The organism is Luteimicrobium sp. NPDC057192, assembly GCF_042670205.1.
Taxonomy (GTDB): Bacteria; Actinomycetota; Actinomycetes; order Actinomycetales; family Cellulomonadaceae; genus Luteimicrobium.
Genome location: NZ_JBHUWD010000029.1, coordinates 16,238 through 63,397, shown reverse-complemented (window position 1 = coordinate 63,397; position 47,160 = coordinate 16,238). Strand labels below are relative to the sequence as shown.

General features: G+C 73.7%; 38 protein-coding genes. 20 read left to right on the top strand and 18 right to left on the bottom strand.

Going from position 1 to position 47,160, the window contains the following annotated elements:
* Positions 1-36: 36 nt before the first annotated feature.
* From ACFT5B_RS13915 to ACFT5B_RS13900, 4 genes are all read right to left on the bottom strand, one after another.
* A complete protein-coding gene (locus tag ACFT5B_RS13915; RefSeq protein WP_386799233.1) occupies positions 37-2,151 on the bottom strand; it encodes a right-handed parallel beta-helix repeat-containing protein in 2,115 nt (704 codons plus the stop codon).
* A 192-nt stretch (positions 2,152-2,343) separates the two neighbouring features.
* On the bottom strand, positions 2,344-2,880 hold the full coding sequence (locus ACFT5B_RS13910) for a GNAT family N-acetyltransferase (RefSeq protein WP_386799231.1): 537 nt from the start codon (positions 2,878-2,880) through the stop codon (positions 2,344-2,346).
* Between the two features lie 87 nt (positions 2,881-2,967).
* Positions 2,968-3,321: a type II toxin-antitoxin system PemK/MazF family toxin gene (locus tag ACFT5B_RS13905; protein ID WP_386799229.1), complete on the bottom strand. Its 354-nt coding sequence runs from the start codon at positions 3,319-3,321 to the stop codon at positions 2,968-2,970.
* Entirely contained in the window at positions 3,308-3,544 is a 237-nt protein-coding gene (locus ACFT5B_RS13900) for a ribbon-helix-helix domain-containing protein (protein WP_386799227.1), read from the bottom strand. The genes ACFT5B_RS13905 and ACFT5B_RS13900 overlap by 14 nt, the downstream gene beginning before the upstream one ends.
* A 107-nt stretch (positions 3,545-3,651) precedes the next feature.
* Here ACFT5B_RS13900 and ACFT5B_RS13895 point away from each other — a divergent pair, with 107 nt between their 5' ends.
* A complete protein-coding gene (locus ACFT5B_RS13895) occupies positions 3,652-5,643 on the top strand; it encodes an amino acid transporter (protein WP_386799225.1) in 1,992 nt (663 codons plus the stop codon).
* 106 nt (positions 5,644-5,749) lie between these two features.
* Here the strand turns inward: ACFT5B_RS13895 and ACFT5B_RS13890 are convergent, their stop codons facing one another.
* Entirely contained in the window at positions 5,750-6,379 is a 630-nt protein-coding gene (locus tag ACFT5B_RS13890; protein WP_386799223.1) for an NADPH-dependent F420 reductase, read from the bottom strand.
* A gap of 492 nt (positions 6,380-6,871) precedes the next feature.
* Here ACFT5B_RS13890 and kdpF point away from each other — a divergent pair, with 492 nt between their 5' ends.
* From kdpF to ACFT5B_RS13850, 8 genes are all read left to right on the top strand, one after another.
* Positions 6,872-6,964: a K(+)-transporting ATPase subunit F gene (kdpF, locus tag ACFT5B_RS13885; protein ID WP_386799221.1), complete on the top strand. Its 93-nt coding sequence runs from the start codon at positions 6,872-6,874 to the stop codon at positions 6,962-6,964.
* Positions 6,965-6,974: 10 nt separating this feature from the next.
* Positions 6,975-8,648 (top strand): potassium-transporting ATPase subunit KdpA, encoded by a 1,674-nt coding sequence (gene kdpA / locus ACFT5B_RS13880; protein WP_386799219.1) that lies wholly within the window; start codon positions 6,975-6,977, stop codon positions 8,646-8,648.
* A gap of 224 nt (positions 8,649-8,872) precedes the next feature.
* Complete coding sequence (kdpB, locus tag ACFT5B_RS13875) at positions 8,873-10,933, top strand: potassium-transporting ATPase subunit KdpB (protein ID WP_386799217.1); 2,061 nt, start codon at positions 8,873-8,875, stop codon at positions 10,931-10,933.
* Between the two features lie 35 nt (positions 10,934-10,968).
* Positions 10,969-11,691 (top strand): potassium-transporting ATPase subunit KdpC, encoded by a 723-nt coding sequence (gene kdpC, locus ACFT5B_RS13870; protein ID WP_386799215.1) that lies wholly within the window; start codon positions 10,969-10,971, stop codon positions 11,689-11,691.
* Positions 11,692-11,786: 95 nt separating this feature from the next.
* Positions 11,787-14,501: a DUF4118 domain-containing protein gene (locus tag ACFT5B_RS13865; protein ID WP_386799213.1), complete on the top strand. Its 2,715-nt coding sequence runs from the start codon at positions 11,787-11,789 to the stop codon at positions 14,499-14,501.
* Positions 14,498-15,199, top strand: coding sequence for a response regulator (locus ACFT5B_RS13860; protein ID WP_386799211.1), 702 nt, complete (start codon positions 14,498-14,500; stop codon positions 15,197-15,199). The genes ACFT5B_RS13865 and ACFT5B_RS13860 overlap by 4 nt, the downstream gene beginning before the upstream one ends.
* A gap of 193 nt (positions 15,200-15,392) precedes the next feature.
* Positions 15,393-16,097, top strand: coding sequence for a phosphatase PAP2 family protein (locus ACFT5B_RS13855; RefSeq protein ID WP_386799209.1), 705 nt, complete (start codon positions 15,393-15,395; stop codon positions 16,095-16,097).
* The gene (locus ACFT5B_RS13850) at positions 16,094-16,903 is read left to right on the top strand and encodes a phosphatase PAP2 family protein (RefSeq protein WP_386799207.1); all 810 of its coding nucleotides are present in this window, start codon (positions 16,094-16,096) and stop codon (positions 16,901-16,903) included. Before ACFT5B_RS13855 ends, ACFT5B_RS13850 begins: the two co-directional genes overlap by 4 nt.
* On the opposite strand, the gene ACFT5B_RS13845 is transcribed toward ACFT5B_RS13850, so the two are convergent.
* The 6 genes from ACFT5B_RS13845 to ACFT5B_RS13820 form a co-directional block, all read right to left on the bottom strand.
* Positions 16,810-17,772 carry a diacylglycerol/lipid kinase family protein gene (locus ACFT5B_RS13845; protein WP_386799205.1) on the bottom strand — a complete coding sequence of 321 codons (963 nt, stop codon included), beginning with the start codon at positions 17,770-17,772 and terminating at the stop codon, positions 16,810-16,812. The two genes, ACFT5B_RS13850 and ACFT5B_RS13845, sit on opposite strands and share 94 nt — an antisense overlap.
* A gap of 135 nt (positions 17,773-17,907) precedes the next feature.
* The gene (locus ACFT5B_RS13840) at positions 17,908-18,780 is read right to left on the bottom strand and encodes an ABC transporter permease (RefSeq protein WP_386799203.1); all 873 of its coding nucleotides are present in this window, start codon (positions 18,778-18,780) and stop codon (positions 17,908-17,910) included.
* Positions 18,777-19,745: an ATP-binding cassette domain-containing protein gene (locus tag ACFT5B_RS13835; RefSeq protein WP_386799201.1), complete on the bottom strand. Its 969-nt coding sequence runs from the start codon at positions 19,743-19,745 to the stop codon at positions 18,777-18,779. The genes ACFT5B_RS13840 and ACFT5B_RS13835 overlap by 4 nt, the downstream gene beginning before the upstream one ends.
* A gap of 175 nt (positions 19,746-19,920) precedes the next feature.
* A complete protein-coding gene (locus tag ACFT5B_RS13830; protein ID WP_386799199.1) occupies positions 19,921-20,823 on the bottom strand; it encodes a DUF4097 domain-containing protein in 903 nt (300 codons plus the stop codon).
* 71 nt (positions 20,824-20,894) lie between these two features.
* Entirely contained in the window at positions 20,895-21,428 is a 534-nt protein-coding gene (locus tag ACFT5B_RS13825; protein WP_386799197.1) for a histidine kinase, read from the bottom strand.
* A gap of 69 nt (positions 21,429-21,497) precedes the next feature.
* Positions 21,498-22,502, bottom strand: coding sequence for a TrmB family transcriptional regulator (locus ACFT5B_RS13820; protein ID WP_386799195.1), 1,005 nt, complete (start codon positions 22,500-22,502; stop codon positions 21,498-21,500).
* Positions 22,503-22,642: 140 nt separating this feature from the next.
* Here ACFT5B_RS13820 and ACFT5B_RS13815 point away from each other — a divergent pair, with 140 nt between their 5' ends.
* From ACFT5B_RS13815 to ACFT5B_RS13805, 3 genes are all read left to right on the top strand, one after another.
* On the top strand, positions 22,643-26,554 hold the full coding sequence (locus tag ACFT5B_RS13815; RefSeq protein WP_386799193.1) for a S8 family serine peptidase: 3,912 nt from the start codon (positions 22,643-22,645) through the stop codon (positions 26,552-26,554).
* A gap of 80 nt (positions 26,555-26,634) precedes the next feature.
* Positions 26,635-27,723, top strand: coding sequence for an ATP-binding protein (locus ACFT5B_RS13810; protein WP_386799190.1), 1,089 nt, complete (start codon positions 26,635-26,637; stop codon positions 27,721-27,723).
* 58 nt (positions 27,724-27,781) lie between these two features.
* Positions 27,782-28,327: a sugar O-acetyltransferase gene (locus ACFT5B_RS13805; RefSeq protein ID WP_386799188.1), complete on the top strand. Its 546-nt coding sequence runs from the start codon at positions 27,782-27,784 to the stop codon at positions 28,325-28,327.
* A gap of 4 nt (positions 28,328-28,331) precedes the next feature.
* Here ACFT5B_RS13805 and ACFT5B_RS13800 read toward each other — a convergent pair whose 3' ends face one another.
* Both ACFT5B_RS13800 and ACFT5B_RS13795 read right to left on the bottom strand, forming a co-directional pair.
* Entirely contained in the window at positions 28,332-29,510 is a 1,179-nt protein-coding gene (locus ACFT5B_RS13800; RefSeq protein WP_386799186.1) for an MFS transporter, read from the bottom strand.
* A gap of 50 nt (positions 29,511-29,560) precedes the next feature.
* The gene (locus ACFT5B_RS13795) at positions 29,561-30,160 is read right to left on the bottom strand and encodes a TetR/AcrR family transcriptional regulator (RefSeq protein WP_386799183.1); all 600 of its coding nucleotides are present in this window, start codon (positions 30,158-30,160) and stop codon (positions 29,561-29,563) included.
* A 95-nt stretch (positions 30,161-30,255) separates the two neighbouring features.
* On the opposite strand from ACFT5B_RS13795, the gene ACFT5B_RS13790 reads away from it, so the two are divergent.
* From ACFT5B_RS13790 to ACFT5B_RS13775, 4 genes are all read left to right on the top strand, one after another.
* Positions 30,256-31,536 (top strand): MFS transporter, encoded by a 1,281-nt coding sequence (locus ACFT5B_RS13790; protein ID WP_386799181.1) that lies wholly within the window; start codon positions 30,256-30,258, stop codon positions 31,534-31,536.
* Between the two features lie 103 nt (positions 31,537-31,639).
* Complete coding sequence (locus tag ACFT5B_RS13785; protein ID WP_386799179.1) at positions 31,640-32,194, top strand: hypothetical protein; 555 nt, start codon at positions 31,640-31,642, stop codon at positions 32,192-32,194.
* Positions 32,195-32,237: 43 nt separating this feature from the next.
* The gene (locus ACFT5B_RS13780) at positions 32,238-33,062 is read left to right on the top strand and encodes a hydrolase (RefSeq protein WP_386799178.1); all 825 of its coding nucleotides are present in this window, start codon (positions 32,238-32,240) and stop codon (positions 33,060-33,062) included.
* 108 nt (positions 33,063-33,170) lie between these two features.
* Positions 33,171-33,500, top strand: coding sequence for a VOC family protein (locus ACFT5B_RS13775; protein WP_386799176.1), 330 nt, complete (start codon positions 33,171-33,173; stop codon positions 33,498-33,500).
* A 23-nt stretch (positions 33,501-33,523) separates the two neighbouring features.
* Here the strand turns inward: ACFT5B_RS13775 and ACFT5B_RS13770 are convergent, their stop codons facing one another.
* The 3 genes from ACFT5B_RS13770 to ACFT5B_RS13760 form a co-directional block, all read right to left on the bottom strand.
* The gene (locus ACFT5B_RS13770; protein ID WP_386799174.1) at positions 33,524-34,150 is read right to left on the bottom strand and encodes a TetR/AcrR family transcriptional regulator; all 627 of its coding nucleotides are present in this window, start codon (positions 34,148-34,150) and stop codon (positions 33,524-33,526) included.
* Positions 34,143-34,541: a PPOX class F420-dependent oxidoreductase gene (locus ACFT5B_RS13765; RefSeq protein ID WP_386799172.1), complete on the bottom strand. Its 399-nt coding sequence runs from the start codon at positions 34,539-34,541 to the stop codon at positions 34,143-34,145. The genes ACFT5B_RS13770 and ACFT5B_RS13765 overlap by 8 nt, the downstream gene beginning before the upstream one ends.
* 104 nt (positions 34,542-34,645) lie before the next feature.
* Positions 34,646-35,014, bottom strand: coding sequence for a MerR family transcriptional regulator (locus tag ACFT5B_RS13760; RefSeq protein WP_386799170.1), 369 nt, complete (start codon positions 35,012-35,014; stop codon positions 34,646-34,648).
* Between the two features lie 49 nt (positions 35,015-35,063).
* On the opposite strand from ACFT5B_RS13760, the gene ACFT5B_RS13755 reads away from it, so the two are divergent.
* The 4 genes from ACFT5B_RS13755 (at position 35,064) to ACFT5B_RS13740 (ending at position 40,819) form a co-directional block, all read left to right on the top strand.
* The gene (locus ACFT5B_RS13755; protein WP_386799168.1) at positions 35,064-35,963 is read left to right on the top strand and encodes an aldo/keto reductase; all 900 of its coding nucleotides are present in this window, start codon (positions 35,064-35,066) and stop codon (positions 35,961-35,963) included.
* Between the two features lie 137 nt (positions 35,964-36,100).
* A complete protein-coding gene (locus tag ACFT5B_RS13750; protein ID WP_386799166.1) occupies positions 36,101-37,174 on the top strand; it encodes a Gfo/Idh/MocA family protein in 1,074 nt (357 codons plus the stop codon).
* A gap of 22 nt (positions 37,175-37,196) precedes the next feature.
* On the top strand, positions 37,197-38,936 hold the full coding sequence (locus ACFT5B_RS13745; protein ID WP_386799164.1) for an alpha-glucosidase: 1,740 nt from the start codon (positions 37,197-37,199) through the stop codon (positions 38,934-38,936).
* A gap of 89 nt (positions 38,937-39,025) precedes the next feature.
* Entirely contained in the window at positions 39,026-40,819 is a 1,794-nt protein-coding gene (locus tag ACFT5B_RS13740; RefSeq protein ID WP_386799162.1) for a GAF domain-containing SpoIIE family protein phosphatase, read from the top strand.
* Positions 40,820-40,879: 60 nt separating this feature from the next.
* Here the strand turns inward: ACFT5B_RS13740 and ACFT5B_RS13735 are convergent, their stop codons facing one another.
* Both ACFT5B_RS13735 and ACFT5B_RS13730 read right to left on the bottom strand, forming a co-directional pair.
* Entirely contained in the window at positions 40,880-44,425 is a 3,546-nt protein-coding gene (locus ACFT5B_RS13735) for an InlB B-repeat-containing protein (protein WP_386799160.1), read from the bottom strand.
* Positions 44,426-44,504: 79 nt separating this feature from the next.
* Complete coding sequence (locus tag ACFT5B_RS13730) at positions 44,505-46,964, bottom strand: hypothetical protein (RefSeq protein ID WP_386799158.1); 2,460 nt, start codon at positions 46,962-46,964, stop codon at positions 44,505-44,507.
* Positions 46,965-47,160: the final 196 nt, after the last annotated feature.

Sequence of the window (47,160 nt, the reverse complement as noted above, 5' to 3'; positions counted from 1 at the left end):
GGAGCCCCCGCCCGACGACGCCGGGTCAGCGGGTCGTCACAGCCCGTGCGAGGGCTGCACCCACGTCGAGGGGGCGGGCGGCGCGACGACCGTCGGACGGTCGTTGCACGTGATCGCGTTCGGCGTGTACGGGGCGAGCCAGTTGGTGCCGGGGTGGTACTCGGCGTTGTTGTCGATCCCGTCGTTGCCGCCGAGGTCGTCGATGCCGAACTCCGACCCCGCGGCCGTGAAGTTGAACGACCCGCAGTTGTTCACGCCCCACCAGCCGATGTTCCGGACGTCGGTGTTCTGGATGGTGGCGTGCCCCGCAGCGCGGGCGATGAGGACGTCGGTCCCGGCGCCGTCGACCCGCACGTCCTTGATGTGGACGTTCGGCACGGAGACCTTGTCCTTGACCCCGTAGTCCGACACGACCATGAGCGCCGCGTACGTGTTGTCGAGGAAGTGGTCGCCGGTGATCTGGATGTCGGCGTCGATGCTCTTCTCGAGCGCGTAGATCCACAGCGCGCCGAGCCCGAAGTTCCAGTTGAGCTCGCGCGGGCCGCCGCGCACCGTCGTGTTGTCGGCGACTGCGATCGTCCCGGCGAACGCCGTGGCGCCGAAGCGTGAGCCGAGCTGGATCGCCGAGCCCTCGCGGATCGGGTCGGAGACCAAGTTGTTCGAGACCGTGAGGTCCCGGCCGCCGTACAGCGCGATGCCGTTCGCGAGGACCGGCGTCTGGACGGTGTTGTGGTCGAACGTGTCGTTCGCGTCCTCGGTGCCGTCGGACCACATGGCCATCGCGTCGTCGCCCGTGTTGCGGAAGGAGTTGTTGCGGACGACCGAGTCCGTGACGCCGGTGTGGAAGTTCAGGCCGTCGGCGATCTGGTCGGCGACGACGTTGTTGGTGATGCGGAGGTTCGTCATCGGGCCGTCGACCCAGATCCCGACCTTCGTGTGGTGGATGTACAGGCCGTCGATCGTCGAGTCGCTGAACGCACCGCCGATGCCGTTGACCTGGTCCGTGTCGATGCGCTCGCGCACGTCACCCTCGATCGCGAACCCGGACAGGTGCACGTTCGTCGAGCCGCCGTCGTCGGCGGACTTCCCGTAGAAGCCCACGCCCGTGTGGACGGAGCCGTCCGCCGCGGGCTCGTCGAGCGTGACCTGGTGGCCCTTGAAGATCGTGTACCAGGAGCCGGCGCCCTCGATCGTGACGTCGTCGACCACGACGTGCCGGTTCACCTGGTAGGTCCCGGCGGGGACGTAGACCTTGAGGTGGTGCTTCTGCGCGAACGCGATGGCCTTCTCGAGCGCGGGCGCGGAGTCGCGCCGGCCCGTCGCGTCGGCGCCGAACAGCAGGGCGTTCGCGGCGACCAGGTCGATCTTCGGGCCGGCGACACGCTGGGTGTCGAGGACGTCGATGGTCGTCGTGGCCGCCGTCGCGTTCTTCGGCACCTCGAGGCGCAGGGTGGCTCCGGCGGGCAGGGTCCGGCCGAGGAGCACGCGCTGCTCGTCGTAGAAGTGGTTGGGGCGGAACGGTGCCGGGAACGTCGTCGTCGTGCCCGGGGAGCAGTTGCACTCCACCGTCCACCAGTCGGGCTGGATCGACGTGGTGAGGGTCGGGTCGTTGCTGAACGGGTACGCGTTGTACAGCCACGCGTACTGCGAGGTGAGCGTGACGGTCTTGGCGAGCGCGCCCGCGCCCTTGCCCGACGTCGTCACAGCCAGCGGCGAGGTGATCCCTCCGCCCTGCGGTGCGTCCGGGATCGAGTAGCGGACCGTGATCGCGTTCGTGGCCTTCGCCAGCGTGAACTCGACGTACTCGCCGCGGTCGAGGCTCACCGCCGACCGGCCCGACGCCTCGGCCGGGAGGGTGTAGGCGTCGCGGCCCGGCCCGATCACCGTGCCGTTCGTGACCGCGTTCTCGGCCTCGTACTCGGTGACGCCGAGGGAGGCGCCGCGGCCTGCGGTGAGCGACGGGTCGATGCCCGCCGTCGTGACCTTCGTGGGGATCGGGCCCTGGGGCTTGCCGTGGGCGAGCGCGGCGCCGCCGGTCGTGGCGACGAGCCCGAGCGCCGTCGTCAGGGCCGCGGTCGTGGCGACGGCTCGTGCGGTGGCGATGCGGTGGGGCCGCCGGGGCTGCCGGGGTCGGGGGAGCTGTCGTGTCATCGTCGACTCGTCTTCTCTCGGTGGAGACGGCGGCCGCGCGGGCCGCAGCCGCGTCGTCGCGGGCTGGGGCGAGCGTAGGCCTGTGCGCAGGAACCTCACAAGATGCGGGTAGAGAACCGTCATCGAACTGTGAGGTTCTTGCGCAACCTTGCGTCAAGACCCGACTGTGCGGCAGCCGGACAGCGTGCCGTCTCAAGGCCTCGCTGCGGACCAGACCCCGAACCACTGCTCGGTGCCGTAGGCCTCGAGACGCTTGACCTCCGCGAAGCCCAGCCTCACGGCGAGGCGCACCGCGGCCTCATTGGCAGTCTGGGTAGCGAGGACGACCGGCTCGCCGGGAAGTGCATCAGCGAACCAACGGAGCGTCGCCGCGCAGGCCTCGGTGGCATAGCCCTTTCCCCACGCGCTCGGCAGGAACAGGTAGCCCAGGTCGACCTTGCCGGCTGCAGGACGGATCTCGTAGCTCGCGTCGCGTCGTTCCAGAGAGACGACTCCGATCGTCGCCCCGTCGAACTCGACGACGAATCCGCCCGGACGCTGCCTCGGCACCAGGGGTACCAGACGCTCGAGCTCGTCACGCGGCTGTGGCCCGCCGATGAAGGCGCTCACCTCGGGCGAGGCGTGCAGCTCGATCACCACGGCACGATCCTGGGCTGCCGGTGCGCGCAGCACGAGGCGTTCGGTCCTGATGGGGGTCGGTGGCCACTCGACGGATCCAAGCTCTGCCATGCCGGCACCCTACGGGCGGCGTCGCAGCCGACTGTGGAACATGCGGGATGGGGTGGTGAAAGCTAGGCCCCTTCGATGGGCCGGCCCCTAGCGTCCGAGGCCGAGATGCAGGAGCAGGGCCTCGTCGAGCGCCGCGACGGTCGCGACGTCGAGAACTCCCACACGCCCGACGAACCGCTCGACGTCGAGCGACCGGACCTGCTCGGCCTGAGCCTTCGAGTCGTGGTCGAGCCCGGCCTCCCGGGCCGGGACCAGGACCTGGAACGGCAGGACCCGCGCGACGTTCGTCGTCAGCGGCACGACAGTGAGGGCCCCGCGGCCCGAGCGCTGCGCCGCGCGGTTGCGGGCGTCGTTCGAGACGATCACGACGGGACGCACCTTCGACTCCTCGGTGCCGCGAGCCGGGTCCAGGTCGACCCGCCAGACCTCACCGCGCCGCACGGTCGTCCTCGAGCCCGTCGCTCGAGGAGCGGTCCCAGGCCTCCCGGTCCGACGAGGCGTACCAGTCCTCGTCCGCCTCGAGATAAGCGGCTTCGAGGTCGCGGTCGCGGAGGGCTCGCACCGCGTCGTGCAGCGCGGCCGAGCGGGACGGCAGCTCGAGGCGCCGCGCATACGCGTCGAGGAACGACAGATCGGTAGCTGGCAGGCTCACACTCACCTTCATACCCATGATCCTACCGAGGGTAGCCGTCGAACGAGAAGGTCCCAGGTTCGCCGCGGCGCCGCGGGTGGCGGATCATTCTCCGAGTGTCGATAGCAACACCCAGCCGGGTGCGCAGGTTCCTGCTCGCCGGGTACGAACGCCGCCCCGCCCGCGAGCAAGGTCCCCACGGCGTCCCCGAGGAAGGGAGCCGACGCCACCGCTGGTGGCAGGTCATGTGCCTGTCCGGCGTCGACTACTTCTCCACCCTCGGCTACCAGCCCGGCATCGCGGCGCTCGCGGCCGGCGCCGTCGCCCCCGTCGCGACGCTCGTCCTCGTCGCGCTGACGCTCGGCGGAGCGCTCCCCGTCTACCGCCGGGTCGCGCGCGACTCGCCGCACGGCGAGGGATCGATCGCGATCCTCGAGCACCTCCTCCCGTGGTGGGCGGGCAAGGTCTTCGTCCTCGTGCTCCTCGGGTTCGCGGCCACGGACTTCGTCATCACCATGACGCTGTCCGCCGCCGACGCCGCGGCGCACGCGGTCGAGAACCCGCTCATGCCCGAGGCGCTCCGCGGGCAGCACATGGCGATCACCCTTCTGCTGCTCGCCGCGCTCGCCGCCGTCTTCCTCAAGGGCTTCCGCGAGGCGATCAGCATCGCCGTCCCGCTCGTCGGCGCCTACCTGCTGCTCAACGTCGTGGTCGTCGGCGACGCGCTCTGGCAGGTCGCGACCGCGCCGCACGTCGTCACGCAGTGGCGGAACCTGCTGAGCGTCGAGCATCCCGACCCCGTCGCGATCGTGCTCGTCTCGCTCGTCGTCTTCCCCAAGCTCGCGCTCGGCCTGTCGGGGTTCGAGACGGGCGTCGCGGTCATGCCCGAGATCCAGGGGCGTCCCGGCGACACCGAGGCCAAGCCCGTCGGCCGGATCCTCGGCGCCAAGAAGCTCCTCACGACCTCCGCGGTGATCATGAGCGCGATGCTCGTGCTGAGCTCGTTCGTCACGACCGTCCTCATCCCCGCCGACGACTTCCAGCCCGGGCAGCCCGCCAACGGCCGCGCCCTCGCGTACGTCGCGCACGAGTACCTGGGCGCCGGGTTCGGGTCGGTCTACGACGTCGTGACGATCCTCATCCTCTGGTTCGCGGGAGCGTCCGCGATGGCCGGGCTGCTCAACCTCGTGCCGCGCTACCTGCCGCGCTACGGCATGGCGCCCGAGTGGACGCGCGCGCGACGCCCGCTGGTGCTCGTCTTCCTGTTCGTCGCCGTCGTCATCACGCTGATCTTCAGGGCGAGCGTCGACGCGCAGGGCGGCGCGTACGCCACGGGCGTGCTCGTGCTCATCACGTCCGCGGCCGTGGCCTGCACCGTGTCCGCGCGCCGCGCGGGCGAGCGCCGGGCGACCGTGATGTTCGGGCTCGTGGCCGCCGTCTTCGTCTACACGACGATCGCGAACATCGCCGAGCGTCCCGACGGCCTCCGGATCGGCCTGGTGTTCGTGCTGGCGATCGTGGTGCTGTCCGCGGTCTCGCGGATCGGGCGCTCGTTCCGGGTGCGCGACGCGGGCGTCGTGCTCGACGACGTCGCCCTCCGGATCCTCGACGACACCGAGCCCGGCGAGGCCGTGCAGCTCGTCGCGCACGAGCCGCCCGGCGCCGACGACGACATCCCCCTCACGCCCAAGGCGCGCGAGGCCGCGCTCGCCCGGCGGGGCCGGCCCTCGTTCCGCGTCGGGCGGGCCGAGTACACGGCCAAGGCGGCGGAGGTCCGGCGCCTGCGCCGCGTGCCCGACGACGTCCCCCTCGTGTTCCTCGAGGTCACCGTGCTCGACTCGTCCGAGTTCGAGGAGCGCCTCGAGGTCCGGGGCGAGTACCGGTACGGCTTCCCGACGCTCACCGTCGCGAGCTCCAACGTGGCGGGGACCATCGCGTCCGTCGCGCTGGCCGTGCGCGACCGGACGCGCGTCCCACCCGAGATCTACGTCGACTGGGAAGAGGGCAACCCCGTCAGCCGTATGGCGCGGTACCTGCTGTTCGGCACCGGCGAGGTCGGGCCCATCACGCGCGAGGTCCTGCGCTCCGCCGACCCGGACCCCCGGACCCGCCCCGTCGTGCACGTCGGCTGACCACGCTCGCCGAGGGTGACGCCCGGTTCGCCGAGGGTGACGCGCGGTTTGCCGAGGGTGACGCGCGGTTTGCCGAGGGTGACGCGCGGTTCGCCGACGGTGCCAGTCACGGGCCGACGAGCGCGAAGCCCCCGTCCCAGGTCGTCCCGCCCGACGCGGCGAGCGTCATCTGCAGGAAGCCGAGCGCCTCGAGCTCCCGGGCCCGCTTGAGGTTGCCCGCGTCGACGCCCCGCAGCCCTGCGGCGTTCGCAAGATCGATGACGGCTCGCCGTGCGCCGTCGTCGTCGCCCGCGACGAGCACCGCGAGGGGCGCGCCGCTCAGCGTCCCTCGCTCGAGCGTGGCAGCGAACGTGGTGCTGAACGCCTTGACGACCTTGGCCTCGGGCGCGGCCTCCTGGATCGCTGCCGTGGCCGAGGAGTCGGTCGGCACGACGAGTGCGTCGAACGTCGCGAAGTTGACCGGGTTGGTGATGTCCACGACGATCCGCCCGGCGAGCGCCTCACGCTGCTGACCGGCGACCTCGGTCGCCGCCGAGAACGGGAGCGCGAGCACGACGATCTCGCCGGTGAGCGGGTCGCCGAGCGTGCCCGGCGTGCCGGCGCCGAGCTCCGTCGTGACCCTCCGCGCCTCGGTCGGGTCCCGGCTCACGACCTGGAGATCCGCGCCCGCGTTCTTCGCGACGCCGGCGATCGCGCGAGCCATGCCGCCCGCCCCGATGATGCTCACGCTCGTCATGCCGTCCTCCACGTCTCAGGTCCGACGGGTGCTCCCAGAGTCCGTCCGCACGCTCGACGGCGCACTCCGGCCACCCTCGGCCGCGAGGTAGCGCCTTTCGCTCGACGTAGCACGGAGTGCGCGCTACCTCGGGCGAAAGGCGCTACTTCGGCGAACGGAACGTCACCGTCGGCGAGCGGAGCGTCACCGTCGGGGGGCGGAGCGTCACCGTCGGGGGGCGGAGCGTCACCGTCGGCGGGCGTCCGTCACCGGGGCGTCAAGATCCTCCGGACCGCCGTCAACGTTCCGTCAAAGCGACCGGCCGGGCCCTCGGGCGCGCCTAGAACGGGAGGTGCCCCGGCACACGCGGGGCCGCCCGGCGCCGTCGGGCGACGAACCGTCCGGAAGAGGTGCGCGGCTCATGGCCGACCTCGTCTACGTCCTGATCACGGTGGCGTTCTTCGCCGCCGTGGCTGTGGTGTCCCGCCGCGGCATCGGCCGAAGGGAGGGGCGATGAGAGCGGAGGACTGGGTCGGCCTGATCGTCGCCGCCGCCCTCACCGTCTACCTGTTCGTCGCGCTCCTGCGCAGCGACAAGGTCGGGTGACGGCGCCACCATGAGCACCACCACCGAGGCGTGGTTCGCCGTCGCGCAGATCGGCGTCCTGCTCGTCCTCCTCTCTGCCGTGCACCTGCCCCTCGGCGCATACATGGCCCGCGTCTTCACCAGCCCCCGCCACCTGCGCGTCGAGTCGGCCGCGTACCGCGCGGTCCGCGTCGACCCCGACGCCGAGCAGACGTGGCGCGGCTACCTGCTGTCGCTCCTCGGCTTCTCGATGGCGTCGATCCTGGCCCTCTACGCGCTCGGGCGTCTCCAGGCGCACCTGCCGCTCAACCTCGGCTTCAGCGGGCTCGACCCGTCCGGCGCCTGGAACACCGCCGTCTCGTTCGTGACCAACACCAACTGGCAGTGGTACTCCGGCGAGGCCGCCGCGGGGCACCTGCTCCAGATGCTCGGTCTCGCCGTCCAGAACTTCGTGTCCGGCGCCGTCGGCATCGCGGTCGCGATCGCGCTCGTGCGCGGCTTCTCGCGCTCGCTCACCGACGGGCGGGTGGGCAACTTCTGGTCCGACCTGGTGCGCGCCAACGTGCGCATCCTGCTCCCCATCGCCTTCGTCGCCGCGATCCTCCTGGTCGCGGGCGGTGTCATCCAGAACTTCCTCCCGCACGAGGCGATCACCACCGTCGGCGGCGGCAGCCAGGACGTCCTCGGCGGACCCGTCGCCTCGCAGGAGGCCATCAAGCAGCTCGGCACGAACGGCGGCGGCTTCTTCAACGCCAACTCCGCCCACCCGTTCGAGAACCCGAGCGGCTGGACCAACATGCTCGCGATCTTCCTGACCCTGATGATCCCGTTCTCGCTCCCGCGGACCTTCGGGCTCATGGTCGGCGACCGCCGCCAGGGCTGGGCGATCCTCGGCGCGATGGGCGCCCTGTTCGTCGCCGCCGTCGGTCTCCTCACCTGGTCCGAGCTCGCCGGGCCCGGCGCCGCGCCGGACGCCGCGGGCGCCGCGATGGAAGGCAAGGAGACCCGGTTCGGGCTCGGGGCCAGCGCCCTGTTCGCCGCCACGACGACGCTCACCTCCACCGGCGCGGTCAACACCACGCACGACTCGCTCACCGCCCCCGGCGGCGGGCTCGCCATGTTCGACATGATGCTCGGCGAGATCGCGCCCGGCGGCGTCGGCTCGGGCCTCTACGGGATGCTGGTCGTCGCGATCGTGACCGTGTTCCTGTCCGGGCTCATGGTCGGCCGCACGCCCGAGTACCTCGGCAAGAAGATCGGGCAGAAGGAGATCACGCTCGTCGCGCTGTACGTGCTGACGATGCCGCTGCTCGTGCTCGTCGGGACGGGCGTCTCCGTCGTCACCGGCGCCGGGCTCGCCGGGCCCCTCAACACCGGCCCGCACGGGCTGTCCGAGATCCTCTACGCGTTCACGTCCGCGTCCAACAACAACGGCAGCGCGTTCGGCGGGATCACCAGCGGCACCCCGTACTACAACACCCTCCTCGGCCTCGCGATGCTCGTCGGCCGGTTCGTGCCCATCGCGCTCGTCCTCGCCCTCGCCGGGCGGTTCGCCTCGCAGCCCGCCGTCCCCGCGTCCGCCGGCACCCTGCCCACCCACAAGCCCCTCTTCGTCGGGCTCGTCGGGGCGGTCGCCGTCGTCGTCGTGGGCCTCACCTTCGTCGCCGCCCTGTCGCTGGGCCCCGTCGTGGAGTCGCTGTCATGAGCTCGTCGTCGTTGTCGCCTTCGGCCGCTGCCTCCGCGGGGGGCGGGGCGGGTCTTCCATCCGCGCCGCTCGTTCCTCGCGACGCTCCCGCCAGACCCGCCACGACCCGCCCCACCCCCCGCTCCGGCCGCGGCCTTCCCGGTCGCAAGCCACCGCGCTCGCTGACCTTGGGTGCGCTGGGCGCGGCCGTGCCGGCCGCGGTGCGGAAGCTGGATCCTCGGCAGATGTGGCGGGTGCCCGTCATGTTCGTCGTCGAGGTCGGGGCCGCGCTCACGACCGTGCTCGCCGTGGTGGAACCCAGCGTGTTCGCGTGGGTGATCGCCGTGTGGCTGTGGATCACCGTGCTGTTCGCGACGCTCGCCGAGGCCGTCGCCGAGAGCCGCGGGCGGGCCCAGGCGTCCAGCCTGCGCGCGACGCAGCGCACGACGACGGCGCGCAAGGTCCAGGGCACGTCCGACCAGCTCGCGTACGGGTCGGGGCTGGCGGCGCTGCCCACCGTCGAGGTGGCGTCCTCGCAGCTGCACGTCGGCGACCTCGTCGTCGTGACGGCCGGCGAGACGATCCCCGGCGACGGCGACGTCGTCGAGGGCGTCGCGTCCGTCGACGAGTCCGCCATCACGGGGGAGTCGGCTCCCGTCATCCGCGAGTCGGGAGGCGACCGGACGGCCGTCACCGGCGGCACGACGGTCCTGTCCGACCGGATCGTCGTGCGGATCACCGCGGAACCCGGCCAGACGTTCGTCGACCGGATGATCGCGCTCGTCGAGGGGTCGGAGCGTCAGCGCACCCCCAACGAGATCGCGCTCAACGTGCTCCTGGCGTCGCTCACGATCATCTTCCTGCTCGCCGTGGCGACCCTGCAGCCCATGGCCGTGTACTCGCACGCCCGCCAGTCGCTCGTCGTGCTCGTCGCGCTGCTGGTCTGCCTCATCCCGACGACGATCGGCGCGCTCCTCTCGGCCATCGGCATCGCCGGCATGGACCGGCTCGTGCAGCGCAACGTGCTCGCGATGTCCGGGCGCGCGGTCGAGGCCGCCGGCGACGTCGACGTCCTCCTGCTCGACAAGACCGGCACCATCACCTACGGCAACCGGCGCGCCAGCGCGCTCCTGCCCGCGCCGGGTGTGGACGCCGACCACCTCGCCGAGGCCGCCCAGCTCTCGTCGCTCGCCGACGAGACCCCCGAGGGCCGGAGCATCGTCGACCTGACCCAGGCCGACTACGGCCGCCCCGCCCTCGCTGACGACGCCCTCGTCGGCGCCACGCTCGTCCCCTTCAGCGCGTCGACCCGCATGTCGGGCGTGGACCTGCCCGGCAGCGCCGACGACGGCGCGGCGTCGGCAGTCCGGCGGGTGCGGAAGGGCGCGGCGAGCGTCGTGCACCAGTGGGTGCGGTCCACCGGCGGCGAGTCGTACGACCGTCCCACGGACCGCCCGTCCGAGCATGCGCTCGTCGCCAAGGCCGTGGACGCCGACGTCGAGTCCGTGAGCGCCCAGGGAGGCACCCCCCTCGTCGTCGCGGAGCAGGTGGGCGACGCGCCCGCCCGGCTGCTCGGCGTCGTCCACCTCAAGGACGTCGTCAAGGAGGGGCTCGTCGAGCGGTTCGCCGAGCTGCGCGCCATGGGCATCCGGACCGTCATGGTCACGGGCGACAACAAGGTCACGGCCCGCGTCATCGCGGACGAGGCCGGCGTCGACGACGTGCTCGCCGAGGCCACGCCCGAGGACAAGCTCGCGCTCATCCGTCGCGAGCAGCAGGGCGGGAAGCTCGTCGCGATGGCGGGCGACGGCACGAACGACGCCCCCGCGCTGGCCCAGGCCGACGTCGGCGTCGCGATGAGCACGGGGACCACGGCCGCGAAGGAGGCCGGCAACATGGTCGACCTCGACTCCGACCCGACCAAGCTCATCGAGATCGTCGGGATCGGCAAGCAGCTCCTCATCACGCGCGGCGCCCTCACGACGTTCTCCATCGCCAACGACATCGCGAAGTACTTCGCGATCATCCCGGCGATGTTCGTGCTCGCGTTCCCGCAGCTCCACGTGCTCAACGTCATGCGCCTGCACAGCCCCGAGTCGGCGATCACGTCGGCGATCGTCTTCAACGCGCTCGTCATCGTCGCGCTCATCCCGCTCGCGCTGCGGGGCGTGAAGTACCGCGCCGTCTCGGCCGTCGCCCTGCTCCGCCGCAACCTCTGGCTCTACGGGCTCGGCGGCCTCGTGGCGCCGTTCCTCGGCATCAAGCTCATCGACCTCGTCGTCTCGCTCGTCCCGGGCCTGCGCTGAGCGCCCGGACCGCTCGAGAACCAAGGAGAACCACCATGACCACCGAAGGCCTCGCCCCGGCATCCGACGGCGCCCCCGGCCTCCCGTCCCGAACCGCCGCCCGTCCGACGACGGCCGCGAGCCTCGCCGCCCTGTGGCACCAGGCCTGGGCAGGGCTGCGCGTGCTCGTGCTGCTGACGCTGCTGCTGGGCGTCGTCTATCCGCTCGCCGTGACCGGCGTCGCGAAGGTCGCGTTCCCGTGGCAGGCGCAGGGCTCGCTCCTCACCGCCGACGGCGCGCACACCACGTCGCGCTCCGACGCCGTCGGTTCCGCGCAGCTCGCCCAGGGGTTCGGCGCGATCGACGAGGACCCGCAGTGGTTCCACCCGCGGCCCTCGCTCGCCGGGGACGGCTGGGACACGCTCGCGTCGGGCGGCTCGAACCTCGGCCCGAACAGCACCGACCTCGTGTCGACCATCGGGGAGCGGCGCGCCCAGGTCGCCGCGGCGGACGGCGTCGACCCGGCGTCCGTCCCGCCCGACGCCGTCACGGCGTCCGCGTCCGGGCTCGACCCCGACATCTCGCCCGCGTACGCGCGCGAGCAGGTCGCGCGGGTCGCGGAGGCGCGCGGGCTCTCGGTCGCCCAGGTCCGCACGCTCGTCGACGACCACACCGAGGGCCGCGACCTCGGCGTCCTCGGGGACCCGCGCGTCGACGTCCTCGAGCTGAACCTCGCGCTCGAGCGGCTCGCCGGCGGCAGCGGCGTCGACGGGTCGTGACCCGCGGCGACGCGGCGCCGTCGGGCGGGCCGGGCCCGGCGGCGTCGGGCGGGCCGGGCGCGCCGCCCGACCCTCCGAGCACCGATGATGGGGGCATGAACCGCGGGCGCCTCACGGTCTACCTCGGCTCCGCGCCCGGCGTCGGGAAGACCTTCAAGATGCTCGACGAGGCGCGGCGCCGGCGCGCGCGCGGGACCGACGTCCTCGTGGGGCTCGTCGAGACCCACGGCCGCGCCGAGACCGCGGCCGCGGTCGGCGACCTCGAGGTCGTGCCGCGGGCGCGTGTCGAGTACCGCGGGACCGTCCTCGAGGAGCTGGACGTCGACGCGGTCCTCGCACGGCGGCCCGAGGTGGTCCTCGTCGACGAGCTCGCGCACACCAACGCCCCCGGCTCCGCGCGGCCGAAGCGCTGGCAGGACGTCGACGTGCTCCTCGACGCGGGCCTCGACGTCATCACGACGGTCAACGTCCAGCACCTCGAGTCCCTCAACGCGGACGTCGAGGCCATCACGGGCATCCGCCAGCGCGAGACCGTGCCCGACCGGGTGGTCCGCGAGGCCGACCAGATCCAGCTCGTCGACCTGTCGCCGCACGCGCTCCGCCGCCGCCTCGCGCACGGCAGCGTGTACCGGCCCGAGCAGATCGACGCGTCGCTCGCCGCGTACTTCCGCGAGGGCAACCTCACCGCGCTCCGCGAGCTCGCGCTGCTGTGGCTCGCCGACCGCGTCGACGACGCGCTCGCCCGGTATCGCGAGCAGCACGCGATCACGGGGACGTGGCCCGCGCGCGAGCGCGTCGTCGTTGCCGTCACCGGGGGCCCCGAGGGGGACACCCTGCTGCGGCGCGGGGCGCGGATCGTCGAGCGCGCCGCCGGGTCCGAGCTGCACGCCGTCCACGTCCTCGCGACCGACGGCCTGCCCGGGCCGCCACCGGGCGCGATCACCGCCGCCCGGCAACTCGTCGAGTCCCTCGGCGGGACCTTCCACACGGTCGTCGGGGAGGACGTCGCGACCGCCGTCGTCGACTTCGCGCGGGGTATCAACGCCACGATGATCGTCGTCGGCGTGTCCCGGCACTCGCGGTGGCGCGAGGCCGTCGTCGGCTCGACGGCGGCGCGCGTCGTCCAGCTCGCCGGGTCCGTCGACGTGCACCTCGTGACCCACGAGCAGGCCCGCAAGGAACGGTTCGTGCGCGGCCGGTGGAGCTCGCTCTCGCGGGCGCGCCGTGCGTGGGGCTGGGCGGCGGCCGTCGTGGTGCCGGGGATCCTCGTCGCCGCGCTCTCCTTCGGGGACGGCGTCAGCCTGTCCGTCGACGTGCTCCTCTACCTCGTGGGCGTCGTCGGGGTCGCGCTCCTCGGCGGGATGTGGCCGGCGCTCGCGGCCGCCGTGCTGTCGTTCGCGTGCCTCAACTGGTTCTTCACGCCGCCGACCGGCCGGTTCACCGTCGCGCAGGGCGAGAACGTCGCGACGCTCGCGGTGTTCGTGGTCGTGGCGGCGTCCGTCGCGGCGGTGGTCGACGTGTCCGCCCGACGCGCGGCCGAGGCCTCGCAGGCGCGGGCGGAGGCGAGCACCCTCGCGTCGCTCTCGCGGTCCGTGCTCGCGGGAGAGGACTCGCCCGAGGCCGTCGTCGCGCGGCTCGTGACGACGTTCGGGCTGGAGGGCGCGCGTCTCGAGGAACGCCCGGCGCCGAGTGCGCCGTACGAGGTGGTCGCCTCCGCGGGGCCGCGCCCGACCCGCACCCCCGCCGAGGGCGACGCGCGGGCCGCCGAGGGTGACGCTGCGTCCGCCGAGGGTGACGCCGCGTTCGCCGACGGTGACGTTCGGTCCGCCGACGGTGACGTTCGGTCCGCCGACGGTGACGTTCGGTCCGCCGACGGTGACGCGCGGGAGGGCTCGGTCGTCGACGTCGACCCGCTGCGCCGGCTCGTCGTGTCCGGCCCGCCGCTGCCGGCCGCGGACCGCCAGGTGCTCGAGGCGTTCGCGGCGCAGGCGGGCATCGTCCTGGAGCGCCGGAGGCTGGCGGAGCGGGCGTCGCGTGCTGCGGTGCTCGAGGAGGCCGACGCCGCGCGGACCGCCCTGCTCGCCGCCGTCTCGCACGACCTGCGCACGCCGCTCGCGTCCATCCGGACCGCCGTCGACGGGCTCGCCGCTCAGGACGTGGTGCTCGACGAGGAGGACCAGGAGGCGCTCGTCGCGACCGCCGACGCCGCGACGACCCGGCTCGAGCGGCTCATCGAGAACCTCCTCGACCTGTCGCGCCTCCAGGTGGGCGGTCTGCGGCCGCGGCTCGTGACGGCGTCGCTCGACGAGGTGGTGCCCGTCGTCCTCGAGGCGTTCCCCGCGGAGCGCGTCGTGTCCGACGTCCCCGAGGATCTCCCGCTCGTCACGACGGACGCCGGCCTGCTGGAGCGCGTCGTCGCGAACGTCGTCGCGAACGCGGTCCGGTTCCAGCCGGCCGGGACGCCGGTGCGGCTGACGGCGTCCGCGGACGCGCAGGCGGTCGAGCTGCGCGTCGTCGACACGGGCCCGGGCGTCGACGACGAGCGCAAGGAGCGCATGTTCGACGCCTTCCAGCGCCTCGACGACACGAGCGCGGGCGGTCTGGGCCTCGGCCTCGCCGTCGCGCGGGGCCTCGCCCGGGCGGTCGGTGCGACGCTCGACCCCGAGGACACGCCGGGCGGCGGCCTGACGATGGTCCTCCGGGCGCCGCGTGCGAGCCTGCCGGTGGGCGGCGGGCCCTGGCACGCGGCGCTCCCGTCGGACTCGACCGCCCGGCCGGTGACCCCCGCGACCCCTGAGGAGACCGCGTGACCCCTGCCCCCGAACCCGCAGGCAGCCGCGTGCTCGTCGTCGACGACGACGCCGGGCTCGTCCGCGCGCTCGCGATCAACCTGCGCGCCCACGGCTGGCTCGTGACCACCGCGGCCTCGGGCCGGGACGGGCTGGACGCCGTCGCGCGCGACCATCCGGACGTCGTCGTGCTGGACCTCGGGCTGCCCGACCTCGCGGGTCTCGACGTCATCGCGGGGATCCGGGGGTGGAGCCGGGTGCCGATCGTGGTGCTGTCGGCCCGACAGCTCGGCGAGGACAAGGTCGACGCGCTCGACGCCGGCGCCGACGACTACGTGACCAAGCCGTTCGCGATGAACGAGCTCATGGCCCGGCTGCGGGCCGCGGTGCGCCGGGCCGAGCCGGGGGACGGCGACGAGCCCGTCGTCGAGGCCGGGGACCTGCACGTCGACCTGGCCCGCCGGACCGTCACGCGCCACGGCGAGGAGGTCCGCCTGAGCCCGACGGAGTGGGCCCTGCTCGAGGTGCTGGTCCGCAACCGGGGTCGGATGGTCGGGCGCGAGCAGCTCCTGCACGAGGTGTGGGGGCCGTCGTACGGGACGGAGAGCCACTACCTGCGCGTGTACGTCGCGCAGCTCCGCCGCAAGCTCGAGGACGACGCCGCCGCTCCCCGCCACCTCCTCACGCACCCGGGTGCGGGCTACCGCTTCGAGCCCTGACCCGCGTCACACGTCGCTCGCTCCGACCGGAGGCACGCGAGGTAGCGCCCTTCGCTCGACGTAGCGCGAACTCCGCGCTACGTCGGGCGAGAAGCGCTACCTCGCGCCGTCCGCGCGCTGCGACGGTCGGCCGACCGCACGGGGAGGCGGCGCTCGGCGAGCGTGCGAGTCCGCGGCCGCTTAACCTCCCTGGATGCGAACCCGACCGAGCCGACGCCGCGCCCTGCTCCGGGCGGCGGGGTTCGGACTCGTGTTCGTCGTGCCGGTCGCGGTCCTCGCGTACCTGGTGCGGGCGCAGTCCGACGTGGTGGTCGAGCGCGACCACGACATCATCCGCGCCGCGACCGACTGGACGCGGGACCACCCCGTCGCGCACGACGTCCTGCTGGTCTGGCAGGAGGTCTTCAACGTCCGGTGGGTCGCGCTCGCAGGTCTCCTGACGTGCGCGTGGTTCGGCTGGCGCCACCACGGACTGCGCACCCGCGCCCTGTGGGCGGCCGGCACGATCGCGGGCGCCTGGGCGCTCCAGCTCGGCGTCAAGACGCTCGTCGGCCGGGCCCGGCCGGTGGTCGAGGACGCCGTCGCTCACGCACCGGGGTCGTCCTTCCCGTCCGGCCACGCCACGCAGATCACCGCCACGACCGTCACGCTCACGTTGCTCGTCTGGCCGCTGCTCGGGCCGCGGGGACGCGTCGTCGTTCCCGTGGTCTCCGGCGTCCTCGTGCTGCTCACCGGTCTCGACCGGGTGCTCCTGGGCGTCCACTTCCCGTCCGACGTCGTCGCCGGCATGCTCCTCGGGGGCGGCCTCGCGGGCGCGTCGTACGTGGGCTACCGCGGCTGGAACCCGCTCCCGACACTTCCTTCCGACCCTCCGAGAGGACCCGTGAACCGCCCGTGACCCTGCCTGTCACCGCCGAGAGCCGCGGCGACCGCTTCGTCCACCGCTACGAGCTCGACCCGAGCAGGCCGCAGGTCACGGCCGCGCTGCGGGACGCCGGGGTCCGCGCGCTCGCTCCCGCCGTCCTGTGGTGGGCCGTCGTCGTCGCGTCGGGCCTCGTGATCGTGCACGTGCTCGACGGCTTCCGGACCGAGGACGCCGTCGACCGCTGGTTCGCGCACCACCGGACCACGACCCTCGACACCGTGAGCGCCGTGTTCAGCACGATCGGTTCGACCCCGTACGCGATCGGGGCGTGCGTCCTGGTCGCGCTGCTCGTCCTGTGGCGCACGCGGCAGTGGTGGTTCGCCGTCGTCGCGCCGCTCGCCCTGTCGCTGCAGGCGCTCGTGTTCGCGTCGTCGGCGACCGTCGTCGGCCGCTCGCGGCCCGACGTGGTCAAGCTCGACGACTCCCCGCCGACCTCGAGCTTCCCGAGCGGCCACACCTCGGCGAGCTCGGCGCTGTACTTCACGGTCGCGTTGATCGCGCAGCGCATCGAGCACGACGTCCTGCGCCGGACCGTGACCGTTGTGGCGCTCCTGGTCCCGTTCTGCGTCGCGACGGCGCGGCTCTACCGGGGCATGCACGCACCGCTCGACGTGACCTTCGGGCTCCTCAACGGGACGGTGTGCATGGTGCTGGCGTGGGGCTACCTGCGCCGGGACGTGCGCGCTCAGCAGCTGCAGGGCACGCAGACGCGGAGCGCGGCCGGCCGGACCGTCACGTCGAGCGTGGTGGACGGCTCGACGACGTCGCCGTCGACCTGACGCCGCTCCGCCCGCTCGGCCCGCACGACGACGTGCGAGCCGCGCAGCAGCTCACGCCGGGGGACGTGCCGACGCCGCATGGCGACGCCCACGAGCAGGTGCAGCCAGTGCCACGCGTTCCGGGGGGCAAGGACGGCGACCTCGAGCACGCCGCTGTCGGCCTCGGCGTCGGGCAGCAGCTCGAGCGCGCCCTGCAGCCGCCCGACGTTTCCCACGACGACCGTGCGCACGTGCCGGCGCAGCGGTTCGCCGTCGTCCACCACGACCTCGACGCGCAGCTCGTCGTCGAACAGGTGCTTGATCGCGGCCACGACGTAGGCCACCGGTCCCGCCGCGTTCTTGAGGCGCGTCGGGGCGTCGTCCATGATCGCCGCGTCCAGGCCGATCCCCGCCATGACGACGAACGCGGTGCCGTCGCCGGGCTCGGCCGCGCCGCTGCCGTCGTCGGCGACCGTGCCCACGTCGATGCGGCACCGGTCACCCTGCAGGACGACGTCGAGCGCCTCGTCGAGGTCCGTCGGGATGCCCAGGTTCCCGGCCAGCAGGTTGCCGGTGCCTCCGGGGAGGACGCCGAGGGCGGCGCGGGTGCCCGCGAGCCCCTGGACCGCGGCCCGGACGGTCCCGTCGCCCCCGCACACCAGCACGACCTCGGCGCCGTCGTCGGCGGCCTGGCGCGCCTGACCGGTGCCGGGGTCGTCGGCCGTCGTCTCGAACCAGGCCGGCTCGGGCCAGCCCGCCTTCGTGAGCCGCTCCGAGATACGGCGCCGCAGGGCGTCCGCGTCGTCGAGGCGGTTCGGGTTGAGGACCACGGCGACGGACCCGGGGACCAGGTCGGCGTGCTGGGCGGGGTGCTGAAGGGCGTCGGTCACCCGCCGATGATCTCGGATCTCGGGTTCCCACGCCGGGCGAGCGGGGCGTGAGGCGTGCGCGAGGTAGCGCTCTTCGCCCGAGGTAGCACGGAATCCGTGCTAAGTCGGGCGAAGAGCGCTACCTCGCGGAGAGGGTCAGGCGGCGGCACGCTCCTTGCGGAACAGCGCCAGCGCCCACACGTACGACCCGACCCCGATGACGACGGCCCAGATCAGCGTCGCGACGACGTCGGACGTCTGCACCGACCCGGAGAGCAGGCCGCGGACCGTGTCGATGAACGGCGTGAACGGCTGGTGCTCGGCGAACCACGCGAGCCAGCCCGGCATCGAGTCGACGGGCACGAACCCGCTGCCGAGGAACGGCAGGAGGATGAGGATCATCGGCAGGTTGCTGGCCGTCTCGACGCTCTTCGCGACGAGCCCGAACGCGGCGCCGAGCCACACGATCGCGAACGACAGCAGGACGACGATGCCGAGCAGCGCGAGCCAGTCCGCGGGGGACGCCGCCGGCCGGTACCCCATGAGGAGCGCGAGGCCGAGCACGAGGGCCGACGTGAGGACCGCCTCGATGGTCACGGCGAGCACGTGCCCGCCGATGATCGACCCGCGCGAGACCGGCATGGTGCGGAACCGCGAGGCGATGCCCCGGGTGACGTCCATCGAGACCGAGATCGCGACCCCCGACGCCGCCCCCGCGATGGCCATGACGAGGATGGTCGGGGCGACGAACGCGAGGTACGCCGCGCGGCCCGTCTCGCCGCCCGTGAGGGCCAGGACGTCGGCGGGGAGGCCCGCGCCGAGCGTCCCGCCGAACACGTAGACGGACAGCAGGAGGAACAGGACCGGACCGCCGATGACGAACACCGTCAGGCCGGGGTAGCGCAGGATGTGCAGCAGGTTGCGCCGCAGCATGGTGACCCAGTCGCGCGCGGTCGAGGTGCGTCGTCGGGCCGGGGCCTGCGAGCCCGTGGGGCCGGCGGGCGCGAACGTGGTGGGTGCGGTGGTCATGACAGCTCCTTCGCGGTCGCCGCGCGGCCGGTGCCGGCGGGCTGGGTGAGGGACAGGAAGACCTCGTCGAGGTCGGGGGTCTCGACGGTGACGCTCGCCGAGGTGACGCCGGCGTCCTCGAGCCGGCCGAGGACGTCACGGACGGACGCCAGGTCGTCGGCGCTGGGGATGCGGGCGCTCAGGGTGGCGTCGTCGCGGACGGCGTCGGGGAAGGCGCGGACGACCGTGTCGAGCTGGGCGGGCTCCGTGACCTCGACCCGGACGTGCCCGCCCGGGACCCGCCGTTTGAGCTCGGCGGGCGTGCCCTCGGCGACGATCCGGCCGCCGTCGAGCACGCCGACCGTGTCGGCGAGCTGGTCGGCCTCCTCGAGGTACTGCGTCGTGAGGAGGATCGTGGTCCCCTCGGCGACGATCTCCCGGACGATGTCCCAGAGCTCGCGCCGGCTGCGCGGGTCGAGGCCCGTGGACGGCTCGTCGAGGTAGATCACGCTCGGCCCGCCGACCAGGGTCATGGCGAGGTCGAGCTTGCGGGTCATGCCGCCCGAGTAGGTCGCGGCGGTGCGGTCGGCGGAGTCGGCGAGCCCGAACCGCTCGAGCAGCTCTGCGGCCCGACGACGTCCCTCGGCCTTGGGCAGGTGGAGCAGGTCCGCCATGAGCCGCAGGTTCTCGGTGCCGGTCAGGAGGTCGTCGACCGCGGAGAGCTGGCCGGTGACCCCGATCGCGCCGCGGACGGCGTCGGCCTCGCGGACGACGTCGTGCCCGGCGACCCGCGCCGTCCCCGAGTCGGGGCGGAGGAGGGTAGCGAGGGTCGAGACGAGCGTCGTCTTGCCGGCGCCGTTGGGGCCGAGCAGGGCGTAGACGGTGCCCTGGGGGACGGTGAGCGAGACGTCGTCGAGGACGACGTGGTCGCCGTAGGACCGGCGGAGGTGGTCGACCTCGATGGCCGGTGTGGTGGTGGGGAGCATGGTAATTCCTCTCATCAAGGACATCTCGGACCTGATTCAGGGTGTGCGGGGCCGCGCCACCGGCGTCGTCGATGCGGGTGGCCCGGGAGAGCGGGACTTCGCCGAGGTAGACCGGCGGCCGTACGACGTGGCGAGGTATGCGGGCGGCCGTACTACTTCGGGGGAGTGGGCGGGGTCAGGCGAGCGGGCGGCGGACGGTGACGTCGCCCCAGCTCGTCTGGGCGTGGATCTCGACGGTGGCGCCGGCGTCGGGCGCGCCGGCCTGGTCGGAGCCCGGCGCGGACGTCGGCTCGAGCTCGCTGCGGACGAGGCCGCTCTTGGAACCGAGGTCGAGCCACGCGGCGACGCCCTCGGGGACGCCGACCTCGATCGAGCCGTACCCGGACTCGATCCGGACCTGGCCGCGGTCGATCCGCTCGACGACGGTCTGGCCGTAGCTGCCCTTGACCTCGACGTCGCCGCGCGCGTTCTCGACGGTGACGTCGGCGTGCGCGCTCTTGACGGCGAGGGTTCCCGTGATCTCGCCGATGGTCGTGGAGCCGTTGTTGCACTTCACGGTCGCGTCGCCCGCGATCTCCCGGACGCGCACGGCACCGGCCGCGGCGGTGAGCGTGACCGTGCCGGTGGCGCGGCCGACGGTGATCGCCCCGGCGGAGCTCTGCAGCTCGAGGGGGCCGGCCTCGTCGACCCGGAGGTCGCCGGCCGAGGTGCGGAACGTGACGGCGCCCAGGATGCCGCGGGTCACGAGGTTGCCCGCGGCGAGCCGGCCGCGGAGCTCCGAGCCCTCGGGCAGCTCGACGAGCACGTCGACCGAGTCCTTGGACGGGCCGAGCGGGTTGAACCGCCACGACCGCGGCGTCCGGATCTGGACGACGCCGTCCGCGAGCTCGACGGTCGTGTCGGAGGCGAGCCGGACGTCGCCGCTCCGGTCGGGCCGGTGCGGCGACACCGTCACGAGGGTGTCGTCGCGGTCGCTCGCGACGACCTCGAGCCGCGCCCAGGCGAGCTCGGCGTCGAGGACGACCGGGCCGGGCGTCGGGAACTGCTTCGGGCTGGGGGTGATGGTCTGGCTGGTCATGGTCTTTCCCCTTGCTGCGTGATGGTCGGACTGGCGTGTGATGGTCGGACGGTCTCGGAGGGAGGCCGGTGCTACCGGGCCCAGCCGGTCACGCGGCGGCCGTCGGCGACGGCGGGCGTGGTGCCGGGCTGGGGGGCGTGGATGGGCTCGAGGGCGGTGGCGACCGCGCGGACGAGCCAGGTGTTGAGCGAGACGCCGTCGCGGACGGCGGCCGCCTCGACCTGCGTCTTGAGCTGGTCGGGCAGGCGGAGCGTGGTGCGGGTCGTGGGGGCGTCGTCGGGGACGGTGACCGCGGATGCGGCGGGCATGGCGACGACGGGCTGTGGTGTCGGCGTGGTGTCACGCTCGGCGAACGTCGACGCCGCCGGCGCGTTGACCACGAACTCGGGGTCACGCCCGCGGAGCCGCACGTCGACACCCCCGGGAGCGAGCTCGGCGCTGATCTCGCCCGCCGCCTCGGAGAGCGCCTCGAGCAGCACGAGCCGGGTGGCCGCGTCGAGCGGCAGGACGAGCCGCTCGGCGACGGCGCGGGCCTCGTCGCCGGCGGCCTCGGCCGCGCTCACGAGCTGGCGCTGGAGTTCGTCGACGTATCCGTGGAGTTCCATGACATCAACAATGACACCACGGTGGTGTCACGTCAAGAGATCTGACACCACGAGTTCCTGCTCGTGGTGTCAGATGGTGTCGCCGGGGTCAGGGATCCAGCCCGATCGGGCTGCGTACCAGCCGAGCTGGAGGCGCGTCGTCACCCCGGCGAGCACCATCAGGCCCTGGACCCGGCGCTGCACCGTGCGCAGCGACGTGCCGAGGTGGCGCCCGATCACCTCGTCCGTGAAGCCCAGGAGCAGGAGCCCGAGGACCGCGGCGTCGAGGTCTCCGAGCCGCGCGCCCACCGGGGCGGCGAGCGCACCCGCGTCCGTCACCAGGGGAGTCGCGCGCGCCCAGTGGGCCTCCCAGAGCGCGACGACGATGTCGAGCAGCGCCGACTCGCGGATGAGCAGCGCCGAGCCTGCCTCGTCGCCGCCGGGTCCGCTCGACGCCGTCGCGACGAACGCGAGCCGGCGGTCCACGATGACGACCTTCGCGGGCACGCGGTCGTCGAACCGGACCTCCTCGCCCGCCCGCTGCGCGGCACGCACCTGCTCGACCGTGAGTGCGCCCGTGTGGAGCATCGCGCGGTCGACGACGGCGCGGTACTGCACCCCGCGCTCGACGGCGCGGTCCTCCGCGGTGTTCTCGGCGCCGCTCACGAACGAGACGGGAGGGCGCACGAACGCCTCGACGCGCTCCCGGGCGCCGAGCTGGAGCTGGGCGAAGCGCTGCCGGACGGCGTCGGCGCCCTCGACGACGTCGACCACGTCGTCGGGGCTGCGGCCGGCGACGGCGTCGCGGTAGAGCGCGTCGAGCCGGCCGAGCTCGAGCTCGGTGGTGCGCAGGTCGTTGCGCCGCTCGGTGAGGAGCGCGCCGAGCGCGATCGACGGCGGCGCGGCGGCGAACGAGCCGTCCGTTCCTCGGGTCACGAGGCCGTGCGCCTCCAGGGTGGCGAGGGCGCCCACGAGGTCGTCGGGCGGCTCGCCGAGGTGGGCCGCGAGCTGCTCGTGGGAGGCGGACGGGAGGCCCACGACGGTCCGGTAGGCACGGGTCTCGAGAGGGGTCAGGCCCAGCACGCGGTCGAGCATGGCATCTCCCCGTCACGCGGCCGAAACATCGGTCTGGCGGAGACCCGCCATGGCGTAATCCTGCCGCGCGTCCCTGCTTGTGACCCGGGACACGCCGCGGGCAGGGTCGATCCACCACGACCTTCACGAAGGAGACGACCGTGACTCATCCGCCTCGCAGACGCGCGCTGCGGCCGACGGCGGTGGTCGCCGCCGTCGCCTTCGCGGCCACGGGCCTCACCGGCGCCGCCGCGGCGTCGGGAGCCGACCGCGCGACGACGCCAGCGACCTCGGGAACCAGCCGTGGCGACGACGGCGCCGCCACCGCCCCGACGACCCCCGCCCTCGCCGACGGCTCCACGACCGTCACCCTCGTCACGGGCGACGTGCTCGACGTGAGCGTGACCGACCAGGGCACGCTCGCGGTCGCGACCGACGCGAGCACGGGCTCGCACGGCGCGGTGCTGATCCAGACCGTCGGCGGGCACGTCGTCGCGACCCCGACGGCGGCGCTGCCGTACGTCGCGGCGGGCGTCCTCGACCGGCGGCTCTTCGACGTCACCCAGCTGCTCGAGGACCGCTACGACGACGAGACGACCTCGTCCGTCCCGCTCGTCGCCCAGTACGCGCCGACCCGTGCCGCACGGAGCGCCCTGCCCGCCGCCCGCACGGTCCGCAGCCTGCCGAGCATCGACGGTGCCGCGCTCGCGACGAGCAAGAAGGACGCCACGTCCTTCTGGAAAGCGCTGGCGGCGCCGAAGGCCGCGAAGGCCCGCTCGGCGTCGTCGTCGGTCTCGCTCGCCGGCGGCGTCACGAAGCTGTGGCTCGACGGCCGCGTGCAGTCGACCGACACCACGGGTTCGGCCGGCAACGCCTCGGCCGCGCAGGCCGCCTCCGCCCAGGCTGCGGCTGCGACGAAGACGGCCGGGACCGGCAGTGCGGCGTCGGCGGCGCTGGACTGGAGCCGCACGATCGTGGGCGCCGACAAGGCGTGGGCCGAGGGCTACGACGGCACGGGCTCGACGGTCGCGGTCCTCGACACGGGCGTCGACGCGACCCACCCCGACCTCGCGGGCGCGATCACGACCACGAAGTCCTTCGTCCCTGCCGAGCAGGCCGACGTCGACGTCGTCGGGCACGGGACGCACGTGTCGTCCACGGTGCTCGGCCGCGGCACGGAGAGCGACGGCGAGTACACCGGCGTCGCACCCGGCGCGAAGCTCCTCATGGGCAAGGTCCTGGGCGACGACGGCTACGGCCAGGACTCGTGGATCGTCGCGGGCATGGAGTGGGGTGCCGCGAACGCGGACGTCGTCTCGATGAGCCTCGGGGACCCCACGCTCACGGACGGCAAGGATCCCATCTCGCAGGCGCTGAACACGCTGTCCGAGGAGACGGGCACCCTGTTCGTCGTCGCGGCCGGCAACGCGTACGGCTCGGGCACGGTGAGCGCGCCCGGTGCAGCCGACGACGCCCTGACCGTCGGCGCGACGGACAGCACGGACCACCGCGCGGAGTTCTCGAGCTGGGGCCCGCGCACCGGCGACGACGCGATCAAGCCGGACCTGTCCGCCCCCGGCCAGGGCATCGTGGCCGCACGCTCGCAGCAGGCGCAGGACGGCGGCGAGGGCTGGTACACCTCGATGGACGGCACGTCGATGGCGACGCCGCACGTCGCGGGCGCCGCGGCGATCGTCCACCAGGCGCACCCCGACTGGACGGGGCAGGAGCTCAAGGCGGCGCTCGTCTCGTCGACGGACGCCCTCGACGAGACGGTCTACGAGGTCGGCTCGGGGCGGCTCGACGTCCCGGCTGCGCTCGACGGCGTCGACGCATCGGGCTCGGGCTTCCTCGGCGGGTACGACTGGCCGCACGACGGCGACGACCCGGTCACGAGGACCCTCACCTACACGAACGCGACGGACGCGGCCGTGACGCTCGACCTCGCCCTCACGCTCGACGACCCCGACGGTCACAAGACCGACGCCGCGCACCTGTCCGCGAGCACGGTCACCGTCCCGGCGCACGGCTCGTCGGACGTGACGCTCACCGGCGACGTCGACGACTTCACCGGCTACGGCAGCTTCACGGGCGAGGTCGTGGGCACGGTGGAGGGCGCGGCCAGGACGGTCCGCACCTCGGTGGCGCTCTACCGCGAGTCCGAGCGGTACACCCTGGACCTCGCGGCGCTCGGACGGGACGGCAAGCCGGTCGGCGGCACGGTCGAGTTCTACCGCTACGGCGACCAGTACGCGTACGCGCTGCCGATCGACCCCGCCACGGGCAGGGTCGCTGCTCAGCGCCTCGCGCCCGGGACCTACGTCGCGACGGCGTACCTCGACGTCGCGGGTGCGAAGCCCGGGACGTCCGGGGTGGCGCTCGTCGGGAACCCGCACCTCGTCATCAGCGACCACGACGTCGACCTCACGCTCGACGCGAGCAAGGCCGTCCCTGTCACGCTGACGACGCCCAGGGCCAGCAAGGTCGCCTCGGAGCGGCTGCAGTGGTTCCACGACTCGGGGATCGGCGGGACGTACGCGACGTACGGCTCGACGCTCCAGCTCCCCTCCGCGACGACGTCGCTCTACGCCGCGCCGACCGGGAAGGTCGCGGGCGGCCGGTACGAGTTCGCGGTCCGCTGGCGCGCCACCCAGCCGCCGCTCGACGTGGCCGCCCAGGGCAAGGGCAAGCCGGTCGCGCTCGACGCGACCTACCTGAACGGGTCGGCGCGGCTCGACGGCAAGGTCCGGCTCGCGGCCGTGAAGGTCGGGGCGGGTGCGTCCGCGGACTACCCGGCGTCCGGCGTGCGGGGCAAGGCGGTCGTCGTGACGCCCGCCGGCGACGTCGACACGTTCGCCGCGCAGCTCACCACGGCGCAGGACGCGGGTGCGGCGCTCGTCGTCCTGGCCGCCGGCGACGACTCCGTCGCAGGCGTGTACCTGGGCGGGGTCACGGTGCCCGTCGTGCTCGCCACGCCGACGACGTCCGCAGGGCTGACGGCGCTGCTCGCGCGGGGTTCCGTGACCCTCGCGGGGACCGCGCTCGCGAGCCCGGGCTACCTCTACGACGTGTCGCAGAGCTACCCCGGCGCGATCCCGGCGACGCTCTCCGTCCGTCCCGCCGCCCGGACGCTCGCCACGGTCACCTCGGTCTTCTCGGACACGCGGACGCGCACCGCGAACGAGGCGCGGTACGACTGCCGCGACTACCAATGGCCGCCGTGCCTGGGTCAGGTCGACCAGGTGCCGACGGACTCGACCCGCACGGACTACGTGTCCACGCAGGCCGGCACCACCTGGTACTCGGACGTCTACCACCAGACGGGCTGGGAGCAGCGCGGCGAGCAGGAGTCTCTCGCGGCGGGCTCCCGGGTGACGCAGCGGTGGTTCGCGCCGCTCGCGTCGCAGCACACCGGGCCGGGGTACTGGGGGCCGACGAACCAGGACACCTGGTTCACGCTCAACGTGCCGTCGTTCGGCGGTGCCGGTGGGGTCACCGGCACGCGCGACGCGGCCGTCGTCCACTCGAGCCTCAGCGAGGACGGCACCGTGCTCGGCGAGGGCGACAGCCAGGCCGTGTACGTCGACGTGCCCCAGAAGGACGACACGCTGCGGACGTTCACGTTCGAGCAGACCGCGACGAGCGACCCCGGGGACTTCGCGTACAGCACGCGGCAGACCACCGACTGGACGTTCGTCGCGGACACCGCGAGGCCGGCCGACGGCGGGTTCGGTGAGACGACCGCCCTGCCGTTCCTGCAGCTCGGGTACGACGTCGCCACCGACCGGCACGGTACCGTGCGGGCCGGCTCGCTCGTGCCGCTCCGGGTCACTCCGTCGTTCGACGAGGGGGTGGCGCACGCCGGGAAGATCCGCACGGTGAGCGTCAAGGTGAGCTACGACGACGGCGCGACCTGGCGCACCGCTCCGGCGCTCCGGCTCGGGTCGTCCTGGACCACCGTGCTGGCCGTCCCGCGGCATGGCGCGAACGCCGTGAGCCTGCAGGTCACGGCCTCGGACGACGCCGGCAACGCGGTGAAGCAGACCGTGCTCCGGGCGTTCGGGACCCGCTGAGCCCGACGGTTCCCACGCCCGCCCGACGGCGGCGCACGCCCCGCGCTGCGCCGCCGTCGGGCCGCGGCTACCGTGCGAGCATGACCGGCGACATCACCATCGGGACCCTCGCCGACGCGGACGGCGACGCCCCGGCGACGCTCCGCGCGACGCGCTTCAACCGGCACACCTTCTGGTGCGGCCAGAGCGGCTCCGGCAAGACCTACGCGCTCGGCGTCGTGCTCGAGCGACTGCTGCTCGGGACGCAGGTGCCGATGCTCGTCCTCGACCCGAACGCGGACTTCGTCCGCCTGGGGGAGGTCCGTGACGAGACCGACCCCGAGACGGCCGCCGCGCTCGCGGCGCTCGACGTGCGCGTCCTGCGCCCGCGCGGGCTCGGCGACGCCACCCCGCTGCACGTCCGGTACATCGACATGACCCTGCGGGGGCGGGCTGCGACCCTGCAGATCGACCCCGTGCGCGACGCCGCCGAGTACAACGCGCTCCTGCACCTCGAGAGCGAGGTCGGGCCGCTCGAGAGCGACCGCCTCGCGAGCGTGCTGCGCGACTCCGACGACCCCGCGAAGCACGCCCTGCTGCGCCGCCTCGAGAACCTCGGCGTGCTCGACTGGGACGTGTGGGCGCGCGGTCACGAGTCGGCGGAGGACGTCGTCGACGAGCGGCCGCGCGCGACGGTCATGGACCTCGGCGGCTTCCACGAGCAGCTCGAGGCGAAGGTGGCGGCGCTCGCGGTGCTCGACCACCTGTGGGCGACGCGCGAGCAGCGCAAGCCCATGCTCATCGTCATCGACGAGGCCCACAACCTCTGCCGGCCCGACCCCGAGTCCGACGTCGAGGCCGCGCTCACCGAGCGCATCGTGCAGATCGCCGCGGAGGGCCGCAAGTACGGGCTCTGGCTCGTCCTGTCGACCCAGCGGCCGTCGAAGGTGCACGTCAACGCGCTCTCGCAGTGCGACAACCTGGCGCTCATGCGGATGAGCTCGCCGCGCGACCTCGCCGAGCTCGGGGACGTCTTCGGGTACGCGCCCGCGGACCTGCTCGCGGCGTCGCCGCACTTCCTGCAGGGGCAGGCGCTGTTCGCGGGCGGGTTCGTCCCCGAGGCGTCGGTCGTCCAGGTGGCGGCGCGCTGGACGCACGAGGGCGGGTCGGACGTGGCCGTCCCGATCTGACCCGGGACGGTCGACGCCGCGGGCGCGACCCGTGGGCGGCGGGTGCGAGGATCGCCCGGTGTCGAGCGACTACCTGATGGAGATCCACAGCCCCGAGTTCCTGGCCATGGCGGCGCGCGTCGAGGAGGCGTACGCGCTCACCGCGCGGCTCAACGCCCTCCCGTTCGAGGACCGCGACGGCAAGGCCGCGGTCCTCGAGCAGCTCCTCGGGTCGCCGCTGCCGGACAAGGTGACGATCCACCCGCCCTTCTACACGGACCACGGGCTCCACCTCGAGCTGGGGGAGCGGGTGTTCGTGAACCAGGGCTGCACGTTCCTCGACTACGCCGGGATCCGGATCGGGCCGCGCGTCATGATCGCGCCACAGGTCACGTTCATCACCGTCGGGCACCCCGTCGAGCCCGAGCCGCGGCGCCGCTACCTGACCGGCGCTCCTATCGAGGTCGAGGAGAACGTCTGGATCGGCGCGGGCGCCACCATCCTCCCGGGAGTCACGATCGGGAAGGACGCCGTCGTGGCGGCGGGCGCCGTCGTCGCCGACGACGTCCCCGCGGGGAGCCTCGTCACCGGGACCAAGGCGGCGGTCCGCCGGACCTGGGTCTGACCGCTCAGGTCGGCGGAAAAGCCCGGCGCCCGACGAGGACGATCACGAGGCCGGCGGCCACGAGCGCGGCACCCAGCCACGGCAGCGTGCCGAGCCCGTTGCGGTCGAGCACGAGCGCGCCGAGGGCCGCGCCGCCCCCGATGCCCACGTTCGCGGTCGCGTTCACCAGTGCTCCCGCGACGTCGGGGGAGGCGCCGCGGGTCCGCACGGCCGCCGTCTGGAAGATCGAGGCCACGGCGCCGAACGAGGCGCCCCACACCGCGGTCGAGGCGAGCACGCCGCCGCGCGACGGGAACGCGAGGGCGAGCGCCGCGAGCGAGGCCGCGAGCACCGCGAGGACGAGGATCGCCGTCCGGCGCGGGGCGACGTCGAGCCGGGCCGCGCTGAACCACAGGCCGAGGAGGCCGAGCGCGCCCACGCCCAGCAGCACCGGACCGACCCCGTCCTCCGAGACGCCGGAGTGCAGCAGCAGGACGGCGACGTACGTGTAGACGACGTACTGGCCCAGGTAGACGACGGCGTTGGTGGTCACGGCGGTCGCGAGCTGCGGGCGTCGTCCGGTGACCGGGGCGGTGTGCGCGGTGTCCGACTCGACGGGCGGCAGGTACGCCGCGACGAGCACGGTCGTGACGAGGCAGACCCCGGCGAGCACCGCGAACGCGAGCCGCCAGCCGACGGCCGTGCCGAGCGTCGTCGAGAGCGGGACGCCCAGGACGAACCCCGCGGACGCGCCCGCGGTCACGAGCGCCATCGCCCGGCCGGTGAGGTGGGGCCGCACGAGGCGCGCGGCGTACCCGATGCTGAGCGAGAAGAACAGCGCGTGCGCGACCCCTCCCAGGGCACGGGCGCCGGCGACGACCCCGAAGGCGGGCGCGACGGCGACGACGGCGTTGCTCACGGTGTACGCGGCGAGCGTGGTGAGGAGGAGGCCCTTGCGGGGGAGGCGCCGGGTGCCGAGCGTGAGGGGCAGCGCGAGCACGGCGACCATGAACGCGTAGACGGTGACGAGAAGCCCGACGGTCCCGTCGGAGACGTCGAACGCGTCGCCGATCTGCGGCAGGAGCCCGACCGGGAGCATCTCGGTGGTGATCGCGGCGAACGTCGCGAGCGTGAGCGCGACGATCCCGCCGGCCGCGTCGCGGATGCTCGACACCGGCTCGACGGTGGTGCGCGGAGAGGTCACCCGGTCACTCTGGCACGTCGGTCGAAACGATGCGAACGACGGCTGCGCGGTCAGGCGAGCGCGGCGTCCAGCAGGGTCGCGGCGGCGTCGCGGGCGTCGGGCCCGGCGGTCGCGGCGCGGTCGATGCGGATCGCCAGGCCGGCGCCGTCGTAGATCATCTGCAGGCGCCGGGCGAGGGCCTCCGGCTCGCGCGCGCCCGCCTCGCGAGAGAGCTCCGTGAGGACGCCGACCAGCCAGGCGCGGTAGTTCTCCGTCTCCTCGACGGCGGCGCTGCCGGGCTCGGACTCCGCGGCCGCGGCGGTGAACGCGCAGCCCCGGTACCCGGGCTCGGCGAACCGCTCGGCCTGCGCGTCGAAGACGGCGAGCACGCGCTCGCGCGGGTCGGTGTGCGCGGCGACGTGCCGCTCGATCCTCGCCTGGATGCGCTCGTGCCGGAGCACGAGGTACGCGCGGACGAGCTCGTCCTTGGAGCCGTACGTGCTGTAAAGGGACGCCTTGGCGACGCCCGCGTGCTCGATGATCCGGTCGATGCCGACCGTGTGGACGCCCTCCGCGTAGAACAGCTCGTTCGCGGCGTCGAGCAGACGCTCGCGGGCCGTCCGGCGGTCGGTGGCCGACCCGGGGGAGCCGGCGGTGGCTGTCGTGCTCATGTCTTGACTCTAACAGACAGGTCTGTCTACTGTGAAGCCTCGCCAGACAGACCTGTCTGGCTGGCTCGATCGGACCGACCGCCCGGGAGGACGACATGCTCGGCACCCAGACCCACCCGGTCACCGCCCGCGACGACGCGGCTCCCGCGCCGCGCGCCGCAGCCGTCGTCGTCCGGCGCTCCCGCCGCCTGCCCGACGCCGTCGCGTTCGCCCTCCTGCTGTCCGTCATCGTGTTCTTCCTCGCGTCGTCGAGCGCGCCCACGCCGCTCTACGCGACGTACCAGGCGGAGTGGGGGTTCACGCCCATCACGACGACGGCGGTGTTCGCGGTCTACGCGGTCGCCGTGCTCGCGGCGCTGCTCGTGGCGGGCCGCCTCTCGGACCACGTCGGACGGCGCCCGGTGCTGCTCGGCGCCGTCGGCCTCCAGATCGGGTCGATGATCGTCTTCACGACGGCCGCAGGGGTCGACGCGCTCATGCTCGCCCGCGTCGTCCAGGGCGTCGCGACCGGCGCCGCCGCGGGGGCAGTGGGCGCGGCCCTCCTCGACCTCTCGGCCCGGCACGGAACGCTCGCCAACGCGGTCGCCACGCCGATCGGGACCGCGACGGGCGCGCTCGGCGCCGGCGTCCTGGTGCAGTACCTGCCGCAGCCGACCCACCTCGTGTACGACCTCCTGATCGGCGTGTTCGTCGTGCAGGGCATCGGGATCCTGCTCATGGCCGAGACCCTCGCGTGCGCCCGGCCCGGCGCGCTCGCCTCGCTCCGGCCGCGACTGGGGGCGCCCCGTGCCGCGCGCGTCACGCTGCTCGGCGTCGTGCCGGCGCTGTTCGCGAGCTGGTCGCTCGCCGGCCTCTACGGGGCGCTCGGCCCGTCGCTCGTGCACCTCCTGGCGCCGTCCGCGGGGGTGCTCGCCGGAGGAGCGTCGCTGTTCGCGCTCGCCGGGAGCGGCGCGCTCAGCGTGTACCTCGTGCGGTCCGTGCCCGCGCGGACCGTGCTGCTGCTCGCGATGCCGGCGCTCGTCGTCGGGCTCGGCATCGCGCTGGTCTCCCTGTCGACCGGGTCGCTCGCGCTGTTCTTCGTCGGGACCGTCGTCGCGGGGCTCGGGTTCGGCGCGAGCTTCACGGGCGGCATCCGGCTCACCGTGCCGTTCGCCGCCGAGCACGAGCGCGCCGGGCTGCTCTCGGTGCTCTACGTCGTCGCGTACCTCGCGATGGGCGTGCCCGCGGTCGTCGCGGGGGTCCTCGTCGTCGACGGCGGCGGGCTGCTCGCGACCGCCCAGGGGTACGCCGTCGTCGCGATCGGGCTCGCGGTCGTCGCGAGCGTCGTCCTGCTGGTGACCGGCCGCTCGCGCGGCGCCCAGGCCGTCCGCGCCTGAGCGCTCGGCGCGGGTGGTGCGCGACCCCGTCCTCGACGACGGCCGGGTCCCGCCTGGCCTCCGGTCACGGCAGACTGGGGCGCAGGACGAGCGGGGAGGGCTGATGCGGCAGGTCGCCGACGAGCTGCGGGCGGAGCGCTACGGCGCGCCCGACCGGTCGTTGCCGGTCCCGGTCACGACCCTCGCCTGGCGGACGACCGGGTACGCGCTCGCGATCCAGGTCGGGCTGTGGGTCGTCGTGACGCTGGTGGCGGCGTTCGTCGACGGCGCGATGACCGCAGACGAGCCCGGTGCTGACACCACGTTCGTCGGGTTCGGCATGGTGCTCGGGCTCGTCGGGGGGCTGGCCGCGGTCGTGGTCACCGCCCTCGCGGGGTTCTCGATGGCACGGCTCCTGGAGTCCGCGGTCCGCCGGTTCGGCCCGCCCGCTCGCCACGAGCAGGTGGCTGTGACGGTGTTCGCGGTCGCAGGGGCCGTCGTCGGCGGGACGCTCACGGCGCTCGCGCTGCGGGAGCAGCTCGGCCGGCCGGGCGACCTCGACCCGATCACGGCCGGTGCGCTCGTGTGGGGCGTCCTCGCGGGCGCCCTCCCCGCCGGCGGCGGCCGGTGGCTCGCCGCTCGTCGCCGCCGGGCTCGAGCGGCCGCCTGGGACGAGTGATCTCCGGGCGCGGATGTCCGGGGCTCCCGGCAGGATCGACCCCATGGCTTCAGACGACTTCTGGATCTGCCGCACCTGCGGCGTCGAACGCTCCGACCGCCCCGAGCTGTGCCCCATCTGCGCCGACGAGCGCCAGTACGTGGTCGAGTCCGGCCAGACCTGGACGACGCTCGCCGAGCTCGCGGCAGATGGCTGCCATGTGCGCGTCGACGAGCTCGAGCCCGGCCTGCACGCGCTGCGCGGCGACCCGGGCGTCGGGATCGAGCAGGAGTCGAAGGTCGTCGTCACACCGCACGGCAACCTCCTGTGGGACCCGCTGGGATACCTCGACGACGAGGCCGTCGAGGCGGTGCGGTCGCTGGGCGAGGTCGTGGCGATCGCCGCGAGCCACCCGCACATGTTCGGGGTCCAGGTGGAGTGGAGCCGGAGGCTCGGTGGAGTGCCGGTCCTGGTCTCAGAGGCCGACGCGTCGTGGGTGGGTCGTCCCGACGACGTCGTCGAGACCTGGTCGGGGACGCGCGAGATCGTGCCCGGGCTGACGCTCCACCAGGTCGGCGGGCACTTCCCGGGCAGCGGCGTCGTGCACTGGACCGGCACCGAGGACGGCAAGGGCGCGCTGCTGTCGGGCGACACGGTCTTCGTCAACGCGGACCGGAAGTCCGTGACCTTCATGCGCTCGTACCCGAACCACCTCCCGCTCTCGCCGGCGGTGGTCGAGCGGATCGCGGCGCGCCTCGAGCCGCTCGCGTTCGACCGGATCTACCACAACTTCCACGGGCGCATCGCGGCCGACGGGCACGGCGTCCTGCGCCGGTCCGCCGACCGCTACGTCGCCTGGGTGCGCGGGGACCACGACGACCTGACCTGACGGGCGGCGGCCGGCCCGGTCACACCGACGGGCCGGCGCGCGTCAGGGGGTCGTCAGCACGGAGAGGCCAGCGTGGAGTGCGCCGGCCGCGAGCAGGGAGAACGAGCTATGACCCAGCCACGGAGCGTCATCTACACGGTGAGCGACGTCGCCGCGAGCAAGGCGGTCTTCACCGCCCTGTTCGGCGAGCCCGACGTCGACCAGCCGTACTACGTCGGGTACGGCGACGGCGGGCAGCACGTCGGGATCACGCCGTCGCCCGACGGAACGACGGGACCGATCCCGTACTGGCCCGTCGACGACGCGGCGGCGACCGTCGCGGCGCTCACGGCCGCCGGGGCGACGGTCGTGCAGGAGCCGCGGGACGTGGGCGGGATGCTCGTCGCGGTCGTGCACGACGGCGACGGCAGCGCGATCGGGATCTCGCAGGTCCTCTGAGCGGTCGCCGGTCGTCCGGGCGGTCAGGCCGTCCGGGCGGTCGGCGCGCCCTCGACCCAGGTCCGCGCGACGAGGTCGGCGAGGGCGGTGAGGTACCGGTCCTCGTCGATCCCGTGGGGGTGCTCGCCGTCGTAGACGTCGCGGAGCACCCAGTAGTGGCTGACCGACGACGCGACGACGGACGCGAGCGCGTCCCAGTCGGGCGTGCCCACGGGCTGCTCGGGCTGCGCGCGGAGCCAGCCGGCCACGGCGCCGACGACGGCCGCGAGCTCCTGCTCGCGGACCTGGGCGAGCAGGTCGGGGAACGCCGCGAGGTCGCGGACGAGCAGCCGGTTGACGTCGCGCTCCTCCTCGAGACGGCGCAGGCCGGCACGCGCCACGGCGACGAGCCGGTCGCGCACGGGGAGCGCGGCGAGGCCGGCGGGGTCGTCGAGGAACGCGGCGAGCCCGCGGCCCTGCTCGGCCTGGCGGCGCAGGCCCTCCTCGAGCAGCGCGCGCTTGGAGCGGAAGTGCCGGTAGAGCCCGCCCGCGCCGGGCGAGAGGCCCGCGGCTGCCTCGATCTGCGCGATCGTCGTCGCGCGGTAGCCCTGGCGTCCGAACAGGTCCATCGCCGCGGCGACGACCGCGTCGCGGGTGTGCGGCTCAGCCATCGAGGGTGAGCTCGTAGTGGACGGTCGCCCAGCCGCGGTTGCGGTGCATCCACGGCACGAGGCGGCGCTGGAGGAGGGCGTACTTGGCAGCGAGCAGGTCGCGTGCGCGGTCCTCGTCGGCGCCGGTCACGCGGTGCGCCGTGCCGCCGACCGCAGGTCCGGTGGGACGACCGCGCAGGCGTGTCGCGGGCGCGACGCGCACGTGCGGGTCGTTCCGCAGGCGCTTGTACTTGCCTGCGGCGTCGTAGGTGCGGAAGTACACGCGCCCATCCTCGTCGACGACGACGCTCACGGGCGTCGCGACCCACGTGCCGTCCCGCTTGCGGGTCTCGAGGACGATGGTGCGCTGCTCCCGCAAGAGCTCCGGGGTCAGTCGGTCGGTGGTGTTCATGGATCTTCTCCTCTGATAAGTAACCACTTACTTACACCGTAGAACGGTCCGCCGACCGCGACAAGGCCTTCAAGCGTTGCGCCACGCCGCTCGCGAGCGAGGGTTCAGGCGACGACCAGGTGCTGCAGCCGTGCGATGGTCTCTCGCTGCTGGTCGAGGTGGGCGATCCGCTCCTGGACGGTCCGCAGGTGATCGCGGAGATAGTCCGCGACGCACGTGTCGAGGCGCGCACCCTGGTCGGTGAAGCAGGGCAGCACCTTCTCGACGATGACCAGCGGCAGGCCGCCGTCGAGCAGCATCCTGATGCGCCGCACGGTCTCCACGTCGTCGGTCGTGAACCGGCGGTGCCCGGCGCTCGTGCGCGCTGCGTCGAGCAGCCCGTTGAGCTCGTAGTGGCGTAGAGACCGGACGCTGGAGCCGGTCTGCCGCGACAGCTCGCCGATGCTCAGGCCGTCGTCGTCCGGACCGCTCATCCTGTCTCCCTTGCATCTGACACTGGTGGTAGCTCCTACCGTGCCGGGCATGACTGCTACGACGAACACCGCAACTCCTGCCGGCGACACCTTCTTCCTGGGCGGTGACCTGCCCGTACGCCGCCTCGGTCTGGGAACGATGCGACTGACCGACGCGACGGGCGACGGGACCCAGGCCGGCGCCCGCATCTGGAAGGCGCCGGCCGACCCGGGGTCGGCGATCGCCGTGCTGCGCCGCGCCGTCGACCTGGGGGTCCAGCTCGTCGACACCGCCGACGCCTATGCGCTCGGGGGGAGCGAGGAGCTGGTCGCCGAGGCGCTGCACCCGTACCCGGAGGGCGTCGTGATCGCGACCAAGGTCGGCAACGTGCGCCCGTCGCCCACCGAGTGGGTGCCGCTGGGGCACCCGGCCTATCTCAAGCAGCAGGCCGAGCTCAGCCTGCGCCGGCTGAGGGTCGAGGCGATCGACCTTCTCCAGCTGCACCGCCTGGACCCCGCCTACCCCCTCGCCGACCAGGTCGGTGCCCTGGCTGAGCTGCGCGAGCAGGGCAAGGTCCGCCACATCGGCCTGTCCGAGGTCACGGTCGATCAGCTCGAGCAGGCACGCGCTGTCGCGCCGATCTCCGCCGTGCAGAACCTCTACAACCTCGCGGCGCGCGATCACGACTCCGTCGTCGACCACACGGCCGCGCACGGCATCGCCTTCATCCCGTTCTTCCCGCTCGCGATCGGCGACCACGCGCGACCCGGCGGCCCGGTCGACACCGTCGCCCGGCGTCTCGGCGCCCTTCCTTCCCAGGTCGCGCTCGCCTGGCTGCTGCACCGCGCACCGAACGTTCTTCCGATCCCCGGCACGACCTCGATCCCGCACCTGGAGCAGAACCTCGGCGCTGCGGGCCTGCGCCTCGGCGACGACCTGGCCGCGCTCGAGGCCGGGCTCGAGCGGTGAGCACCCGCCTGCCGTGATCGTCGCTCGCAGGAGCCCGCACCCACCCGGGGTCGGTGCGTCGTCCCGCCTCGAGCGCGGCGGGCGGTAGCCGCCGATCGCCGGATGTCCTGACGGCGGGGATCACGCGACAATGGCGCATGACCTCCACGCGCTACGCCCTCGTCGGCTACGGCGGCTCCGGCCGCGGCATCCACTCCCGGCTCATCCGGGAGGCGGGCGGCGTGGTGACCGACGTCGTCGTCCGCGACCCTGGGCGGCGTATGCAGGCGGCGAGCGACTGGCCCGCCGTCCGCCTGCACGACGACCTCGGGGCCCTTCTCGCCTCGCGGAGCGGGGGGCCGCGATCCGTGGGCCCGACGTTCGACGTCGTCGTGATCGCCAGCCCGTCCCAGCTCCACGTCGAGCACGCGGCGGCCGTGTCCGCGGCGGGCGTGCCGTTCGTCCTCGACAAGCCGATCGCGACGGACGCCGCCCAGGCCCGTGAGGTCGTCGACGCGGCGGGCACGACCCCGTTCACCGTCTTCCAGAACCGCCGGTGGGACCCTGAGCAGCTCACGTTGGCCGCCGTCGTCGGACGCGGGGAGCTCGGCGAGGTGCACACGTTCGAGCGCCGCTGGGAGCGGTTCCGGCCCGTCCCGCGAGACCGGTGGAAGGAGAACGACCCCGTCGGCGGCGGGCTGCTCCTCGACCTCGGGCCCCACCTCGTGGACTCCGCGACCCAGCTCTTCGGGCCGGTGACGTCCGTGTCCGCGCGGCTGCGCGCCCACACCACCCCGACCGAGGACGACGTCTTCCTCGAGCTCGAGCATGCCGAGGGTGGCGCGGTCGACGGCGCCGGAGCCGTGCCCGGCGGGGTCGTGTCCCGGCTCTGGGCGGGGTCGGTCGTGGGGGCGCCGGGGCCCCGCACGCGGGTGCTCGGACGCAGCGCCGCGTACCTCGTCACGACCTACGAGACGGCGTCCGAGGCGTCGCCGTTCGAGGTGCTCGACGCCGACGCCCCCGCAGACTCGGAGGGCTGGCTCGTCCGTGGGCGCGAGAAGACCGCGGTGCGGCGCGCGCCCGGCGGGCACGCCGACTTCTACCGGCGCGTCGACGCGTGGGTGGGCGACGACGGCGAGGTACCCGTGGATCCTGCCGACGCCGTCCGGACGGCCGAGGTGCTCGACGCCGCCCGGGTCGCGGCGCGCGAAGGGCGCCGCGTCGAGGTGTGAGCGGACACGTAGCGTGGGGGCCATGAGCTCGTGGTGGAAGTCGGCGGTCGTCTACCAGATCTACCCGCGGTCGTTCGCGGACTCGAACGGGGACGGTGTCGGCGACCTTCCGGGCATCGAGTCGCGCCTCGACCACCTGAGCGACCTGGGCGTGGACGTCGTGTGGCTGTCGCCGATCTACACGTCGCCGCAGGCGGACAACGGCTACGACATCGCCGACTACCAGGCGATCGATCCGATGTTCGGGACGCTCGACGACTTCGACCGCCTTCTCGCGGCCCTGCACGACCGCGGGATCAAGCTCGTCATGGACCTCGTGGTCAACCACACGAGCGACGAGCACCCGTGGTTCGTGTCGTCTCGCGACGGGGGTCCGGACGGCCCGCACCGCGACTGGTACTGGTGGCACCCGCCGCGCGAGGGCTTCGCGCCGGGTGCGCCGGGCGCGGAGCCGACCAACTGGGAGTCCTTCTTCTCCGGGCCGGCGTGGACCCTCGACGAGGCGAGCGGCGAGTACTACCTCCACCTGTTCGACCGGAAGCAGCCGGACCTCAACTGGGAGAACCCGCAGGTCCGGCACGCGGTCTACGCGATGATGCGCTGGTGGCTCGACCGGGGTGTCGACGGCTTCCGGATGGACGTCATCAACCTCATCTCCAAGGTGCTGCCGCTGCGGGACGGCGCCCCGAACGGCCACGGCGCCCTCGGCGACGGCAGCCCCCTCTACACGACGGGACCGCGCGTCCACGAGTACCTGCAGGAGATGCACCGTGAGGTCTTCGACCGGTACCCGGACCGCGAGCTGCTGACGGTCGGCGAGACGCCGGGCGTGACCCTCGACGAGGCGATCGCGTTCACCGACCCGAACCGCCGCGAGGTGGACATGGTGTTCCAGTTCGAGCACGTCGGCCTCGACCACGGGCCGGGCGGCAAGTTCGACCCCGTGCCGCTGGACCTGCGCGACCTCAAGGCGTCGCTCGGCCGGTGGCAGGTCGAGCTCGGGTCCGTGGGCTGGAACTCGCTGTACTGGGACAACCACGACCAGCCCCGCGTCGTCTCCCGGTTCGGCGACGACGGCGCGCACTGGCGGGAGTCCGCGACGGCGCTCGCGACCCTCCTCCACCTGCACCGCGGGACGCCGTACGTCTACCAGGGCGAGGAGCTCGGCATGACGAACGCGCCCGTCGGCTCGATCGACGACGTGGACGACGTCGAGTCCGTCGGCTACTACCGCCAGCAGGTCGCGGCGGGCCACGACCCGGAGGTCCTCCTCGACGGCATCCGCGCCATGGGCCGCGACAACGCGCGCACCCCCGTGCAGTGGTCGGAGGAGCCGGGCGCCGGTTTCACGACGGGGACCCCGTGGCTCGCGGCCAACCCCAACCACACGTGGCTCAACGCCGACGCGCAGCGCGAGGACCCGACGTCGCCCCTCGCGCACTACCGCGCCCTGGTCGCGCTCCGCCACGCCGAGCCGGTCGTCGCGGACGGCGACTTCACGATGCTCGCCGCCGACCACCCGCACGTCTACGCGTACGCGCGCGAGCTCGACGGCGTCCGCCTCGTCGTCGTGGTGAACGTGTCGTCCGACCCGCAGGAGGTCGCGCTCAGCGAGCTCGCCGACCCCTCCGGGCCGGGTCTCGGGGACCTCGTCCTCGCCAACCTGCCGGACACGGTGCCGGTGCCCGACGGCGCCGTCGTCGCCCTGCGACCGTGGGAGGCGCGGGTGAATCTCGCGCGGGGCGTCTCGACCGAACGCTGAGGTGAGGGCCCCGGGCGGGAGCGCTCCCACCGCCGACACGAGCCGGACCGCTCCGGGGAACGCCCCGGGGGACCTGCCATGATGCCGCCATGACGCACACGCGAGGACCCGTCGCGGACACCGCGCCCCGCCCGCCGGCGCCTGCCGTCACCGCGCCGGACCCCGCGTACGAGCGGTTCGCCCGCCTCCTGTCCGCGCACCTCGACGTCCCCGTGGCCCTCGTCTCCCTCAAGCGCGACGACGAGTACGTCGGGTTCCCCGGCGCCGTCGGGCTCACCGGCGAGTACGCCCGCACCCGCATGCTCGCCATCGCGGACTCCTTCTGCAGCCAGGTCCTCGCGACGGGCGACCCGCTCGTCCTGCCCGACGTCCGCGCCGCCGACTCCCTCGACAGCCCCGCGCTGCGTGAGCTCGACGTCGCCGCCTACGCGGGCTACCCGGTGATCGACACCGCCGGCACGACCGTCGGGACGCTCTGCGCGATCACGCACGAGCCGCGCGCGTGGACCGACCACGAGCTCCGCGTCCTCGCGGACCTCGCCGAGGCGTGCGCGACGCAGGTCCGCCTCCGCCAGGAGAGCCGGCGCGCGCGGTCGGCCGAGCTCGCCGCCACCCGCCGGCACCGCAACGCCCGCACGCTCCTCCACGTCGCCGAGGCCCTGTCCGCGACCACGACCGTCGACGAGGTCCTCGACGTCGCGTGCGGGCTCGTCGTCGAACGCGTGGGCGCGGTCCGGGGCGCGGTGGCGCTCGCGGACGCCCGCGGCAAGGTGCTGCGCTGGGTCCAGCACGGCGACGTCCCCGGCCTGGGCGACGCGATCTGGAGCGACGACCTCTTCACCGACGACCACTGGCCGTCGGTGCAGGTGCTGCGGACGCGCGAGCCGCTCTGGTTCGAGACGCACGACGAGGTCACCGAGCGGTTCCCCCGGATGCCGGCCGAGGGCGGGCCGGGCGCGCTGGCCCTGCTGCCGCTGCGGACCCGCGACGCGATCCTCGGTGTGATCGTGGTGCGCTGGGCCGACCGCCGCGTCTTCGACCACCCGCTGCAGGACCTGCTCACCACCGTCACCGGGTACACGGCGGTCGCGCTCGAGCGCGCGCGCCTCCTTCAGCACCGGCACGACGTCGCGCACGTCCTGCAGACCGCGCTCCTCACCGACCTCCCCGCGCCCGACGGCGTCACGCTCGACGGCGCCTACGTCCCCGCGGTCCTGGGCGACCAGGTAGGGGGCGACTGGTACGACGCGCTCGTCCTGCCGTCGGGCGACGTGGCGGTGACGATCGGCGACGTCACCGGGCACGACATCGACGCCGCGGCGCTCATGGGCCAGCTCCGGTCGCTGCTGCGCGGGTACCTGTGGCGGGATGACCGGACGCCCGCCGAGACCCTCGCCCAGCTCGACGCCGCCAACGTCGGCACGGGGGTGCGCGCGACCGCGTCCGTGCTGCTGGCCCGGCTCGGGTCGCCGGAGGCCGACGGCGCCCGCACGCTCACATGGTCGAGCGCGGGGCACCCGCCCGCGTTCGTCGTGCGGGCGTCGGGTGCGGTGCAGCGGCTCGACGGCGCGCGCGACCTCATCCTCGGCGTGGCCCCGGGGGCCGCTCGCCACGACCACGCGGTCGGGCTGAAGCCGGGCGACACCGTCGTGCTCTACACCGACGGGCTCGTCGAGCGGCGCGGCGAGGACCTGCACCGTGGCCTCGACCGGCTCGCGGCCGTCCTCGCGGGCGGCGGGCCGGGCGCCGGGGGCGAGCCCGTCGCCCCCGGGCACGACGGCGCACCCCGGGTCGCGCCCGTCCAGGTCGTGCGGGCGCTCGTGCCGGGCGACCTGCACGACGACGACATCGCGGTCCTGACCCTGCGGGTCGACCCGGCCTGAGCACGGGATCCCCGCCCGTGCTCGGCGGGCGGGGATCGCGTGCTCCGCGGCGGGCGGGGCCTACGGCACGAGCCGGACCTCCCGGACCTCGGTGTTGCCCCGGGTTGCGACGTGCACGCGGTACGACCCGACCGGGTACGTCCCGGACGCGTTCTTGCGGATCCGGAACGTGTCGGTCAAGGCCTTCGTCGTGCCGCGGGAGTACGTCTCGGTGACCGTGACCGTCAGGTCGTTGGTCGGCCCGGCGAGCTGCTCGACGGTGGCTGTCGGGACCGCCGAGACGAGCGTCTCCCAGCAGGCGTGGAGCGTGAGGTCGCCCGTCACGGGGGTGCCGAAGTCGTACGGCGCCCGGCAGTCCTCGTCGCTGGACCAGCCGGCGAACAGGTCGGCACCGCGCGTCGGGTCGGCGGGCCGCGCCACGACCCCGCCCAGGGGCACGGTCGCGGGAGCGGTCTCCGTGCCGCCGTCGGCGTCGAACGTCACGACGGCCGCCCGGGGCGAGGAGTCCACCCGGACGCCGTGCAGCATCACCGTGTTGTTGGTGGTGGTGCCGCTGCCCGCGTAGTCGTACGACGAGTTGCCCGAGTTGTTGATGCGGACGCCGAAGCCGCCCGCGGTGGCGGCGCCGAGCGCGCCGGTGCCGTCCGTCCACGCGAGGTCGACGGTGTTGCCGAGGCCCTGCTCGACCTGGAGGGGCGTGCGCGCCGAGCGGGTCGAGGCCCGGACCCGCAGCGTGTCGCCCGCGACCGAGACCGTGAGCGTGCTCTTCGGCATGAAGGCGGCCGTCCGCACGGGCGCGGTGAGGTGGGTCCGGGTGTCGCCGTCGAAGCGGGCGAGGCTCCACATCGTCGCGTTCGAGCCACCCGCGGCGGTGCGCTCGACGTGCAGGCCGTACCCCGTGCGGGTCGCGGCGTCGTACTTGACGTAGAGGTCGAGGAACTGGCCGTTGCCGCCGAAGCCCTGGCCCTCGACCTTGCTCGACGAGTAGTCGAGCGTGAACGCCATGTCGCCGTAGCCGCCCGGCTGGCCGAACACGAGCCGCGTGCCCGTGCCGCCGGAGTTGTTCTGCAGGCCCCAGACCTTGTCGGTGCCGTTGGTGCCGATGCCCCAGCCCCATGGGACGGCGGTGCCGGTCACCCGGTCGAAGAACCACCGGCCCTGGGTGGTGAGGTGGTCCTCGTCGGTGAGGAAGAGGTTCTTGAAGTCGGTCGACAGGGTCGTCGTGGTGACGTCGGCCGCGGTGACCGGCCGGGTCGTGCGCACGGTCACGGGGGCGCCCGTCCCACTGAACTCGTACTTCGGCGTGATGACGGCGCGCAGGTAGGAGCCGACGTCGTACCGGCTGAGCGCGTAGTCGGTGTACGGGTCGTCGACGAAGAAGCCGGCGGCGTCGTTGCGCATGGTGCCGACGTGGACGCCGTCGGTCGTGTCCGGGCCGCTCTCGCGGTACCAGTCGATCACCGACGTGTCCTTGTAGCCGAGCTGGTCGAGCGTGTAGCGCAGCGTCGCGACGTCGGCGCCGAGGTCGATCGACGTGCCCGTGACGACGGGCGGCGCGACCGCGACCGGACGGATCGACAGGGTCGCGCCTGCCGACAGTCCGCTCGGCAGGGTCGCGGTGACGATCGTCCGCACGACGGCGCCCGTCCGGTTCGGCCGCGCCGTCACCGTGAGGACGCCGGTCGCGGGGTCGACCGTGCCCTCGAGCAGGTGGGTGTCGTACGACCACGTGGTGTCGCGCACGTCGACCGAGCCCACGGGCGCGGGCGCGGGGGTGAGGACGGCGTGGTTGGTGTCGTCCGTCCGGTCGGAGTACAGCGTCTTGCCGGTGGCGCCCACGAGGAACCGGTAGGGCAGGTTCGAGTACGGCTCCCAGGCGGCGTCGTGCTGGCCCTTCGGGTCCCAGCCGTCGTCGCCCTTGAGGAGGTTGTAGACGTTGTACTCGTCGCCGACCTTGAACGCGTCGAGCGCGTCGCCCGTGAGAGTCACGGACGTCTGGGGCTGCGCGGGGCTGATGACGAGCGGGCTGCCGTCGTCGCCGATCGTGTTGTGCGACACGAAGTGCCGTGCGTCCTCGCGGACGACGTTCTCCCACTCGACGGACTGGATCCGGCCCGTGAACTGCGTGTCGAGGACGGCGAAGATGGCGTTCGCGTCGGGGCCGATCGGGCTCGACTGCTTGGCGAGGTAGAGGTCGGTCGCCGTCATCTGCGGCATCCCGACGACCGTGCTGCCGAGCAGGACGGCGATCCCGCCCTTGTCGGCGCCGTTAAAGGACGGGTGGTTACCGAAGAAGTGGAACGTGCAGTGCTCGTAGACGTTCGTGCCGCCCGAGAAGATCGAGTCGTCGGTGAGCTGGAAGAAGCTGTCCTTGAAGTAGGCGCGGGCCGGAGCGAGGTTGATCATCATGTTGAGGTACCCGACGAACCGGGTGTTCTCGAACGTCAGCCGGTCCGGCGTGCCCGTGCCGTCGGCCCGCGTGAGCACCTCGGCGTGGTTCTTGGAGTCGATGCGCTTGGCGACGTCCTGCGACGGGTCGCGCGGGTACACGAGGTCCTGCTGCGCGTAGTTGGCGATCGTGAGGTTCTCGCTCCGGAAGCCCGACGAGACGCCGAGCGAGTACCAGCTGCCGTTGGCGCCCAGGCCCGACTCGCCGCCCTCGCCGCGGTTGCCGGCGACGATCGCGTCCGTCGCGTCGTCCGTGAGACCGAGGAAGGTGACGTCCTCGCCGAGGATGCTGAGGCCGATGTTGGGCGGGTCGATCACGCCACCCTCGCGGTAGGTCTGGTCCGTCCAGTACACGCCGGGCGCGACGTAGACGGTCGTGCCCGCGGGGAGCGTCAGGTGCCGCTGGTCGTCGGACAGCGCCCCGAGCGTCTGGAGCGTCGCCGCGACGTACGGGCTCGCGAGCTCGTCGTCGGTCGCGTACGCGTTGAGGAGCAGGTGGGTCGCGTCGACCTGGACCCACGCCGCGTGCAAGGTCGTCGACTCGAGGACGGTGTTGTTGCGGAAGTCCCACAGGTGCCCGGTCCCGGCGGCGTCCGTGGACCAGCCGACGAAGACCGCACCGTCCTTGGTGGGGTGGGCCGGCTCCGTGAGCGTGCTGCCCGCGGCCACCTGCTGCGGCTCGACGGCGCTGCCGCCGCCGGTGTCGAAGGTCACCGTGACCTCGCCGTCCGCCGCGGGGACGTCAGCGATCACGGCCTGCGCGGCGCGCGCGGCGTCGCGGGCGTCGGCGAGCACTGTCGCCGCGGGGTCCCCTCCCGACGGCGTCGGGTGGGCGGCCGCGACGTCGCGCGTGAGCGGGGTGAGGGCCGCGAGCTGCGACTGCAGCCGCGCGACGGCGGTGACGTCCGGATGCTGCGCGGCCGTGAGGACGGTCCGCAGGTCGGTCGTCGCGGTCTCGAGGGGGACGAGGTCGTCGACCGCCGGGCCGCTCGCGGGGCTCGCGTCGGACGTTGTGGCGGCGCTCGCCGCTGCGGCGTCGGCCGTGGTCCCGAGACCGGCCGTCGGGGTCGCGGCGGCCGGTCCCGCGAAGCCGACCAGGGACGCGCTCGCCGACAGGGCGAGCGCGAGGGCGAGGGGTCCGTGCAGTGCCGTGCGCATCTTCCGCTCTCCTTCGAGGGTGCTGACGGGGGGTGCGGCGGGCGGGCCGGGCGCGCGTGCGCCAGGCCCGCCCGCCCTGCTACTCGACGATCCGGACCTCACGGACCTGGGTGTTGCCCTTCGTCGCCACGAAGACCCGGTACGGCCCGACGGCGTACGTGCCCGAGGCGTTGTTCCGGATCGGGTACGTCTCGGCGTCGTCGGCGGTGACCCCGTTCGCGAACCGCTCGGTCACCGTGACCGTGAGCGCGTCGGTCGCCCCCGCCCGCTTCTCCACGTGTACCGACGGTGTCGCCCCGACGAGCGTCCCGTTCAGCACGAACGTGCTCGACCACGGGCTCGCGCCGACGTCGTTCACGGCGCGGACCCGGAACAGGTACTGGGCGTCCCGGTCGGTGGCCGCCGCGAGCACCTTGACCGTCTCGGGCGTCGCGAACTGGTTCATCGACTGCGTGACGAACGTCGTCGGACGTGCGCTGGCCGGGACTGTCGTGACCGTCGCCCAGTCGCCCGTGCCCTGGTCCCACTGGAGCTCGTAGCTCGCCGTCTGGACGTCGCGCCCGGCCCAGTCGATCGTGAACGTCCCGGGCTGGACGACGACCTTGCCCGGTGCGGGGATGAACGCGCTGATCGCCGAGCGCACCTCGTCGTTGATCCGCACGTCCGTGACGGTCGGGGCGGCCGGAGCCGACGTCGCGGCGAGCGCCTTCTGCGCTCCGGCGTCCGTCTCGATCTCCGCCCGCAGGGCGGCGGTCTGCGCCGTCGTGTCCGTCGGCCAGACGCCCTCACGGTTCGGCCGGAACGCCCAGTCGAGCTGTGCGGCCGGGCTGGCCGTCATCGTGGGGTTGGTGGTGGTCGACCCCGCCGCGACGACGACGCCGACGTCGAGCTTCGGGTCGAAGTACCGCGCCGACGCGTCGTCGAGGACGTTCGGCTCGAGGGCGAGCGCCGCCGCCCGGAGGTCGGCCAGGCTCGTGTCGGTCAGCCCGGGCAGGTAGTCCGACGTCTGGCGGAACCCGGCGACGCTCGTCGGGAAGTCGCCCTCGGTCACGGCCTCCTTCGAGACGATGAAGCCGGGGGCGTCGCCGAAGAAGTGGTTGTAGCCCGCGTTCGCGTCGGCCGACTCGCCGGGGCCCGGCTCGTAGTCGATCGCCTGGAAGCCGCGCGAGTGCCCCTGCCGGCTGCGTAGGAACGGGAAGTTCACGTCGTCGAAGATGTTGCCCTCGGCCCAGATGGTGGCGTTGTGGCCCGCGCCGATGCCGTACCCGGTGTTCTGGTCGAGGAGCTGGTTGTGGTAGGGGTGCCCCTGGATGTCCTGGTACAGGTTGTTGAAGACGTGGACCCGGCCGTTGCGGACGCGCGGCGTGCGCTCCTCCGACCCCTTGAACCAGTTGTGGTCGATGGTCCCGTAGTGCGCGCTGATCGACGACGCGCCGCCGCCGACGAGCATCGCCTTGCTGCTGCCCGCGAAGAGGTTGTGGTCGACCGTGTAGTTCCGCGCGTGGTTCGTGATGTCGACGGCGCCGTCGCCCTTGGCCTGGTCGGGGTCCTGCCCGAGCGCGAGGTGCTTGTTCTGGCCGTAGCCGAACGTGTTGTCGTGCACCCAGTAGTTGGACGCCCGGGTGCCCGTGCCGCCGCCGTCGAGGGAGAGCGCGTCGTCGTACCACTGGTCGAGGTGGAGGTTGCGGAACTCGACGTTGATCGCGCCGCCCGTGTTGATGCCCCACCCGAACAGCGTCGCGTCCGTGCCGACGCCCTCGACGGTCACGTTGCCGTTGCCCTTGCCGATGGTGAGCATGCGGCTGTCGCTGACGCCCGGCGGGACGTCGGCGCCCGCTGCGGCCTTCGTCGCGGCGACGGCGTCGAACGAGCCGATGGTCCCGACGACGCGCACCACGAGCGGCGTCCGCTCGTCCGCGGTCGCGCCGCGGTCGGCGGAGAACACGGTCGTGGGGAAGGCGGCCATGGTCTCGGGGGTCAGGTAGACGACGCGGGCGTCGGGGTCGACGCGCCCGTCGGGCAGGTAGCCGCCGACCGCGCCGTCCTGGGCGGCGTCGTTGCTGCCCGGGAAGCCGTAGACGTCCTGGTCCGACGGGACGAACGCCGCGCCGTCGCGGGGGAACGACCGTGTCTGCAGGTCGGCGGCGGTCGAGACGACCGTCGTGCCGTCGGCGGCACGGACCTGGAGGTCGTACGTGCCGCGCGGCAGGCCGGGGACGTCGACGCGCCAGGTGTCGCGCGCGGAGTCCACCTCGCGGACGAGCTGCGCGTCGACCTCCTGCCAGTCGGTCAGCCAGTTCTCGATCCTGCTGCCGTCGCGCCAGTCGTAGGCGCCGTGCGTGCGGACGTACGCGCGGTAGCGGTCGGCATGCCCGGTCCAGGTCGTGTACGCGCTCTCGAACCAGGTGCCCGAGGCGGCGGCCGCGGCGGTGGTGGTCGGCGCCGCCGGTGCCGCGGTCGCGCCCGTCGTGGCCGCGGGGAGGGCCGCGAGGACGAGCGCGGCGCTCAGCAGCGCGCCGGCTGCTCCCATGGGTCTCATGTCACTCCTTCTCGGTGGTGTTCCGACGAGAGGGGTCGCGCGAGCGCCGTCTCCGTCGACGGGGTGGTGCGGGTGGTGCTGCGGGCGCGGCGGGGGGGGGGGGGGCCCCCCCCCCCCCCCGCGGGGGGGGGGCCCCCCCCCGCCCGCCCCCCCCCCCCCCCCGCCCCCCCCCCCCCCCCCCGCGCGCCCCCCCCCC

Coding starts and splice junctions, on each gene's coding strand:
- ACFT5B_RS13770 (WP_386799174.1), bottom strand. CDS start 34,150: ATGGCTGAGCCGCACACCCGCGACGCGGTCGTCGCCGCGGCGATGGAC.
- ACFT5B_RS13765 (WP_386799172.1), bottom strand. CDS start 34,541: ATGAACACCACCGACCGACTGACCCCGGAGCTCTTGCGGGAGCAGCGC.
- ACFT5B_RS13780 (WP_386799178.1), top strand. CDS start 32,238: ATGGCTTCAGACGACTTCTGGATCTGCCGCACCTGCGGCGTCGAACGC.
- ACFT5B_RS13825 (WP_386799197.1), bottom strand. CDS start 21,428: ATGGAACTCCACGGATACGTCGACGAACTCCAGCGCCAGCTCGTGAGC.
- ACFT5B_RS13750 (WP_386799166.1), top strand. CDS start 36,101: ATGACCTCCACGCGCTACGCCCTCGTCGGCTACGGCGGCTCCGGCCGC.
- ACFT5B_RS13740 (WP_386799162.1), top strand. CDS start 39,026: ATGACGCACACGCGAGGACCCGTCGCGGACACCGCGCCCCGCCCGCCG.
- ACFT5B_RS13795 (WP_386799183.1), bottom strand. CDS start 30,160: ATGAGCACGACAGCCACCGCCGGCTCCCCCGGGTCGGCCACCGACCGC.
- ACFT5B_RS13830 (WP_386799199.1), bottom strand. CDS start 20,823: ATGACCAGCCAGACCATCACCCCCAGCCCGAAGCAGTTCCCGACGCCC.
- ACFT5B_RS13835 (WP_386799201.1), bottom strand. CDS start 19,745: ATGCTCCCCACCACCACACCGGCCATCGAGGTCGACCACCTCCGCCGG.
- ACFT5B_RS13840 (WP_386799203.1), bottom strand. CDS start 18,780: ATGACCACCGCACCCACCACGTTCGCGCCCGCCGGCCCCACGGGCTCG.
- ACFT5B_RS13760 (WP_386799170.1), bottom strand. CDS start 35,014: ATGAGCGGTCCGGACGACGACGGCCTGAGCATCGGCGAGCTGTCGCGG.
- ACFT5B_RS13910 (WP_386799231.1), bottom strand. CDS start 2,880: ATGGCAGAGCTTGGATCCGTCGAGTGGCCACCGACCCCCATCAGGACC.
- ACFT5B_RS13745 (WP_386799164.1), top strand. CDS start 37,197: ATGAGCTCGTGGTGGAAGTCGGCGGTCGTCTACCAGATCTACCCGCGG.
- ACFT5B_RS13855 (WP_386799209.1), top strand. CDS start 15,393: ATGCGAACCCGACCGAGCCGACGCCGCGCCCTGCTCCGGGCGGCGGGG.
- ACFT5B_RS13755 (WP_386799168.1), top strand. CDS start 35,064: ATGACTGCTACGACGAACACCGCAACTCCTGCCGGCGACACCTTCTTC.
- kdpF (WP_386799221.1), top strand. CDS start 6,872: ATGAGAGCGGAGGACTGGGTCGGCCTGATCGTCGCCGCCGCCCTCACC.
- ACFT5B_RS13730 (WP_386799158.1), bottom strand. CDS start 46,964: ATGAGACCCATGGGAGCAGCCGGCGCGCTGCTGAGCGCCGCGCTCGTC.
- ACFT5B_RS13900 (WP_386799227.1), bottom strand. CDS start 3,544: ATGAAGGTGAGTGTGAGCCTGCCAGCTACCGATCTGTCGTTCCTCGAC.
- ACFT5B_RS13735 (WP_386799160.1), bottom strand. CDS start 44,425: ATGCGCACGGCACTGCACGGACCCCTCGCCCTCGCGCTCGCCCTGTCG.
- ACFT5B_RS13775 (WP_386799176.1), top strand. CDS start 33,171: ATGACCCAGCCACGGAGCGTCATCTACACGGTGAGCGACGTCGCCGCG.
- ACFT5B_RS13915 (WP_386799233.1), bottom strand. CDS start 2,151: ATGACACGACAGCTCCCCCGACCCCGGCAGCCCCGGCGGCCCCACCGC.
- ACFT5B_RS13785 (WP_386799179.1), top strand. CDS start 31,640: ATGCGGCAGGTCGCCGACGAGCTGCGGGCGGAGCGCTACGGCGCGCCC.
- ACFT5B_RS13820 (WP_386799195.1), bottom strand. CDS start 22,502: ATGCTCGACCGCGTGCTGGGCCTGACCCCTCTCGAGACCCGTGCCTAC.
- ACFT5B_RS13790 (WP_386799181.1), top strand. CDS start 30,256: ATGCTCGGCACCCAGACCCACCCGGTCACCGCCCGCGACGACGCGGCT.
- kdpA (WP_386799219.1), top strand. CDS start 6,975: ATGAGCACCACCACCGAGGCGTGGTTCGCCGTCGCGCAGATCGGCGTC.
- ACFT5B_RS13890 (WP_386799223.1), bottom strand. CDS start 6,379: ATGACGAGCGTGAGCATCATCGGGGCGGGCGGCATGGCTCGCGCGATC.
- kdpC (WP_386799215.1), top strand. CDS start 10,969: ATGACCACCGAAGGCCTCGCCCCGGCATCCGACGGCGCCCCCGGCCTC.
- ACFT5B_RS13810 (WP_386799190.1), top strand. CDS start 26,635: ATGACCGGCGACATCACCATCGGGACCCTCGCCGACGCGGACGGCGAC.
- ACFT5B_RS13865 (WP_386799213.1), top strand. CDS start 11,787: ATGAACCGCGGGCGCCTCACGGTCTACCTCGGCTCCGCGCCCGGCGTC.
- kdpB (WP_386799217.1), top strand. CDS start 8,873: ATGTGGCGGGTGCCCGTCATGTTCGTCGTCGAGGTCGGGGCCGCGCTC.